Annotated in this window: 52 protein-coding genes, 2 pseudogenes and 1 riboswitch (2 of these 55 cut by a window edge); of the genes and pseudogenes, 30 read left to right on the top strand and 24 right to left on the bottom strand. The window is 62.0% G+C overall.

Features of this window, described 5'->3' with window-relative positions; all coding sequences use genetic code 11:
- Positions 1–180 carry the 5' portion of a DUF2905 domain-containing protein gene (locus NKH29_RS07660; protein WP_352589125.1) on the bottom strand. It extends 21 nt beyond the left edge of the window, so 180 of the gene's 201 nt are visible here — the first part of the coding sequence; the start codon lies at positions 178–180; its stop codon lies beyond the left edge, outside the window.
- Between the two features lie 857 nt (positions 181–1,037).
- On the opposite strand from NKH29_RS07660, the gene NKH29_RS07665 reads away from it, so the two are divergent.
- A complete protein-coding gene (locus NKH29_RS07665; RefSeq protein WP_352999432.1) occupies positions 1,038–1,922 on the top strand; it encodes a hypothetical protein in 885 nt (294 codons plus the stop codon).
- 638 nt (positions 1,923–2,560) lie between these two features.
- Positions 2,561–2,866 (top strand): hypothetical protein, encoded by a 306-nt coding sequence (locus NKH29_RS07670; protein WP_352494340.1) that lies wholly within the window; start codon positions 2,561–2,563, stop codon positions 2,864–2,866.
- A 659-nt stretch (positions 2,867–3,525) separates the two neighbouring features.
- Here the strand turns inward: NKH29_RS07670 and NKH29_RS07675 are convergent.
- The 4 genes from NKH29_RS07675 to NKH29_RS07690 all read right to left on the bottom strand — a co-directional run bounded on the left by NKH29_RS07675 (position 3,526) and on the right by NKH29_RS07690 (position 7,495).
- Complete coding sequence (locus NKH29_RS07675) at positions 3,526–3,702, bottom strand: hypothetical protein (RefSeq protein ID WP_352479403.1); 177 nt, start codon at positions 3,700–3,702, stop codon at positions 3,526–3,528.
- Between the two features lie 382 nt (positions 3,703–4,084).
- On the bottom strand, positions 4,085–4,519 hold the full coding sequence (locus tag NKH29_RS07680) for a CopG family transcriptional regulator (protein WP_352494341.1): 435 nt from the start codon (positions 4,517–4,519) through the stop codon (positions 4,085–4,087).
- 4 nt (positions 4,520–4,523) lie between these two features.
- Positions 4,524–6,521 (bottom strand): conjugal transfer protein TraG, encoded by a 1,998-nt coding sequence (locus tag NKH29_RS07685; protein ID WP_352589119.1) that lies wholly within the window; start codon positions 6,519–6,521, stop codon positions 4,524–4,526.
- Positions 6,522–7,039: 518 nt separating this feature from the next.
- On the bottom strand, positions 7,040–7,495 hold the full coding sequence (locus NKH29_RS07690; RefSeq protein WP_051409569.1) for a YybH family protein: 456 nt from the start codon (positions 7,493–7,495) through the stop codon (positions 7,040–7,042).
- A gap of 1,151 nt (positions 7,496–8,646) precedes the next feature.
- On the opposite strand from NKH29_RS07690, the gene NKH29_RS07695 reads away from it, so the two are divergent.
- The 8 genes and pseudogenes from NKH29_RS07695 to NKH29_RS07730 all read left to right on the top strand — a co-directional run.
- Positions 8,647–10,191: a Fic family protein gene (locus NKH29_RS07695; RefSeq protein WP_352999324.1), complete on the top strand. Its 1,545-nt coding sequence runs from the start codon at positions 8,647–8,649 to the stop codon at positions 10,189–10,191.
- A gap of 182 nt (positions 10,192–10,373) precedes the next feature.
- Positions 10,374–10,490: riboswitch (TPP riboswitch) on the top strand.
- Between the two features lie 103 nt (positions 10,491–10,593).
- Positions 10,594–12,429, top strand: a complete 1,836-nt coding sequence (gene thiC / locus NKH29_RS07700; protein WP_352999325.1) for a phosphomethylpyrimidine synthase ThiC — start codon at positions 10,594–10,596, stop codon at positions 12,427–12,429.
- Positions 12,426–13,427, top strand: a complete 1,002-nt coding sequence (gene thiO, locus NKH29_RS07705) for a glycine oxidase ThiO (protein WP_023717066.1) — start codon at positions 12,426–12,428, stop codon at positions 13,425–13,427. Before thiC ends, thiO begins: the two co-directional genes overlap by 4 nt.
- Positions 13,396–13,593, top strand: a complete 198-nt coding sequence (thiS, locus tag NKH29_RS07710) for a sulfur carrier protein ThiS (RefSeq protein ID WP_023717065.1) — start codon at positions 13,396–13,398, stop codon at positions 13,591–13,593. Before thiO ends, thiS begins: the two co-directional genes overlap by 32 nt.
- Positions 13,594–13,596: 3 nt before the next feature.
- Entirely contained in the window at positions 13,597–14,370 is a 774-nt protein-coding gene (locus NKH29_RS07715; protein ID WP_352494344.1) for a thiazole synthase, read from the top strand.
- Positions 14,367–14,972 (top strand): thiamine phosphate synthase, encoded by a 606-nt coding sequence (locus NKH29_RS07720; protein ID WP_023717063.1) that lies wholly within the window; start codon positions 14,367–14,369, stop codon positions 14,970–14,972. Before NKH29_RS07715 ends, NKH29_RS07720 begins: the two co-directional genes overlap by 4 nt.
- Positions 14,963–15,724 (top strand): hydroxymethylpyrimidine/phosphomethylpyrimidine kinase, encoded by a 762-nt coding sequence (locus tag NKH29_RS07725; RefSeq protein ID WP_023717062.1) that lies wholly within the window; start codon positions 14,963–14,965, stop codon positions 15,722–15,724. Before NKH29_RS07720 ends, NKH29_RS07725 begins: the two co-directional genes overlap by 10 nt.
- Positions 15,720–15,863, top strand: a pseudogene (locus NKH29_RS07730) (ribosome small subunit-dependent GTPase A); the annotation flags it as partial. The gene NKH29_RS07725 and the pseudogene NKH29_RS07730, both read left to right, overlap by 5 nt.
- A 228-nt stretch (positions 15,864–16,091) precedes the next feature.
- On the opposite strand, the gene NKH29_RS07735 reads toward NKH29_RS07730, so the two are convergent.
- Positions 16,092–17,369: a tyrosine-type recombinase/integrase gene (locus NKH29_RS07735; protein WP_352515843.1), complete on the bottom strand. Its 1,278-nt coding sequence runs from the start codon at positions 17,367–17,369 to the stop codon at positions 16,092–16,094.
- Positions 17,370–18,085: 716 nt separating this feature from the next.
- On the opposite strand from NKH29_RS07735, the gene NKH29_RS07740 reads away from it, so the two are divergent.
- The 6 genes from NKH29_RS07740 to NKH29_RS07765 all read left to right on the top strand — a co-directional run bounded on the left by NKH29_RS07740 (position 18,086) and on the right by NKH29_RS07765 (position 29,515).
- Entirely contained in the window at positions 18,086–19,027 is a 942-nt protein-coding gene (locus tag NKH29_RS07740) for an ArdC family protein (protein ID WP_023717060.1), read from the top strand.
- Positions 19,028–19,264: 237 nt separating this feature from the next.
- Positions 19,265–21,385 (top strand): ParB/RepB/Spo0J family partition protein, encoded by a 2,121-nt coding sequence (locus tag NKH29_RS07745; protein WP_023717058.1) that lies wholly within the window; start codon positions 19,265–19,267, stop codon positions 21,383–21,385.
- A 362-nt stretch (positions 21,386–21,747) separates the two neighbouring features.
- Positions 21,748–26,106, top strand: coding sequence for a strawberry notch-like NTP hydrolase domain-containing protein (locus NKH29_RS07750; RefSeq protein WP_352483864.1), 4,359 nt, complete (start codon positions 21,748–21,750; stop codon positions 26,104–26,106).
- A complete protein-coding gene (locus NKH29_RS07755; protein WP_023717056.1) occupies positions 26,106–27,152 on the top strand; it encodes a DUF7146 domain-containing protein in 1,047 nt (348 codons plus the stop codon). Before NKH29_RS07750 ends, NKH29_RS07755 begins: the two co-directional genes overlap by 1 nt.
- A 312-nt stretch (positions 27,153–27,464) precedes the next feature.
- Complete coding sequence (locus NKH29_RS07760) at positions 27,465–28,400, top strand: DUF2493 domain-containing protein (RefSeq protein WP_023717055.1); 936 nt, start codon at positions 27,465–27,467, stop codon at positions 28,398–28,400.
- Between the two features lie 785 nt (positions 28,401–29,185).
- Complete coding sequence (locus NKH29_RS07765; protein ID WP_023717052.1) at positions 29,186–29,515, top strand: DUF736 domain-containing protein; 330 nt, start codon at positions 29,186–29,188, stop codon at positions 29,513–29,515.
- Positions 29,516–29,709: 194 nt separating this feature from the next.
- Here the strand turns inward: NKH29_RS07765 and NKH29_RS07770 are convergent, their stop codons facing one another.
- The gene (locus NKH29_RS07770; RefSeq protein ID WP_023717051.1) at positions 29,710–29,925 is read right to left on the bottom strand and encodes a helix-turn-helix domain-containing protein; all 216 of its coding nucleotides are present in this window, start codon (positions 29,923–29,925) and stop codon (positions 29,710–29,712) included.
- A gap of 126 nt (positions 29,926–30,051) precedes the next feature.
- Here NKH29_RS07770 and NKH29_RS07775 point away from each other — a divergent pair, with 126 nt between their 5' ends.
- The 9 genes from NKH29_RS07775 (at position 30,052) to NKH29_RS07815 (ending at position 36,074) form a co-directional block, all read left to right on the top strand.
- The gene (locus tag NKH29_RS07775; RefSeq protein WP_023717050.1) at positions 30,052–30,330 is read left to right on the top strand and encodes a DNA -binding domain-containing protein; all 279 of its coding nucleotides are present in this window, start codon (positions 30,052–30,054) and stop codon (positions 30,328–30,330) included.
- 167 nt (positions 30,331–30,497) lie between these two features.
- The gene (locus tag NKH29_RS07780) at positions 30,498–30,683 is read left to right on the top strand and encodes a transcriptional regulator domain-containing protein (protein ID WP_352483886.1); all 186 of its coding nucleotides are present in this window, start codon (positions 30,498–30,500) and stop codon (positions 30,681–30,683) included.
- 46 nt (positions 30,684–30,729) lie between these two features.
- Positions 30,730–31,254 carry a DUF2285 domain-containing protein gene (locus NKH29_RS07785; protein WP_352483885.1) on the top strand — a complete coding sequence of 175 codons (525 nt, stop codon included), beginning with the start codon at positions 30,730–30,732 and terminating at the stop codon, positions 31,252–31,254.
- A gap of 114 nt (positions 31,255–31,368) precedes the next feature.
- A complete protein-coding gene (locus tag NKH29_RS07790; protein ID WP_023717048.1) occupies positions 31,369–31,659 on the top strand; it encodes a helix-turn-helix transcriptional regulator in 291 nt (96 codons plus the stop codon).
- 16 nt (positions 31,660–31,675) lie between these two features.
- Positions 31,676–32,107, top strand: coding sequence for a replication initiator protein A (locus tag NKH29_RS07795; protein ID WP_352999327.1), 432 nt, complete (start codon positions 31,676–31,678; stop codon positions 32,105–32,107).
- A complete protein-coding gene (locus NKH29_RS07800; RefSeq protein ID WP_023717046.1) occupies positions 32,104–32,664 on the top strand; it encodes a S26 family signal peptidase in 561 nt (186 codons plus the stop codon). Before NKH29_RS07795 ends, NKH29_RS07800 begins: the two co-directional genes overlap by 4 nt.
- Before the next feature lie 45 nt (positions 32,665–32,709).
- Positions 32,710–33,036: a DUF736 domain-containing protein gene (locus NKH29_RS07805; protein ID WP_023717045.1), complete on the top strand. Its 327-nt coding sequence runs from the start codon at positions 32,710–32,712 to the stop codon at positions 33,034–33,036.
- Between the two features lie 286 nt (positions 33,037–33,322).
- On the top strand, positions 33,323–34,087 hold the full coding sequence (locus NKH29_RS07810; protein ID WP_352999329.1) for a lytic transglycosylase domain-containing protein: 765 nt from the start codon (positions 33,323–33,325) through the stop codon (positions 34,085–34,087).
- A 244-nt stretch (positions 34,088–34,331) separates the two neighbouring features.
- Complete coding sequence (locus NKH29_RS07815) at positions 34,332–36,074, top strand: relaxase/mobilization nuclease domain-containing protein (RefSeq protein ID WP_023717043.1); 1,743 nt, start codon at positions 34,332–34,334, stop codon at positions 36,072–36,074.
- Between the two features lie 128 nt (positions 36,075–36,202).
- On the opposite strand, the gene NKH29_RS07820 is transcribed toward NKH29_RS07815, so the two are convergent.
- The 10 genes from NKH29_RS07820 to NKH29_RS07865 form a co-directional block, all read right to left on the bottom strand.
- The gene (locus tag NKH29_RS07820; protein ID WP_023717042.1) at positions 36,203–37,252 is read right to left on the bottom strand and encodes an L-idonate 5-dehydrogenase; all 1,050 of its coding nucleotides are present in this window, start codon (positions 37,250–37,252) and stop codon (positions 36,203–36,205) included.
- Positions 37,249–38,655 carry a TRAP transporter large permease gene (locus NKH29_RS07825; protein WP_352483860.1) on the bottom strand — a complete coding sequence of 469 codons (1,407 nt, stop codon included), beginning with the start codon at positions 38,653–38,655 and terminating at the stop codon, positions 37,249–37,251. Before NKH29_RS07825 ends, NKH29_RS07820 begins: the two co-directional genes overlap by 4 nt.
- Positions 38,656–38,658: 3 nt before the next feature.
- Positions 38,659–39,231, bottom strand: a complete 573-nt coding sequence (locus NKH29_RS07830) for a TRAP transporter small permease (protein ID WP_023717040.1) — start codon at positions 39,229–39,231, stop codon at positions 38,659–38,661.
- A 143-nt stretch (positions 39,232–39,374) separates the two neighbouring features.
- A complete protein-coding gene (locus tag NKH29_RS07835; protein WP_502911223.1) occupies positions 39,375–40,349 on the bottom strand; it encodes a sialic acid TRAP transporter substrate-binding protein SiaP in 975 nt (324 codons plus the stop codon).
- Positions 40,350–40,400: 51 nt separating this feature from the next.
- Positions 40,401–41,120: a FadR/GntR family transcriptional regulator gene (locus tag NKH29_RS07840; RefSeq protein ID WP_031193403.1), complete on the bottom strand. Its 720-nt coding sequence runs from the start codon at positions 41,118–41,120 to the stop codon at positions 40,401–40,403.
- A gap of 147 nt (positions 41,121–41,267) precedes the next feature.
- Positions 41,268–42,230 carry a DMT family transporter gene (locus NKH29_RS07845; RefSeq protein WP_023717038.1) on the bottom strand — a complete coding sequence of 321 codons (963 nt, stop codon included), beginning with the start codon at positions 42,228–42,230 and terminating at the stop codon, positions 41,268–41,270.
- Between the two features lie 31 nt (positions 42,231–42,261).
- Entirely contained in the window at positions 42,262–44,862 is a 2,601-nt protein-coding gene (locus tag NKH29_RS07850; protein ID WP_023717037.1) for a TRAP transporter permease, read from the bottom strand.
- A 56-nt stretch (positions 44,863–44,918) separates the two neighbouring features.
- Positions 44,919–45,872 (bottom strand): TAXI family TRAP transporter solute-binding subunit, encoded by a 954-nt coding sequence (locus tag NKH29_RS07855; RefSeq protein WP_051409598.1) that lies wholly within the window; start codon positions 45,870–45,872, stop codon positions 44,919–44,921.
- Positions 45,873–45,966: 94 nt separating this feature from the next.
- The gene (locus NKH29_RS07860; protein ID WP_352589094.1) at positions 45,967–47,298 is read right to left on the bottom strand and encodes an aspartate aminotransferase family protein; all 1,332 of its coding nucleotides are present in this window, start codon (positions 47,296–47,298) and stop codon (positions 45,967–45,969) included.
- Entirely contained in the window at positions 47,295–48,200 is a 906-nt protein-coding gene (locus tag NKH29_RS07865; protein ID WP_352589091.1) for a MurR/RpiR family transcriptional regulator, read from the bottom strand. The genes NKH29_RS07860 and NKH29_RS07865 overlap by 4 nt, the downstream gene beginning before the upstream one ends.
- Positions 48,201–48,296: 96 nt before the next feature.
- Here NKH29_RS07865 and NKH29_RS07870 point away from each other — a divergent pair, with 96 nt between their 5' ends.
- Positions 48,297–49,145: a beta-keto acid cleavage family enzyme gene (locus tag NKH29_RS07870; RefSeq protein ID WP_352589088.1), complete on the top strand. Its 849-nt coding sequence runs from the start codon at positions 48,297–48,299 to the stop codon at positions 49,143–49,145.
- A gap of 167 nt (positions 49,146–49,312) precedes the next feature.
- Positions 49,313–49,705: a GFA family protein gene (locus NKH29_RS07875; RefSeq protein ID WP_352589085.1), complete on the top strand. Its 393-nt coding sequence runs from the start codon at positions 49,313–49,315 to the stop codon at positions 49,703–49,705.
- A gap of 31 nt (positions 49,706–49,736) precedes the next feature.
- On the opposite strand, the gene NKH29_RS07880 is transcribed toward NKH29_RS07875, so the two are convergent.
- A complete protein-coding gene (locus NKH29_RS07880; protein WP_352589257.1) occupies positions 49,737–51,245 on the bottom strand; it encodes a winged helix-turn-helix domain-containing tetratricopeptide repeat protein in 1,509 nt (502 codons plus the stop codon).
- Positions 51,246–51,393: 148 nt separating this feature from the next.
- Here NKH29_RS07880 and NKH29_RS07885 point away from each other — a divergent pair, with 148 nt between their 5' ends.
- Positions 51,394–51,636: a DUF1127 domain-containing protein gene (locus NKH29_RS07885; protein WP_352589083.1), complete on the top strand. Its 243-nt coding sequence runs from the start codon at positions 51,394–51,396 to the stop codon at positions 51,634–51,636.
- Positions 51,637–51,710: 74 nt separating this feature from the next.
- On the opposite strand, the gene NKH29_RS07890 is transcribed toward NKH29_RS07885, so the two are convergent.
- Positions 51,711–52,076 carry a DoxX family protein gene (locus tag NKH29_RS07890; RefSeq protein ID WP_352589080.1) on the bottom strand — a complete coding sequence of 122 codons (366 nt, stop codon included), beginning with the start codon at positions 52,074–52,076 and terminating at the stop codon, positions 51,711–51,713.
- Positions 52,073–52,435, bottom strand: coding sequence for a VOC family protein (locus NKH29_RS07895; protein ID WP_352908446.1), 363 nt, complete (start codon positions 52,433–52,435; stop codon positions 52,073–52,075). Before NKH29_RS07895 ends, NKH29_RS07890 begins: the two co-directional genes overlap by 4 nt.
- A 291-nt stretch (positions 52,436–52,726) precedes the next feature.
- Between NKH29_RS07895 and NKH29_RS07900 the strand changes: the two genes are divergently transcribed.
- Positions 52,727–53,497, top strand: coding sequence for an AraC family transcriptional regulator (locus NKH29_RS07900; protein WP_352908447.1), 771 nt, complete (start codon positions 52,727–52,729; stop codon positions 53,495–53,497).
- Between the two features lie 108 nt (positions 53,498–53,605).
- Positions 53,606–54,036 (top strand): annotated as a pseudogene (locus tag NKH29_RS07905) (VOC family protein).
- A 127-nt stretch (positions 54,037–54,163) separates the two neighbouring features.
- Here NKH29_RS07905 and NKH29_RS07910 read toward each other — a convergent pair.
- The 4 genes in view from NKH29_RS07910 to ehuC are tightly spaced (at most 32 nt apart) and all read right to left on the bottom strand, a layout consistent with a single transcriptional unit that may run on beyond the window.
- The gene (locus tag NKH29_RS07910) at positions 54,164–54,871 is read right to left on the bottom strand and encodes a GntR family transcriptional regulator (RefSeq protein WP_352918595.1); all 708 of its coding nucleotides are present in this window, start codon (positions 54,869–54,871) and stop codon (positions 54,164–54,166) included.
- Between the two features lie 32 nt (positions 54,872–54,903).
- Positions 54,904–55,683 (bottom strand): ectoine/hydroxyectoine ABC transporter ATP-binding protein EhuA, encoded by a 780-nt coding sequence (gene ehuA / locus NKH29_RS07915; RefSeq protein WP_023717024.1) that lies wholly within the window; start codon positions 55,681–55,683, stop codon positions 54,904–54,906.
- A complete protein-coding gene (gene ehuD, locus NKH29_RS07920) occupies positions 55,680–56,339 on the bottom strand; it encodes an ectoine/hydroxyectoine ABC transporter permease subunit EhuD (protein ID WP_352547624.1) in 660 nt (219 codons plus the stop codon). Before ehuD ends, ehuA begins: the two co-directional genes overlap by 4 nt.
- Positions 56,336–56,469: the 3' portion of an ectoine/hydroxyectoine ABC transporter permease subunit EhuC gene (gene ehuC, locus NKH29_RS07925; protein WP_352999330.1), read on the bottom strand. 595 nt of this gene lie beyond the right edge of the window; only the last 134 of its 729 coding nucleotides appear in the window; the start codon falls outside the window, past its right edge — the gene reads right to left on this strand; the stop codon is at positions 56,336–56,338. The genes ehuD and ehuC overlap by 4 nt, the downstream gene beginning before the upstream one ends.

The raw sequence follows: 56,469 nt of genomic DNA on the forward strand, positions 1-56,469 counted from the left end.
AACAAACGAAAGCACGATGCTGATCAGAATCCCGGTGCCGATCGGAACATAAAACGTGAAGTTCTCACGTTGGATCACGATGTCACCGGGCAATCTGCCCAGACCGATCCGAGACACCCAAGGCCACAATAGGCCTATGGCAACTATGATCAAACCAACGACGATCAGAGTTCTGGACATGGCGGCATCCGACCGGGACTATGGTGGCTGCCCTTGGCTGGGCTCATTCTCATTGCTGTTTTGCTGTCGTTGCGCCTCAATTTCTCTTGGTTCTTCCTGTCTATCTTCGCTGTCTCGTAGTCAGCATCGCCGACTGCGCGAAGCAATTCGTCCTGGTCAGGGCCTACGGTGTCCCAAATGCTCAGAGTCGTCGATGCCTTATCACCAATCCGTCCGAATGCCGTTCTCCTCGTTGATCGCCGCCGAGGATACCTGGTATCGTTGCGGGCACCCAAAGGAACTTCTCGTCCGGCGTCTTTAATTCATGGAGGCAAACAATTCGTATGCAGTCATTGGGCAGTTGACGACGCCCTTTACGTTGAAGGTTGCGACGGTGGTCATTCTCACCTCAAGCCGATCCGCTCCATCGCACCCGCGGATTGCCGTGACAATGCCCCCTTTCCCCGCCCGGCCTGAAGTGCTTAGCTGTCGTCCTTATAAGACTTGGCGGCTTCATCGATCTTACGCCAATCGTTTCCGTGGCGCCGCACAAGCTCTCGCGCTTGGGCTGGCGACACACTTTGCGTTTCGACGATGTGGTTCACTTCCGTCTCCTCGCCTTTCAGGGGACGCGAACGAGGGCTAGTTGGCCGTCTGGCCGTTGGGTTTTCTGCATCTCGTCTGGGCATGAGTGGACCTCTCCTGGAGCAGAATAACGATCCGGCGCGGCGAAGGTTTCGCCACGCCGGGCGCGTTGAGCAGTTTCACCGATCGCCTCATTGGCTTCCCCTTGCGGCTCTGACCGTACGTTCTGGTGTTCTTGGACCCAAATGAGCTGCACCGCGTTGTTTGAGAGCAGTGCTGTGCTTTGCAATCTGATGAAAAAATCCGACGCCCCTGGTGCACCGCAGCCAGCTCCTGGTGCCGAAGCGCGCTTTCCGTACGATCGCGCGGCGGTTGAGCGGTTTCGACAGGCATTCCCGCGCGCCAGGTGGAGTGACGAGCGCAGAAGCTGGTTCGTGCCGGGAAAGACTGCCGCGCGGCGCGTCCAGCGCTGGATGGCGCAAGAGGCGGATCTACGAGTAGCATATGATGACAGCAAGGGACGGGATGCCTTCGCCTTCGATCCCCTGTCGAGCCGGTATCTGGAAATCGCGGACGACCTGCGCCTCCGCACGCCATATTCGCGGACGGTCCTCGAGGAACTGCGAGCCGTTCCATGGGCGAGCTGGGACGACGAACTGCGGGCCTGGAGGGTGCCTTTCCGCTCATACGAGGAGTTGAGGCGCCATTGGCCAAGCATCGAAAGGGCCGCAGGCCGCGCAGAACCGGACGAGAGGAAACGGCGACGGGAAGCGTCCAAAGACTCCGAGGAATATAAAGCCGCTAGATTGCGGTATGCCGAACGCAGGCGACGTCGCTATCCATTGCCTGCTGACGATTTACCCCGGCTTGGCCTTACCGTGGCGACGGAGCAATACGGCATCGTCGTCTTCACCGACATTTCGGGTGAACTCGTAGACGCCTCGGAATTAGCAGCGTTCTATCCGCATTTGATCGAGGCGGACGTCGACCATGTCTGGGGCAGATGGCGTCCGGCGACGTTGGCTGAATTGATTAGAACATGGCCCGCTCGGCGTGCTGCCGAGTTAGCGGAACGGCAACGAGGCTGGTGGCAGCCAACGCTGCCCGAGCTCAGGATCGCTCGCCAAAAAGCTCGAAGCCTGGCGCGAAGAAGGGCAAAGCTTGTGTCATCGTTCTAGCCTTTCAGGCCCGGCGCTTCCAGCGTCTGTCCGGTTGCCATTGTGATTGAAATGTCCCCCGATCGGAGCCTCCCATGTGCAACGATAGCGAACAACATATGGCCTGGCTGAATATTACCGGATGATAGCGCCGCTGGCCTTGAATATCCCGAGCCTGAAAACGAATTTGACTTGCGCTTAGGCGCACGACACCCGCATTGACTATTCGGCTCCAATAACCAGCGTGGCAGGTAAAGCCGTCGAGCGGCTTCTATGACGTTTGGAAGCCGGACCTAACGGCGGGCCTGTGTTCAACTTCCGCTCCGAGGGAGCCGTCACTTTGGGAACAGCACGCGATACCTGTTTCCGGCGTCGGCGTTCCTCCGCTCCACGCACCCTTTATGGCCATCGCCGGACCGAGAGGAAGTCCGTCACTCCGCTAACACGTGGTTGGGCAAGCGCGCCAAGGTCATCGCTGAAATGTTAAACCATTTCTGCAGAATTTGACGCACACAAAGGCCGATCCGAGGCCAACTGGGAGTGCATACCCCAGCTTGGAATTGTGCGGAACCGTACGAAGCCGATTGCAAGCAACCAACCTGGTTGGCCGGGCATTAATTTAGCAAAGCGTGAATTAGGAAAGCATCGGGAGGAACACCATGCTGCACGTTAACATGCCTGGTGAATTTGAGGTCGGCGATGAGGTTGCGCTAGCAGGTATCGTCATCGCGATTCTCCCCAGCGGGCGCGCCAGGGTGAGCATTCCTTCGTATGACCATCCTTATACGATTGATCCGCCACCGAAAGTCCGGGCCGGCGACCGAGTGGTTCTTGTTGGGGACGTCACCCGCATCGATTGCGGAGGGAACAAACTCACTGTGCGCATTGACTGCGGCGGGGTGATTACTGTCGATAAGTCGGCGATCACTAGGCTGAGAAAGCCCCGCCGGGCTTCAACGGGTTAACGCTCCGGCGAGACAACAGCCGGTGTCGGCGCGGGGAAGATGCAAGCGCCTTTGAACAGCCCAAGGGTGCCGCGCTGTCCAGTCGGATATGGAGCGGACGAACGGATAAATGGGAGCTCGACGCTAGGGCAGGCGCCCAGCGTAGCGCGTTCCTCGCGCTTTCGGATTACCGGTGAAGCAAGTCAGATCGTCGCATTCGCGATCGTCGCTCTCGGCAACAGGCGGCGCGCCCGTCCAGGACGCGTGGCACGTGTGCGCTGTGGAAGGAGACGACCAGCACATCCCGTGTGAAGGCAACGCGGCATCCCGCTCGACGGGAACTTTTCTCTGCAGCGAGCGCTTGGTCGCCGGTCAGACGCGATGGGCGCCGGCTCGTATCCATTATGGAGATCACATGTTCGTCCCGCCACCGATGCCCGCAAAAAGTCTGCTTCGGTGCGTCGCGACGGAACTGGACGACATGGTTGCGGTGGAGTAAGCGCCCTCCCCTGGGTTAACAACCGGTCGGTGACAGCCACGGCCACATCGACAACAACCGCAACGGCAATCAAGTCGTCGCTGAAAGCCTGCAAGGTGTCTGTCACGACACAGCGTGCCGGCAAAGCTACGCCCTCGCGACAGGGATTCGTTGTAAGCTGACCCGACGGCAACGCCGGCGACTACGAGTCGAGGTCGTAGGGCTGATGGCCCAGCTCGTTGTGATGAAGCGCCTCTGCCATACACCTGATGTCGAATGCCTGGCCGCACGCCGGGCAGACGACGAAATACTCCTCCTCCCGAAGTGGCAATGCGTCGTGGTCTTGGGGGATGACGATGTCATTGTATTCGTCGGGCATTGGGTCCTCCGGAAACCCGCCCGCTATGCTGGAACGCCTGCCAGCAGGATTTGTTTCAAAGTTATTGCGCCAAGGAAAGACCTGATGTCCGGTTCGGCAGCGATACCGTGCCACCGGGCAGTTTCAAAGTGATTATCAATCTTTGGTACGGCGCGGGCAAGAACCTGTTCCTCGGGGCGGCGAGGCTCGAATTCAACCAAGCATGCGCGGTCGAAAGAACTCCAATCCGGCAAGGCACACTGCTAGCCGAGATCGACTGTGGAGACGAATGCCGAGGTCCGCCGCTCCGATGAAAGGTGATCTGATGGGTATCAGCTGCGCAAAATAGCTCCGCAATCGGGCACCGGGGTTGGGCTTTTGAAGCGCCTGTCTTGCCGGCAGCTCATCCAGTTGCCGGCGGCGCTGGCGGAACATCGTCGGCTATCTCCTGCCTGAGCCTTGGTCCTTTGCTGAGCCGGCGACCGAGCGCATCGACGAAATTGTCGTAGCGCTGCAAGCCCTTGGCACGCGCCTCCGCTTGCGCCGATTCCGGCAAGGCTGGAGTCGAGTTGAGCCAAAACCGGACGAACAATGCTAGCGTCTCAATAGCAATTCCGACGTCACGCTCGACCCGCTGCACGCGTCGATCGATCTGGTCGAGGCGGCGAGTGATCGCCGCTTGCTTTCGTTCTTCGGCGTCCGGCGACAGGAACGACGCGAGCGCAGCCTCGGCGACCAGTGACAGCGAGACCTCGCGCCGCCCAGCGTAATCTGCCAGTGCCCTCATTACGTCAGGGTCGAGATAGGCAGACAGACGTCTTTTCTTGGCGTTCTTCATGCGCTCAAAGCTCAATGCCATCATTGGGGTCAAGGGCGGCCTGACGAGCTGCGCGTCTCATGGCTTGATCGACACTGCGGCGACGAACGGCGTCATCATCGGGCTCGTCCCTGTCGAGGTCGAACTCATCGTCGCAGCGTGGCGTTCGTTCCGGCGCGATGTCTTCGTGTTCGGGAAGCTCGGGCTGGCGGCGAATGCCGCCATTGGCCGGATCCTCGTCCTGCTGATCCCTGGCAAGCCTCAGCTTGCGAGATTTGCCTTCCGGCTCAGCAAGAAGTGTCGTGTCGGTCCAGTCCTCAGAGCGAGCGTTCTGCATTGTCCCTCCGGTCCTTGGCGGCGGCAAGACACGCTCGGCAAGACGCGGGTCGGCAAAGTAGCGTGCCTTCGTCGCACGGATTGGGAACTGGCCCGAGATCATAATGATCGCCTCGGTCGGGGGCAGCTGCATGATCTCGCCCGGCGTCATCAGTGCACGCGCCGTTTCCTGCCGCGAGACCATCAGATGCCCGAGCCAGGGCGACAATCTGTGCCCCGCATAGTTTTTCATGGCGCGCAACTCGGTCGCGGTCCCCAGAGAGTCTGAGACGCGCTTGGCCGTCCTCTCGTCATTCGTGGCGAAGCTCACCCGCACATGACAATTGTCGAGGATGGAATTGTTCGGTCCGTAGGCCTTCTCGATCTGATTGAGCGATTGTGCAATCAGGAACGACTTGATGCCATACCCGGCCATGAAGGCCAGCGCGCTTTCGAAGAAATCGAGCCTGCCGAGCGCGGGAAACTCGTCCAGCAGCATCAAAAGACGCTGCCGGTGGTCCTTCGCGTGAAGATTTTCGGCGAGCCTGCGGCCGATCTGGTTAAGCACGAGTCGCATCAGCGGCTTTGTGCGACTGATGTCCGATGGCGGCACGACCAGATAGAGCGTCGTCGGCCGTGCCTCCTCGACAAGGTCTGCGATCCGCCAGTCACAGTATGACGTCACCTTGGCCACAACTGGATCGCGGTAGAGGCCCAGAAAACTCATGGCCGTCGAGAGCACGCCGGAACGCTCGTTCTCGGACTTGTTAAGCAGTTCCCGAGCAGCCGACGCCACGACGGGATGCGGGCCTGCATCACCCAAATGCCGCGTCAGCATCATGGCGCGCAGCGTTGCCTCGATTGGCCGCTCTGGATCAGAAAGGAAGTTCGCCACGCCTGCGAGGGTCTTGTCTTTCTCCGCATAGAGCACGTGCAGTATTGCGCCGACCAGCAACGCATGGCTGGTCTTCTCCCAGTGGTTGCGGCGTTCCAATGTGCCTTCTGGGTCGACCAGGACATCCGCCACGTTCTGCACATCTCGAACTTCCCACTCGCCCCGTCGCACCTCCAGCAGAGGATTGTAGGCTGCGGATCCAGCATTGGTCGGGTCGAACAGAAGCACCTGGCCGAAACGGGCCCGCCATCCGGCCGTCAGTTCCCAGTTTTCGCCTTTGATGTCGTGGACGATTGCCGAACCCGGCCAGGTCAGTAGTGACGGCACGACCAGGCCGACGCCTTTGCCGCTTCGGGTCGGTGCGAAACATAGCACGTGTTCCGGACCGTCGTGGCGTAGATAGTGTCGGCCCAACATACCCAGGATCACCCCATCCTGACCGATCATCCCAGCGGCCTTGATTTCGTCTCGCGTCGCCCAGCGCGCCGAGCCGTAAGTCGTGGTATCCTTTCCCTCGCGCGCCCGCCACAGCGACGTCCCGATCGCTGCGACGATAGCCATGAGGCTTCCGCTCGCCGCAATCGCCGCGCCCTCCAGGAAGACGTTCGGCGCGTAGGCGTCGTAGAAAAACCACCACCAGAAAAAGGCTGGCGGCGGATAAACGGGGTGTCCAGCCAATTCGAACCACGGCGGACCGAGTTGGCTTTGAAAGTCGAGCCGCCCTGCCGTCCACTGTGTTGCTCCCCATGTTGTCGCGACGACGATCAGAAAGGCGGTGAGTATCTGGCCCCATAAAACCTTGCTTGCCGGCATCGGTCGTTTCCCAAATGGATGATCGGAACAACCGAAAAGCTCGAATTCCTAAATCCGCAAGAAAAAAGGGGCGGTCGAAGCAGCATGGCGTACCCGGACGTGGAAAGACTTGCCCGATGCGATCTCGAATGTTGAACGAGCATAGGGGGGCTGCTTTCTTCTGGAGCCGTTGAGCCGCTACTTGCCCAATGATAGTTAGTTGTCTCGGCTCAGATGGCATTTGACGAGATGGACGGGTTCTTGGAGAACCACGGATTGCGCATGACCAAATGAACAAGAGTCCTCAGCGGCGCGCCGAGCCGGAGAACACTCTAGTCCCGGCAAGTGGTGGTCAGCCGTTCTGCTGAGCTCGAATCTTACCGCCTCCCTGATCGGTAGCGCGATAGATCCAGAGCCGACTCGATGAGCAGACCCATCAAGTCTGTTCAATTTTGTTAATCAATTCAGTCACATCAACTATTGCCATGGACTTTCGTTGGAACTGTTGCAAGCCGCGCCGGCCTCACGGATCGCGGAATCTATTGGGCCGCACCTAAGTTCCAGATGTCCCGATGCAGGCGCCATGTCCCGTCGCCCCCTTTTTTCCAAACGACAATGTACTTGCCCGCAACGGTGGAAGGGGCACCGCCTTTGCTCGGCACACTGAGCGTAAATGCGCCAACTTCGTAGGCGAGATTCCCGCTCCCTTCCACTTCCAGCGCCTTCAGGGTGAGATTCTTCATCCCGGCCTTGATTGCGCCCTGCCAGAATTCTTCCACGCCCTTGCGGTCATCGACGCGTTTGCCGTCGGGTGGCAGCAGAGCGGCATCGTCGGTATACATTTGACCTACCGCTGCTGCGTTTCCGCTGTTGAAGGCGTCCATGAATTTTACCAACGCCGCTTCGATGTCCTCACGAGCCGAGTGGGCGGCCGCAGACAATGCAGACGAAAGAAGCAGCACAGCAGCAAATGCAAATGACTGAACCAGTCTCATTTCGTCCTCCCTTGCGTACCCGACATGCCCACCCGATGAATAGCGCCGACCCGAGGGCGCCGCGGCGTTCGATGGCTAGGCGCGGATTATATTAGACTTATCCGATATGACGGCGCAAGCGCAGCTGCGACCCTCTGAACGACCAGCGTAGCAGCTGCCGGAGAGCTTCAAAGCGGCGGCTACCGCCTCACTGCCCTCCTCGTCTCGACGAAAGAGTTCGTTCGAATGATGCTTTTCCGTGGCTTTGCTCGCAAGTTTTCGTCAGCCAGCGCAGGGCCTCCTCTTACGCTCGCTGGTCGTCAAGGCCCAGCGGCCACTAGCTGACAGTCCCCCCGCAGCCAAGCCGCTGGGCCCTCGACGTGGGGAACGAGCATTGGAGACGATGTCGCGCTTTCCGTTACAGCCCGAAGGCGGGTGACAGATGACCGTGTCAGCCTCTCCACCCCGAGCTACGATTTCACGCATTCGATCAGGCACAGCTCTCTCGGGCTAGCGCGCCAAGCATGAGTTAGCTCCCGAATGAGCAGGTGCCACCCAGTTCAACTTCGGCCCTTGCGCGCGCAAAGTATTGGGCGAGATCGATCGGCAGTCCGGTCGGCAAATTGGGGCAGCGATGGCGAGAATGAATGCCAGGAACTTCCCTTCGGTGCCGCTTCGTCGATCTGTTTGCCGAGAAGACGCGCGCGCTGCGTGCCGTCCCCCATACCGCAGAGAACTCACTTCAGGTCACACACACACACACACGACGCCACCGAGATCCTGCATCAGTTTTCTACTCCGACGCCGCCACGTCACCAAGATCAGTCGCGAGCGTGATCGCGGCTATCAAATCGGGATCGCGCGCCGGAGCGCTCTATGAGTGAGCCCCGAACGGCGCGGTTCTCCTCGAGCAATCCGGCTCGACGTAAGGCGGGCCATCCGTGCCGGCCTCGTGACTAAGAGACGGGCGAATGGCGGTTCCTGGACTCACCTTTTTGTCATGAAGTCGCTTCCTTGAGCCGGTGGCGGAGTTCTTGCTTGATTACTCCAGCACCGTTTAGAATCGGTTTTCGGAAAATTTGTCTTGTGGCATCAATTTTCATGGAATAGGATCATTTTTCACAGGTGTTGGCCCAGCTGAAGCAAAAATTCGATGAAAGGATTCGCTTTTCATGCCTGCGGTGCAAGAGCACCAATTTTCAGGTCCTGTTACCGTTTTTCAGGAAATCCGCCTTCCTGAAACGGCGACCCCGGCCGGGTACAGCGCCCTGGTCGGAGCCTACAGGCTCGCCGTGCCCTTGCCCCGTAGGTTGTTCGCCACGGGCGAGCATCATCGCATTACCGAACGGGATGGCTGGCGGATCATGACCCCCCGCCACGCCCCAAATCCTACCCTCGAAGGCCACCTGACCTTTGCGCTCAAGTACGAGGGACTGGACCTTGCCGTCCTCAAGCGGCTGTTCCAAGTGACCGGTCCCGCGCCGATCGAGGCGCTGGTCCGTGAAAGCCCGACCGGCAGTTATGCCCGCCGCATCTGGTTTTTATATGAATGGCTGAGGGGCGCCCGTATCGATCTGCCGGACGCGGCGGCCGGACGATACATTCCGGTTGTCGATCCCGAGCTGCAGTGGCCCGGACCCGACAAGACCGCTTCGCGCTACCGCGTAAGGGACAATCTCCCCGGCACGCGTGAGTTCTGCCCTCTGGTGTTCCGCACCAAGATTCTCGAAAAATTCATCGGCCTTGAACTACCGCGGCGCGCGGAGGCAATCGTAGCGGACGTGCCGCGCGACCTTCTTGCTCGGACCGCCGCCTTTCTTTTGCTCAAAGACTCGCGATCAAGCTATGCGATCGAGGGCGAGCGCCCGCCGCAAGATCGCATCCAGCGCTGGGGCCGCGCCATCGGCGAAGCCGGCCGCTGGCCGATCGATCGCGATGAGCTGCTGCGTCTGCAAAGAATTGTACTTGGCGACGCCCGTTTCGCAAGACTTGGCTTCCGAAAAGAAGGAGGTTTCGTCGGTGAGCATGACCGAGACAACGGCACGCCCTTGCCCGATCACATCAGCGCTCGGCCCGAGGACCTGCCGCGGCTAATCGATGGAATGGCGGCGTTCGATCAGGGCCCCGCGCAAAACCTTGATGCAGTCGTAGCCGCCGCAATCCTCGCCTTCGGCTTTGTCTACATTCACCCGTTCGAGGACGGAAACGGCCGCATTCACCGCTACCTAATCCACCACGTCCTTGCCATGCGCGGCTTCAATCCGCCGGGAGTGGTCTTTCCCGTCTCGGCCGCGATCCTGGACCAGATCAACGAGTACAGGGGCGTGCTCGAGAGCTATTCGCAGCGCCTTCTGCCATTGGTGGAATGGGAACCGACGCCGCAATTCAACGTCCGGGTGCTGAATGACACCGGTGATTTCTACCGGTTCTTCGATGCAACCCCGCACGCCGAATTCCTCTATGCCTGCGTTCAGCGGACGATCGAACGGGACCTTCCCGAGGAAACCGCATTTCTGCAGCGCTACGATCAGTTCCGGCAGCAGGTGGACGCCTTTATTGACATGCCCGAGCGGTTGACCGATCTGCTCTTCCGTTTTCTTCACCAGAATGATGGACATCTATCGAACCGCGCGCGCGAAAAGGAATTCGCCACGCTGACCAGTGACGAGGCAGGAAGAATCGAGGCGATCTACGCGCAAACCTTTGGTGCCCATTGAAGGTGTGATCATCAGGATCGATTTTTAGTCCGACGGTTTGTAATTCCCTTGTCCCTGCCTTCATCTCCGAGGCTTGACTTGTCGCCGAGACATGCACGATTTTTTCCGCACGGTCTGACCGGCCGCCGATCAGCCGCGGCCAGAACGCGCTTGACAAACCGGAGCCGTCCCGTCCAACCTCACGCATTCACCAGGGGAGTCCCGGCAAGGGGCTGAGATACTGCTGGCATTCGCGGCGCAGTGACCCGTTGAACCTGATCCAGTTCATACTGGCGTAGGGACGGTGCAAGCGCTTGCGGGAGTTTACGCCCGAGGTCCTGTTTCGGCAGGTCGACAGAAGCGTCTTTTCATCCTCCCGGCACAGAACTGGGTCTCCAATGCAACGAGCAAAGGAGCCTCAAGATGAATGCCCTCACCCCCGCCGTCTCGACGGGACCGCTGCCCGCCTCACGAAAAATCCACAAGCCCGGTGCCATCCACCCGCAGATCAGGGTGCCGATGCGCGAAATCTCCGTCCATCCGACGGCCGGCGAACCGCCCGTCACCGTCTACGATCCGTCCGGCCCCTATACAGACCCGACTGTCGAAACCAGCATCGAAAATGGCCTTGCACGGCTTCGCCACGAATGGATTACGGCGCGCGGCGATGTCGAGGCCTATGACGGCCGCCATGTCCGGCCGGAGGACAACGGATTCGCGACGGGCGAACGCCTGACGCCGGAATTTCCCATTCGCCATCAACCGCTCAGAGCCAAAGCAGGCAAGGCGGTGACGCAGCTTGCCTATGCGCGCGCCGGCATCATCACACCCGAAATGGAGTTCGCCGCCATCCGCGAGAACCTTTGTCGCGAGATCCTGCACGGCAAGCTTGAGCGCGACGGCGAGGCTTTCGGCGCGACACTGCCCGATTTCGTCACGCCGGATTTCGTGCGTGATGAGGTGGCGCGCGGACGCGCAATCATTCCCGCCAACATCAACCATCCCGAGAGCGAGCCGATGATCATCGGTCGCAATTTCCTGGTCAAGATCAACGCCAACATCGGCAACTCCGCCGTCACATCGTCGATGGCTGAAGAGGTCGAAAAAATGGTGTGGGCGATCCGCTGGGGCGCAGACACGGTGATGGACCTGTCGACCGGCCGCAACATCCACAACATCCGCGACTGGATCGTCCGCAACGCGCCGGTTCCGATCGGCACGGTGCCGCTCTATCAGGCGCTCGAAAAGGTCGGCGGCATCGCCGAGGACCTGACCTGGGAGGTCTACCGCGACATGCTGATCGAACAGGCCGAACAGGGCGTCGACTATTTCACCATCCATGCGGGCGTGCGGCTGCACTACATCCCGCTGACCGTTGACCGGGTCACTGGCATCGTCTCGCGCGGTGGCTCGATCATGGCCAAATGGTGCCTGCATCATCACCGGGAAAGCTTCCTCTACGAACATTTCGCCGAGATCTGCGACATTTGCCGCGCCTATGACGTGTCCTTTTCGCTGGGCGACGGCCTTCGTCCTGGCTCGATCGCCGACGCCAATGACGCAGCACAATTCGCCGAGCTGGAGACGCTCGGCGAGCTGACACAGATCGCCTGGGCGAAGGATTGCCAGGTAATGATCGAAGGCCCCGGCCACGTGCCGATGCACAAGGTCAAGGAGAACATGGACAAGCAGCTCGCCGTCTGCGGCGAGGCGCCGTTCTATACGCTTGGGCCGCTGACGACCGACATCGCGCCGGGCTACGACCACATCACCTCCGGCATCGGCGCGGCGATGATCGGTTGGTTCGGCACCGCCATGCTCTGCTACGTCACGCCCAAGGAGCATCTCGGCCTTCCCGATCGCAACGACGTCAAGATCGGCGTGATCACCTACAAGATAGCCGCCCATGCCGCCGACCTGGCAAAAGGTCATCCGGCGGCGAAAGTCAGGGATGATGCCCTTTCCCGCGCGCGCTTCGAATTCCGCTGGGAGGACCAGTTCAACCTGTCGCTCGATCCCGAAACCGCGCGGTCCTTCCACGATCAGACCTTGCCCAAGGAGGCGCACAAGCTGGCGCATTTCTGCTCGATGTGCGGGCCGAAATTCTGCTCGATGCGAATTTCCCACGACATCCGCACCGAAGCGCAGAAGGAGGGCATGGCGGCGATGGCGGCGAAATACCGCGAGGGCGGCGATCTCTACCTGCCGGCGGACGAGACCGGCGCACCGCTCATACCTCAGCCACGTGAGCCATCATGAAGGTGCTGGTCAAAGGGGCCGGCGTTGCCGGCCTCACCGCCGCCTTCGAGCTCGCCGCACGCGGCGCGGCGGTTTCCGTTGCCGAGACAAGGCCTGGCCTTGGGGGCAATGCGTCGTGGTTCGCCGGCGGCATGTTGGCGCCATGGTGCGAGCGCGAAAGCGCCGAGCAGCCGGTGCTGGATCTCGGGCGCGGTGCCGCCGACTGGTGGGATGCCGCAACCCCCGGCCAGGTGACGCGGGCCGGAACGCTGGTCGTGGCCGCGCCGCGCGATGCGGGCGAGATCGACCGCTTCGCCAGCCGCACCTCGGGCCATCGGCGTGTCGATGAAGACGAAATTGCGCTCCTGGAGCCCGACCTCGCCGGCCGCTTCCGGCGCGGATTGCTCTTCTCCGACGAGGCGCATCTCGACCCGCGTCAGGCGATGGCAGCGCTTCATGACAAGCTCGCAGCCATGGGTGTCGAGTTTCACTTCGGCACCGAGGTCTGGCATGTTTTTGGTTTCGATCATCAGATCGACTGCACGGGAATGGCAGCCATCGATGACCGGCTACGTGGCGTTCGCGGCGAAATGCTGATCCTGCGCACGCCCGACATCTCGCTGTCGCGCCCGGTCCGGCTGCTTCATCCGCGCTTTCCGCTCTATGTGGTGCCGCGCACCGGCCAGTGTTTCATGGTCGGTGCGACCATGATCGAGAGCGGGTCCGCCGAGCCGGCCACGGTGCGTTCGATGATGGAGCTTCTGGGTGCCGCCTATGCCCTCCATCCGGCATTCGGCGAGGCCGGGATCGTTGAAACCGGTGTCGGCGTCCGTCCTGCTTTTCCCGACAATCTGCCGCGTGTCGAGGCACATGGAAGCACCGTCGCAGTCAACGGGCTTTATCGCCATGGCTTTCTTCTCGCCCCTGCCATGGCGCGCCAGGCGGCCGACCTGGTCTTCCATCAAGACGGAACGAAGGAGCTTGCTCATGAAACTGACGGTCAACGGCAAAGTGCATGAGGTTGCAGCCACCACGCTGGCCGAGCTGCTTGCGGCGCTCGACTATGAAGGCGATTGGCTGGCAACGGCCGTCAACAGCGAACTCGTGCACAAAGCCAACCGGGCGGAATTCCGGTTGAGCGACGGCGACCGGATCGAAATCCTCTCACCGATGCAGGGAGGCTAGGCCATGTTCGATCTTCTCGGAACGTCGCTTGCCTCCCGCCTGCTTCTCGGCACCGCTCAATATCCATCGCCGGCCATCCTTGCCGAGGCCGTCAAGGCGTCGGGCGCTTCGGCGGTAACCGTCTCGTTACGCCGTGAGATGGCAGGCGGCAGGGCCGGCGAACAATTCTGGTCGTTGATCCGCTCGCTCGGCGTCAGAATCCTGCCCAACACTGCCGGCTGCCACTCCGTCAAGGAAGCGGTCACGACCGCGAAGATGGCGCGCGAAGTTTTCGGCACCAACTGGATCAAGCTCGAAGTGATCGGCAACCACGACACGCTGCAGCCGGACGTGTTCGGGCTGGTCGAGGCCGCCCGCATCCTGTGCGAGGACGGTTTTGATGTATTCCCCTATACCACCGACGATCTTGTCGTCGCCGAGCGACTGCTGGAGGCGGGCTGCCAGGTTCTGATGCCGTGGTGTGCACCGATCGGTTCCGCCCTCGGGCCGATCAACATTCCGGCGCTGCGCTCGATGCGCGCACATTTCCCAGGCGTTCCGCTGATCGTGGATGCGGGGCTCGGACGGCCGTCGCACGCGGCAACCGTCATGGAGCTCGGCTTTGACGCCGTACTCCTGAACACCGCAGTCGCCAAGGCGGCCGATCCGGTCGGCATGGCGCGTGCGTTCGGCAAGGCGGTCGAGGCCGGTCGTGAAGCTTTCAACTCGGGAATGCTCGAACCGCAGGACGTCGCCGTGCCGTCGACGCCGACAATTGGCAGGGCAGTTTTTTCATGAAGCTCGACCCCTTCTACCTGATCGTCGACAGCGCCGCCTGGATCGAACGGCTGGTGCCGCTTGGCGTCAAGCTGGTTCAGTTGCGCATCAAGGATAGGGACGAGGCCACGTTGCGGACGGAAATCCGCCGCGCGAACGGCGTCTGCGCGGTCCATGGTTGCCAACTGATCGTCAACGACCATTGGCGGCTCGCCATTGAGGAAGGCTGCGACTTCGTCCATCTCGGCCAAGAGGATTTGGCTGCGGCCGACCTGCTGGCGATTAAGTACCCCGGATTGAAGCTTGGGCTCAGCACGCACGATCATCTCGAACTGGAAACGGCCATCGCTGCCGAGCCCGACTATATCGCGCTCGGCCCCATCTATCCCACCGTCCTGAAGCAGATGAAATGGGCGCCGCAAGGGCTCGAGCGGATCAGCGAGTGGAAGCATCGGGTGGCGCCGATCCCATTGGTCTCCATCGGCGGCCTCAACCCCGACCGGCTCGACGGTGTCTTCGAGGCTGGTGCGGACAGCGCCGCGGTGGTCACCGACATCACCTTGAATGCCGATCCCGAAGCGCGCACGCGAGAATGGATCGAAAAGACAAAGCCATGGCGCTGAGGCGAGAACCGCATGTGCTCGTGGTCGGCGGATCAGACTCCAGCGGTGGGGCTGGAATTGCACGCGATATCGAGACGATCTCTTCCATTGGCGTGCGCACCTGCCTCGCTGTCACCGCGCTCACAGTGCAAACGCACGACGCCGTACTGGAAATCCTTCATTCGCCACCAAGCCTGGTGGCTGATCAGATGCGCGCCGCGCTGCAGGCCAACGAAGTGGCGGCAATCAAGATCGGCATGCTCGGAACAGCCGAGACCATCGCTGCGGTTGCCGCCGTACTGCGCGAAAATCGACAGGTGCCGGCAGTACTCGATCCAGTGCTGGCCTCCACCTCAGGCCGGGCGCTCTTACAGGCAGCCGCTATCGCTGTCATGAAGCGCGATCTGATGCCGCTTTGCTGCCTTGTCACGCCCAACCTTCCCGAACTGGCGCACCTTATTGGCTCCGAACTGGCAGTGGATGAGGACGATGCGCTCCGACAAGGACAAAGACTGTTGGCCGCCGGCCCTCAGGCCCTGCTGATCAAGGGTGGGCATGCCTCGGGACTCCGATCGACCGATATTTTATTACGCTCCGATCATGAACCCATCCACGTCGATACACCGCGCCTTGCCACATCAATGCGCGGAACAGGTTGCATACTGGCCAGCGCGATTGCGGCGCATCTGGCGAAGGCGAAGCCGCTTGAAGACTGCGTGCGCGAAAGCAAGCGGGTTGTCTTCGCCACGTTTCAGAGGAATGGAGCAGAATGAACCCGGCTATGCGGTACAAGCAGCTTTGGCCGCTAGTATGCTGGATCCTGAGCGTCTTGCTCGCTGGCGCAAACTCTTAGACGAAAATCGCAACAACACGGCGGTTCGAACCGGACCTCGTGGAAGCAATTCGGCCGCGGTCGCAGCGATCATTCATGAAGGAGGAGAGCTGGTCCTCTTGTTTCGAGGGGATCGGCAGCTCGTAGTTCGCAGTTTCGTTCAGTCCGGGGAGTCGGAGTGGATTCGAACGGCGTGACCGCCCAACCCAAATTAGAGAAAGTGGTGCGGGTGGCAGCGTGAACCTGCGACCCCATCGTCCCGAACGATGTGCGCTACCAGCAAAGCCGCAGCTTTTTGGGCCCGATCGTCACGCTTGCTTCGCAATGATCGCGTTTCCTTTCGAGCTTTGGGTGGGAAACATAGGGCCCCCCCTGCCGAGTTCATGTTTCATTGTCATCTGTCCTGAGACCGATTTCGTCGCCTCGGCGGCGACCTGCTTCTTGGCGATCTTCTCGGCGGCGTCTGCCTGGAAGTCGGGATGATGGTGGCCATAAGTATCGATCAGGACATCCACGGTGATGCCCAGAAAGCCCGCCGCCTGCCACATGTCGGCGCCGGCCCGCATCAGCCAGGTCGCAGCGGTGTGGCGAAGCGTGTGCGAAGTGACGTCGGGACCGAGGCCGGCTGCCTCGCGAGCTCTCCTGAAGCTCTTCTTTACCGACACCACCGGCTTTCCATTCCATTCCACGACAAAATCTTGCGATATTTTTCGGCCGATATTTGCGCTTTTGCCGCGCGCCTTGGTTCTGATATCGAGATCCGTGCACGCCCAGCGGCGGAGGTGAGCCAATAGCCGGTCCGGCAGGCGCACGGGCGGCTGGCGTTTTTTGGTCTTCTTTGCGCCATCGGCACGGCGGTAAAAGATGCCGCGGTCAAGGTCCACATAACCACGCCCTTTGGTTGGACGGACGGCGGCGCCGCAGACTGCGGCAGAGCGTGTTCCTGTATAAAGCGCGACAAGCATGAAGCGGGCGAGGTGTCGTCCGGTACGCCGGCCGCTCTCCTGGCCCTTCCATTTCTGCTTCATACGCCAAGCTGCCCAGATGAGAGCGGCCGCTTCACTGCGCGTCAACCAGCGCTCGCGTGCACCAGCCTTGTCGGGCAGGACAATCGTCGGTGCGGCAGTCGTGTAACCTTCCCTGCGATAGTAGTTGATGGCTGCACGAAAATCCTCGAGTTGGCGGCGCGCAACGGCTTCTGTGGGACAGGACGCGGCGTAGTCGCGGCAGAGTTTGCCGTTAATAGCGGCGAGGGTCTTTTCACCGAAGAAATCGAGGATGTTGTCCAGCCGAGCCGCCGTCTCTTCCGGCGCGGCATGCTTCGGTGCAACCTCTCTCAGGTAGACGCTGACGACATCGGCTATCAAGACATCTTCGGCACCGCGCGCTCGGTGGTACTTGCTGGCGATGTAGACCGCGAGCGCCTTTTCAGCTTCAGGTCCTGGATGGCCCTTTTCGCCGCTGCCAGCGCTGATGAACGTTGTTCGATCGCGGATAAACCATCCAGCTTTGTTTCGGAGTGTTCCGTCCTTTTTCCAGCTTTCGCCGCGCCAGACGAGGCGTGGCCCTTTCGACGCCCGCGGCATAGTTCCCTCATTCTGGTGATCGCCAGCAAGGTGACGTACTCCTTTCCTGCGATTAGCTCGGTTTCAAGTCGGCCGGCGTCACGTTCCTTGCGTAGGCCTGCTGCGCACATCGAGCCATCGGGAAAGGCAATTCGTGCTGCAATCGCGACGCGCAGGGGCGTGGTCTCGTCGAATTGGTCGGGGATTTTCAAAACGGAGCCCTCAGCCAATCTCTATGGTCCGATAGTTTCGCTCGGAAACAGACGGATCGCGGTTCGCATTGAGCACACTTTTCTGTCTCGCCATTCCGGATGCCCTGCCGCACGATCTTTTCTCTGAATATACGGCTGCGAAAAGCGCCGACTGGAGCGCCTGCGGCAAAGATGCTCCTTTGACCTGCTAATCGGAACGGTTGCGCTGACGCGCACTCCACGAGCCTTTCGGCTGGCTCCCCACTTCCGTGGCCGGTGGAACCGCTCCTGACTGGCTTCGGCTGTCTGTGCGGCTTCCGTTTTCATGGACTCCCTGCCGGGTCGCTTGGGCCTACTCCCGTGCGCCCGGCTTAGTGGGTTCTGCTGATCGCCTCACGCTGCGGTTTCGAATGGTGTCTTCCACCTCGGAGTTGGTCGGCAACCGAAATCTTCATTTGAGTTCATAAAGTTGGAGGGCCGCGCTTGGCGCACTGACGGGTTGAAGGCTGGGAGAGAGGCTCCCGGCGCCCGGCGCGGAGACTCGCAATGACCAAGCATCGGCACCAAGCTGCCCCGACGCGGGCCAGCGTATATGAGGACATCACCAGCAAGATCATCGGCGAGCTGGAGGCCGGTCGGCTGCCCTGGGTTCAGCCATGGGGAATGGCAGCTGCGAAGGCGCCGCTCGCCATGCCGAAGAACGCCGCCACCGACCGGCAATACTCTGGAATCAATGTCCTGATCCTCTGGGGTTCGGTGATCGAGCAGGGCTTTTCAGGACAGAGCTGGCTGACCTTCCGCCAGGCGCTCGCGCTTGGCGGTAGCGTCCGCAAGGGTGAGCATGGAACGACAGTCGTCTACGCCCATCGGTTCGTGCCCGACGACGAGAAAAAGCGTACCCGCGAAACCGGCGAGCAAGCCCGATCGATCCCATTCCTCAAACGCTTCACGGTGTTCAACGCCGCGCAGTGCGACGGGCTGCCCGACGATGTTGCGATGGCCACGCACCCGCCCCTACCCGGCCTGATCGAGCCGAAGGTCGAGAGGCTGATCAAGCAGACGGGGATCGATTTCCGGGTTGGTGGCAGCCGCGCCTTCTACGCTCCGGCCCACGATTATGTGCGGGTCCCGCCACCCCAAGCCTACTTCGAGCCGATCAATTGGCACCGGACCGCCCTGCATGAACTCGGGCACGCCACCGGTCATGCCTCACGCCTCAACCGGGATTTGTCTGGTTCCTTCGGCACCAAGAAGTATGCCTTCGAAGAGCTGGTTGCCGAGATATGTGCGGCTTTCTGTTGCGCCTCGCTGGGCATCACGCCGACCGTGCGTCACGCCGACTATATCGGCTCGTGGCTGGAGGTGCTGCGCGAGGATAACCGTGCGATCGTTCGCGCCGCCTCTCTGGCAAGCAGGGCTGCGGATTATCTCTTGGGTTTTTTGCCGGACAAAGTGGCCGCTGACGACGATCGGCGGGAGGCAGCGTAATGGCCGCCCGCTTCCAGTTCGGCGTCTTCCTGCGGATGCGTTCATGACCGAAGTCTGCCTCGATGCCGGACCCCGCTGCGGCGAAGTCGTTGCAGAGCGCCAGGACCGACCTGCTGCTCCGCGACAAGTGTCGCGTGGCTGCCGAGCACATCAGAGGGCGAGGAGTGACGGAATTCTCATGACGGGTTTGGAGGTCGAGAGAGAGGCTCTCGGCCGCCCGTCGCGGAGTACATCCCGATGGCTACTGCCGTTCAGAAGATCACCCTGTCGTCCTCGCGCGACATTCCGTTCAACAAGCTGGTGCTCTCCCAGTCCAATGTCCGGCGCGTCAAGGTCGGCATCTCGATCGAGGATCTTGCGGCCTCGATCGCCCGCCGCGGCTTGATCCAGAGCCTCAGCGTCTTGCCCGTCGTCGACAGCGACGGTAACGAGACTGGCATGTTTGAGGTGCCTGCCGGAGGCCGGCGCTTCCGCGCGCTTGAGCTGCTGGTGAAGCAAAAGCGCCTCGCCAAGACCGCCCTCGTGCCCTGTGTCGTGCGCGCCCGTCACAGCGCGATCGTTGCCGAGGAGGTGTCGCTCGCCGAGAACATTGAGCGAGCGCCGCTGCACCCGCTCGATCAGTTTCGCGCCTTCCAGGACATGCGCCAAAAAGGCATGAGCGAGGAGGAGATTGCCGCAGCCTTCTTCGTGCCGGTCAACGTTGTTAAGCAACGGCTTAGGCTGGCTTCTGTCTCCCCAGTGCTGCTCGATGTGTATGCCGATGACGGGATGACGCTGGAGCAACTCATGGCTTTCACGGTCTCTGAAGACCGCGCTCGCCAGGAGCAGATCTGGGAGGCAATCAGGGATGCCTGGTCGAAAGAGCCCTATCAAATCCGGCGCATGCTGACCGAAACGACGGTGCGCGCCTCCGACAAGCGCGCCGTCTTCGTGGGGACCGACGCCTATGAGGCCGCGGGTGGTATCGTCATGCACGACCTGTTCCAGTCGGATGACGGCGGCTGGCTGCAGGATGCAGCGCTGCTGGACCGCCTGGTCACAGAGAAGCTCAAGGCGGTTGCCCAGGAAGTTGCAGCCGAGGGTTGGAAGTGGGTCGAGGTCGCCATCAGCTTCCCCTACGACGCAACGCGTGGGCTGTATCATCTGCAGAGTGATCCGCTCGATCTCTCTGCCGAGGAGCAGGCTACCATCGATGCCCTCAACGCCGAGCATGCCAAGCTTGAAACCGAATATGAGGGTGCTGACGAGCTGCCCGAAGACGTCGATCAGCGACTCGGTGAAATCGAGACCGCGCTCGCCAATTTCGACAAGCGCCCAAGGCAATTCGATCCGGCCGACATCGCCGTCGCCGGCGCGTTCGTCAGCATCGACACTGACGGCTCACTCTCGGTCGACCGCGGCTTTCTCCGGCCTGAGGACGTGCCGCTGATGTCATTTGACGGCGCGAATGAATCGAAAAGGGACGGCAGGTCCGGAGCTGCCGACAGCTCGTCGGTGCACCGTGCCGTTGTCACCATTGGCGGCCAGGCTGTCGAGTGCGAGGAAGACGAGGACGATGCGGTCAAGCCCCTGCCGGACCGACTGATGACAGAGTTGACCGCACACCGGACACTGGCGTTGCGCGATGCGGTTGCCGGCAACCCTCACGTCGCCATGACAGCGCTCTTGCACAAGCTGGTCACTGACACGTTCCAGCACCGCACCACGAACGGGTGCCTGGAGGCCTCGATCCGTCACGTCTTCTTCCCTCTGCAGGCAGGTGACCTGAAGGACAGCCCCTCGGCGAAATCGGTGGCCGAACGCCATGAGGGCTGGAAATCGGACCTGCCGACCGAGGACGATGCACTTTGGGACTGGATCGCCTCACTTGATGAGACCAGCCGCGCGGCGTTGCTCGCCCATTGCGTCAGCTACGGCGTGAACGCGCTCCACGAGAAAGGCGACCGCTATGGCGGCGCTGTCTCGGCACACGGCGTTCGGCAGCGGATCGCGCAAGCTGATCGACTGGCACGCGCGGTCGGTCTCGATATGGTTGACGCCGGCTGGACACCGACAGTCGAAAACTATCTCGGCCGCATCACCAAGTCCCGCATTCTCGAGGCGGTGCGAGAGGCGAAGGGCGAACAGGCCGCGCAGCTAATCGAGCATCTGAAAAAGGGAGATATGGCGAAGGAAGCCGAGCGCTTGCTGACCGATAGTGGCTGGCTGCCCGAGCCGCTGCGCCTGGTCGACCTCGACGGCAGCGCTGGCGCTGATAACGGCGCCGGCACCGACGGCTATGGGGAAGAGCTGCCCGAATTCCTCTCAGACGACGATGCGCAGATTGAAGACAGCGAACCGCACATGGCCGCTGAATAGATCGCCTCGCGCGGAGCGGGTTCGGCCCGCTCCGCGCCCTTTCCTACCGCTGCCGGACGCTCACTTTCTCAGACACGGGCAAAGCTAATTGGCCGCTTCAGCCGCGTCCTTCTCGCTCGGCGGCTGCTGCCCCGCCGTCCCCACTGCGTGCCAAGATATCGCCCCGGGCTGCCAACCGCGTTGCCGCTGTCGTCGTTGGGCTGACGGCGGGTAGCGGCGCAGCGCCTGGATCGAAGAAGGATCGTTATCGGCAGGACCGCAGTCCAGAGGGGAGAGGCCGGCCAGGGCGGATTTGAGCCGGATTGGTCGAGAGAGAGGGCCGCCCGGTTCATTCCCGTTCCGCTCTCCTCGAGGTTTTCTCCATGTTTGATGTTTCTTCGAAGACTGCCGCTCCGGCAGTGCCGCTTCCGCTTGTCTCATCCCCGGCTGTCGAACCAGCTGCCGCCATCCACAGCGCGGCGCAGTTTCTTCTGCCCCATCTCGAACGCGGTCAGCGCGTCGACGTCTCGAGCCTTCGCTCGGCCATGGAAGCTGCCTTCGGTGCCTCCGATGCGTCCGGCGCATGGGACTGGAAATCAGCCTATGACGCTTGCGAAGTCGCGACGGTGCTGTTCCTGCGCAAATACGGAAAGTCGCTTTTCCGCAAAGCCGGTTCTGCGGCCGCCGCACTTCCGATGCTGGGCAAGATCGCCGGCCTGTTCCCAACTCACACGCGCCGCTCCGAAGAGACCGAAGCGCTTCAGCAGTTCAGCACCCCCATTCCGCTCGGTCTGGCGGCCGTTACTGCCGCGGCAATCACCCCTGCCGACCGCGTGCTTGAGCCCTCCGCCGGCACCGGGTTACTTGCTATTCTGGCCGAGATCAGTGGCAGCACGTTGCTGCTCAACGAACTGGCCGAGGCCCGCGCCGGGCTTCTCTCATTGCTCTTTCCGGCCATCCCCGTCACTCGCTTCAACGCAGCGCAGATCGATGATTATCTCGATCCCGGCATTGCACCAAGCGTCGTGCTGATGAACCCGCCGTTCTCGGTGCTTGCTAACGTCAGCGGCCGCGTGTCCGACGCTGCCTATCGTCACGTCGCCTCTGCGCTGGCCCGGCTCGCCGAGGGCGGGCGGCTTGTCGCAATCACTGGCGCAAATTTTTCCCCAGAGCTGCCCATCTGGCGCGAGTCCTTCGTCAGGCTCCAGGAGCGCGGTCGCGTCGTGTTCACCGCCGCGATCGACGGCGCCGTCTACGCCAGGCATGGCACCACCGTCGAGACCCGGCTGACCGTCATCGACAAACTGCCGGCCGACAAACGAGGCACCCTTCCAGCATCGGCCGGCATGGCGCCCGATGTCGCCACACTGATCGCCTGGATTGACAAGCATGTTCCCGCGCGACTGCCGGTCAGCGCTTCGGCTTTCGTGCCCGCCGTCAAGGCGACGGGGCCCACCGCGCGCGGCGTGCGCGGCTATCTCGCCAGATCCGCCGGTCCCACTCCGGTGCGCAGCCTTGCCGAGCCGGAAGGCACCGCGCTTGCTTACGAGACATTGGACTGGACGCCTGCCGAAAGTAGGCGCATCACCGATGGCATCTATGAGGAGTACGGGTTGCAGGCGATCCGCATTCCGGGCGCCCATCCGCATCCGACCAAGCTGGTCCAATCGGCGGCAATGGCATCCGTTGCCCCGCCGAAGCCGAGCTACCGGCCGATTCTTCCTGCCAAGGTTGTCAGCGACGGCCTCTTGTCCGACGCGCAGCTAGAAACAGTCATCTATGCCGGCGAGGCCCATTCGGAGTTCCTCACCGGTTCCTGGACGGTGGACGACACCTTCGACCTTGTCTCTGCCGCGCGCGACGATGCCGCGCACGCCGTGCGATTCCGCCGGGGCTTCATGCTCGGCGACGGGACGGGCGCCGGCAAGGGCCGCCAGTCAGCAGGCATCATCCTGGACAGTTGGATGCAGGGCCGCCGCAAGGCGATGTGGATCTCCAAATCCGACAAGCTGATCGAAGACGCCCAGCGCGACTGGTCTGCTCTCGGCATGGAGCGCCTGCTGGTCACGCCGCTGTTGCGGTTCCCGCGGGGCAAGGCCATCCGCCTCGATCAAGGGGTCCTATTCACCACCTACGCCACGCTGCGCTCCGACGAACGCGGTGAGAAGATCTCGCGCGTGCGGCAGATCGTCGAATGGTTGGGCACCGACTTCGACGGAGTGATCATTTTCGACGAGAGCCACGCTATGCAGAACGCGGCAGGCGGGAAGGGAGAACGCGGCGACGTCGCCGCCTCACAGCAGGGACGCGCCGGGCTCCGCCTCCAAAACGCCCTGCCGAACGCCCGCGTCGTCTATGTCTCGGCGACGGGAGCAACCACCGTCCACAACCTCGCCTACGCGCAGCGTTTGGGCCTGTGGGGTGGCGACGATTTGCCCTTTGCGACCAGGGCCGAATTTGTCGAGACGATCGAGGCTGGCGGCGTTGCCGCCATGGAAGTGCTGGCCCGAGACCTCCGCGCAATCGGTCTCTATACGGCCCGATCGCTCTCGTACGATGGTGTCGAATACGAGCTGGTCGAGCACCAGCTTACCTCCGAGCAGACCCGCATCTACGACGCCTATGCCGGAGCGTTTAGCGTCATTCATAACAATCTCGACGCCGCGATGCGGGCCGCCAACGTCACAGGCGAGACCGGGACACTGAACCGTCAGGCAAAGTCGGCTGCACGTTCGGCTTTCGAGAGCACGAAACAGCGCTTTTTCGGCCATTTGCTCACCGGCATGAAGACGCCGACCCTGATACGCTCGATCGAGCGCGATCTCCATCAAGGCCATGCCGCCGTCATCCAGATCGTCTCGACCGGCGAGGCGCTGATGGAACGGCGCCTCGCGGAAATTCCAACCGAGGAATGGAACGACGTTCGCGTCGACATCACGCCGCGCGAATATGTCCTCTCGTATCTGCAGCATTCCTTCCCCGTGCAACTCTACGAGCCGTTCACCGACAGCGAAGGCAATTTGTCGTCACGTCCGGTCTATCGTGACGGCCAGCCCGTCGAGAGCCGCGAAGCGGTCGCCCGCCGCGATCACCTCATCGAGCAACTCGCTTCACTCGCCCCCGTCCCGGGGGCACTCGATCAGATCGTACAGCGCTTCGGCACCGACCTCGTAGCGGAAGTGACAGGCCGGTCGCGCCGCATCGTGCGCAAGACCAGCACTCGAGGCATCGATCGCCTTGTCGTCGAAAACCGCGCCGGATCGGCCAATCTCGCCGAGGCACAGGCATTCATGGATGACTGCAAGCGCATATTGGTGTTTTCCGACGCCGGTGGCACTGGCCGCAGCTATCACGCTGATCTCACTGCGAAGAACCGCCGCCTTCGAGTTCACTATCTGCTCGAGCCGGGCTGGAGGGCCGATGCCGCCATCCAGGGCTTGGGGCGCACCAACCGCACGAACCAGGCGCAGCCGCCGCTGTTCCGGCCGGTTGCGACCGATGTGAAGGCTGAGAAGCGCTTTCTCTCGACGATAGCCCGGCGCCTCGACACATTGGGCGCCATTACGCGCGGCCAGCGCCAGACCGGCGGCCAGGGCCTATTTCGCCCTGAGGACAATCTGGAGTCGCACTATGCCCGCGACGCGCTGCGGCAGCTTTACCTGCTGCTGGTTCGCGGCAAGGTGGACGGCTGCTCACTCCAGATGTTCGAGGAAGCGACCGGCCTAACACTGACGGATTCCACCGGCATCAAGGACGAGCTGCCGCCGATCACGACCTTCCTCAATCGGCTGCTGGCGCTTACCATCCCGCTTCAAACCGCCCTGTTTACGGCCTTCGAGCAATTGCTGAATGCGAAAATCGAGGGCGCCATCGCCTCCGGTGCCTACGACATCGGCTTGGAAACACTGCGTGCGGAGAGCTTCGTCGTCACCGAGCGACGCGTCATCCATGTCCATGCCGCCACCGGTGCGGAAACGCGACTGCTGACCATCGCCCAGCGCAAGCGCAACCGACCCGTTTCACTTGCCGATGCCCTTGCTCAGCTTCACGATCCCCGCGCGAAGCTCCTGGTCAACAACCGATCCGGCCGCGCCGCCGTACAGGTGCCAGCGCCAGCGCTGATGCTCGACAACGGCGAGATCGAATGGCGAGTCCGGCTGATCCGGCCGATGGAGCACCATCAGGCCTCATTGAAGATGATGGCGGAGAGCCACTGGGTTGAGGCTGAGCAGGCTGCATTCGCTGACGCCTGGAGTGCCGAGACGGCTGACGTGCCCGAATTCACGGACAGCACTATCCATGTCGTTGCCGGCATGCTGCTGCCGATCTGGAAGCGTCTGCCCAGGGAATTCTCACGTGTGTACCGGCTCCAGACTGACGATGGCGAGCGCATCATCGGTCGTCAGGTCCCGCCAGCATGGATCGCGGGCGCACTGGCAACAAGCTCGCCTTCGATCACAGCCAGTGATGCTTTCGTTGCGCTTCTGGGCGGTCGAACGATCCTCGACCTCGTCGATGGTCTGCAGCTTCGGCGCAGCCGCCTCATGGGCGTCAGCCGAATCGAGCTGACGGGCTTCAACGACACAATGCGTGACCGTCTTTCGGCTTACGGCCTCTTCCGAGAGATCATCTCCTGGAAGCTGCGCATGTTCGTGCCCGCCGACGCATCTGGACCCGCAATTCTGGGCAAGTTGCTGAAGGGTTATCCAGTCCAGCGCATCGACACGCGGGAGGATGCGTGATGGCCCGCCACGATGCGTCAGAACTGGCGCACCGCCTCGGCCGGCACGCTGAGGCGGTTTGTCGCTACTATCTTTCGAACGGGCATCGCGAGGGCCGCTACTGGCTTGTCGGCGATGTGCAAAACACGCCGGGCCGCTCAATGTTCGTGCGGCTCGTCGGGTCAGCGAACGGAAAAGGAGCCGCCGGCAAGTGGGCCGATGCGGCGACTGGCGAGCATGGCGACCTTCTAGACGTCATTCGCGAAAGCCGCGGCTTCAGCAACTTCAAGGACGTTGCGAATGAAGCAATGACGTTTCTCGGCTTGCCGCATCCCGAACCAGAGCAGATTTCTCCCCGGCCGAAATCGGTAGACACGCCATCAGGATCATCGGAAGCAGCGCGTCGGCTGTTTGCGATGTCGCAGCCGATTGCGGGTACGGTCGTAGAGGCGTATCTGCGCAACCGCAGCATTGCCGCTTTGCACGGGACCGAAAGCCTGCGTTTTCACCCGCGCTGCTACTACCGGCCCCACGAACATGCGCCGACTGAGACCTGGCCGGCGATGATCGCTTCCGTCACCGATCTCGACGGCCATTTGACTGGCGCACATCGCACCTGGCTTGATCCTTCCGGCAGGGGCAAGGCACCGGTCGGTACGCCGAAGCGCGCGATGGGCGATCTTCTCGGTCACGCGGTTCGCTTTGGCCTGCCGGGCGACGTCATGGCGGGCGGCGAAGGCATCGAGACCGTCTTGTCGCTTCGGTGCATCCTGCCCGATATGGCTATGGCAGCGGCACTCTCGGCAGCCCATCTCGCTGCCATGCTGTTCCCCCTCACGCTGAGACGGCTCTACATCGTGCGCGATGCCGATCCAGCCGGCGACAGCGCGCGTGACACCTTGATCAAAAGAGCGAATGCTGCCGGGATTGAGGCGATCGTGCTCTCGCCGGCACTTGGAGACTTCAACGAAGATCTCTGTACGCTTGGCGTGGATGATCTTCGAGCACGCGCGCGTGTCCAGCTCGCCCCGCAGGACATCGCCCGTTTCATGGCAGTGGCGGGATAATTCGAAACGAACAACCTGTCCGCTGTCGCTTGCATCGCTCGAATGCCCCCCGAAGTCGGAGAGAACCGCGCCTGCGGGCCTTCGAGAGGGCGATCGGCCAGCAAACGACCCGGACCCGCAATGTCTTCGGCCGACTATTTTCCGGCGCGCTCCCAAGGGAGCGCTTTCCATCGCGAAGCAAAATAGCCGGCCTTCCCCCTCCTCCGCTGACACTCCGGCCCTTCGCTTCGCTGCGGGTGCAGGTCCGTCCCGTCCGCCGGCTTCCGTCGCCATGAAGGCCGCGAGGTCGCGGTCCAACCGGCGGAGCATCTAATGAGCGAGCATGACGACTACGAACCACAGCACTCGTCTTCACCCATCGACCAAGTCCTCACCGAACTCCAGCTCTATGGCTACCGACCCTTCGCAGATGAGCCTGATCCTCGACCGCTTCCAGAGGGGCACTGCGTCGCCGGCGCGATCGCTGACATCTTCGACGCCCTCATCGTGGCACTGCAAGACAGTCGCCTCGAGCCCGATCTCGACGATCTTCTGTGGTCGACCGTCAACATCTTTCACCGCGCCGCAGATCGAATCGAGCGCGAACTCGACCACAACGAGCAGGCGCAACGCCGCAGCCAGCGTGAGCAAGACGGCAGCGAAGTGAAATCCGTCGAGCTGGAACACCTGACAGCCGAAGGGCAGACGCTGATCGAACGCCAATGCGCCTTCGAACTGATGCGTGATCAGGCCGCGGAGCACTACGAGCGCCACACCGGATCAAGTTGGCGACCGCGCAGCGGATCGATGGTCAACCACCGCAACCTGACCTCTGCGCTGATCGACAGCCGCGACTTTCTCAGCGCCAAGAAACGCGCCTCGCAGGAAGTCCTTCTGCCACCTGGCCCGAAAATCGCCTTCACCGCTGGGCTCGACTTCAATGACCACCAGCTGATCTGGGCCAAGCTCGACCAGGTCCACGCCCGGCATCCAGACATGGTCTTGATGCACGGGAAATCGCCGAAGGGTGGCGAAAAGATCGCCTCCTGTTGGGCAGACCATCGCAAGGTACCCCAAATCGGCTTTGCCCCTGATTGGACAAAGCATGCCAAAGCCGCCCCGTTCAAGCGCAATGACGCAATGCTGGAGTTGCTGCCGATAGGCGTCATCGTCTTTCCCGGGACCGGAATTCAGGACAATCTTGCTGACAAGGCAAAAAAGCTCGGCATCCCAGTCCTCGACTTCCGCCCCAAGGGAGGCGGCGCGTAAGCGCTGCCCGCCCCTACCCTTTTTTCGATTGTACGATACGGCCGCGATGGGGCAGCGCGGCGCCGCCCGTCTTATGCGATACTCAAGTCCGCGCCCTAGCAAAGGCGCGCGACGCCGTCACGCTTGCCGTCAACGTTTCAGCTGCGTCGCAGCTGGCATCACAGCTGCGAATAACGACGCCTGTTCAACCGAACAGGGGCTGGATCTGGGCGAACTCACCGAACAACCGGCGTGGGCAGGATGCTTGTTTCTGACCGGCCGTCGCATTGTTAGCGTTGTCGCTGACACGGCATGGCGCGACGCACAGCTCGAATCCACCACGGCGTGCCGTCTCGTTCCAAAGATCGCGGATATCCGGCGATGCACGTCAGCCGTGACTTGAACCGTGTCTTAAGCGCGGTGCTGACAACAGCTTGCGACTCGCGATGCCTGTACAGAGGAGCATCGACGCCGCTGATCGTCGTAGCCGGGATTTCGCCAGCGACGGTATCGCCAGGTTCTCCGTTGATGTCTCTATCTGGTGGGCCGCTCCAAACGGCCTCTTTAATGGGCTGATCTGGCCGAAGATCGGCTGCGCCTCGATCGCCTAAGCCGCAATGGCGCCGATCGACTTTCTTCCCCTGCCGGCTACGCCGTCATTCCTCGCCAAACAACAAAGTCGCCTGGCTGCCATCCTCCGCTGGCGCTGCGGTCGCAAGCGATGCGGCGTCGATCGCCCCCGGCCCGCCGATCGCCATCGAGGCCGCAACGGTGCGGGCTCGAAACAGAGTTCAAGGAGAAAACTCATGGCGATAATCGGAACCTTCAAGAGGGCCGGCAACAACGAGTTCACCGGCGAAATCGTGACCCTCTCGCTCCAGACCAAGAACGTCCGGGTCGTGCCCGAGACCAACCGCTCTGGCGACAGCGCCCCCAGCCACCGTGTCTTCGTCGGGCAGGTCGAGATCGGCGCCGCATGGTCCAAGCGCTCCAATGACGGCCGCGACTATCTCGGCATGAAGCTGGACGATCCGAGCTTCACTGCTCCGATCTACGCCAACCTCTTCAACGATGAGGAAGGCGAAGGCTTCAGCCTCATCTGGTCCCGCCCCAACGGGCGCCGCAACGCCGAGTAAGGGCCCGACCAAGGCTCCGCCCGGACGAACAGGGCGGGGCCGATCTCCTTTCATCCGACAAGTTGAGCGCAGTCGCTGCGCAACGAGCTCCGTCGGACTGTGGGGCGACTACCGGTCGTGTTCGCGACTGGCGACTTCATTCTTGCATGTTGCCTCGCCGATCATCGAAAATTCGCGGTGCTTCCCGCGTCAACTCACGGTGCCGATTTTCTGATCAACTCGCAAGGCTCCACATTCAGCGCAGTGGCGATCCTCCCAAGAACACTGATGCTGGCCGAGACCCGAGCGCGCTCGATCGATCCCACGTAACGCATGCTCAGTCCAGAGCGGGCGGCCAGTTCCTCCTGCGTCACGTTCTGGTCATGGCGCAGACGACGCATGTTGGCCGCCATGATCTCCTTGAGATTCATGACGGATTAGGGACCAGAAAGGGAACTATCGTTCTAGGAATGATCGTTCCTATTCGCTATGATTGGTGCTCGATCTAAAGGACGGCTCCTTCGAGATCGCGATCGAAATATGAACGGTCAAATACCATGCTTAAACCGCTGCTCGATCCTGATGTCGCCGACATTGCGCCGGATGCCCCGGTCCTGACCGGCTATGACGAGGAGCGTCTGCTCACCTACATTCGCCTGCTTGATGCGGCAGCGGAAGATGCCGATTGGCAGGAGGTGGCCAGGATCGTCTTGCATATAGACCCGGAGCAGGAGCCGGAACGAGCGTTCCGGTCCTGGGAGACCCATCTTGCTCGCGCGCGATGGATGACGACCAGCGGCTACCGATATCTTCTCGCTGGCGGCGCTCCGCACTGACGCGACCGGCGCTCCACCTTGCTGAATCGGCATAATGGTTTGCCGATTCTCCAACTATCCAACTTCCTTATCCCCCTGAATGTTGACGCCGACGCCTCACATCCGGGTACGCGGAGAGGACAGGAGCAGTGCAAGGCGATTGGACCGATCCGGCGGCGTATGCACATATGTGCAGCTACCAGGCTACGGAGTTCGCTGCCGAGTATCTGATCCGGAATGACGAATTCGTGGCAGAGTGCAGCCAGCTTGCATCGCAATCCGCTGGTTCTGGAGAACCTGCCGGTCAGCCCGATCTCGCCGCCCGTTGGGGCGCGCGATTTCAAAACTGCCGCTGCCGGACTTCCGAAAGCTGACAATATCATCTGGACGGAACAGGCCTCGCCGCGCGTGCTCCGGGTCATGCGGGTACCTGCATCCCACCAGACAGTTCAACCTTCCAGCCTTGGCGGAGCCAGCGTTTGGCCGCAGGACGAAGGCCTTCACATTATTTGGTCTACCTTAATTGGGAAAAGTCATCTCGTCGCTGACGACCGCGCCGGTGAATTCAACGCTATCCTTCTGCCGCTCGACGCTGCATTCGAGACGCGGCTCGATGCAGCGCGCCGGTTCTGGCGCGCACTGAACGGCCGGGCAGCCAGTCCATCTTACGGCGCGCTGCCGCAACAGACCAAGACCAGGCATATCCTCAATTTACGCGCACATGATGGTCAACGCACGGGTGCAACCTATCGTCAGCTCGCGGAGGTGCTGTTTTCGCAAGAGCCGATTGTGCCGCGAGATTGGCGTGATCATCATCTCCGCCACAAGGTCCGAGCTATCTTACGCCGTGCAGCTTTTTTTGTCGCCGGCGGCTATCGCGATCTTCTCTTCTACCCCCACAACCGCAGCGAAAGGTCCGGCCGCCGAAGTCCTTCTTCGGGGTAGCAAAAACGCACCCCCCCATCTTTGCCCTCCCTCGCCTTTCCTCATTTCGATCATGGTCCACTTCGCGCGTCCCGGCAGGCCAGGACGACAGCAGAACCGAATGGAGATCGAGCGATGTCGAAGGGTCCCGCGGACGCGCCCCAAAAGTATTTGCGCACGAAGGAGGCAGCACCCATCGTCGGGCTCTGCGCCCGCACACTCGAAAAGCACCGGACCTACGGCACCGGCCCAAAATACCGAAAGGTCGGCGGGCGCGTTCTCTACGACATCAACGACCTGCACGCCTGGATAGACCTGGGCGCACGCACCTCCACCAGCGATGCCAACGCGACCTATGTTCCGCCGGCAAAACCCCATGCAGCCCGCGCGCCCGCCTATGTCGGCAGGCGCGACCGCAGCTCCTGATCTGTGGCGCACCGAAATGCCGTATCGCGAGACCGTTCAGCAGCAATTTGCGCTGCCTCATGTCCCCTCATCCGGCTTCCCTCCACCCGGCACGCGGGACGTTGTGGCCTGGCAGCTCGTCTTGATGGTGAAATCCGGCCGCCTGACACCGATCCACTCTCATGCGGGCGAAGAATCGACCTGCGTTGAGGCGGCAAGTGTGCACGGCATGGCAACGATTTGGAACGCTGCCATCCTGGTCTGGGCTGCGTCGCAAACCATCCACGCGCAAGCCAGGAGATTGCAACCGCGCCGCCTGGTAGCGGCGAAACAGCAGCAAACCCTGATCTTCATGTCGCTGCGTAAACGGCGGCATGTCCACAGCCGGATAGGCGCACGCGAGCAGCCGAGTCCATACACGGCCAAGCGTCGTAAAACTTGCCTGCTGCGCCCCGGGATCGAGTCATGAGCAAGCGCACAAAGATCATCGCCACGATGGTTGGCGGCGTAGTGCTCGCCGCGGCGCCGGCATGGATTAGCCATCCGCCGCTGTCCATCTGGAACGCATCGGCGAGCATCCCCGTCGGGCTCTACCGCGTCCAGCCGGCCGACAAAATCGGTATTGCCAATATCGCCGTCATCATGCCGCCCGAGCCATTGGCGGCCTTCATGGCAAGACGCGGGTATCTGCCGAAAAATGTGCCGCTCCTGAAGCGTATTTTGGCACTGGGGGGCGCAACCGTCTGTCGCCAAGGCACAACGATCATCGTCAACGGCAAGACGTATGGACATGCGCGCGAGCGTGACAGTCGCGGTCGACCCCTGCCCATCTGGCAGGGCTGCCGCGACATTGCCGAGGCGGACGTCTTCCTTATGAACCCGGGTGCAGCCGACAGTTTTGACAGCCGCTATTTCGGCCCGCTCCCGCTCTCATCAATCGTTGGCCGCGCGCTTCCCGTCTGGACCACGGAGCCCACCACTCCGGTGCTGGAATTCACCAACGATCCCCTTGCTAGCGAGCCGTGACGGCTCGGTTCGACGTGCACTAACACCCATGAAAGGAGCACTGCAATGACTCAGATCGGAACATTCACGCGCAACGATGACGGCTTCTTCGGCAATCTCTCCACGCTAACGATCGAGGCGAAGATTGCCATTCTGCCTGCCGAGAAATCCAAAACCGAAAACGCGCCCGACCATCTGATCTATTGCGAAGGGACGGCGGTCGGTGCGGCTTGGGACCGCGCCGGAGACAAGGCTGGGGATTACCTCTCCGTCTCAATTGACGACCCGTCCTTTACGCAGCCGATCCGCGCCAAGCTGTTCCGGTCCGATGCAGAGAACAGCGTCTGGAGCATGCACTGGAACCGATCATCGAAGCGCGACGGGCGAGGCTGAACAAATGCTTCTGGAGCCCTTCGACGAATCTTTCTCGCCAATCCTTTTGATCCATTGGGCGCCGGTTAAACCCTTCGACCCGACCGCCCGCGAGGCAGCCCACAGAGGGCCGGACACTTGCTTGTGGCTCCGGACGCAGATTTCATCACAGTTTTGGCAAAGCCGGTTCGATCGGCGAGCCCCTGCCCTTAACGGAAGCGAACACCGTCGCAGGCTGGCGGCGCATCGGTTCTGCGGTCTGCGGGATGCAGCCCACAGAGGCATGACGACGTTTGCCGCATGTGTCATGCTCGGCTTCGTGGCGCCCGAAACTGTTGCAGCGGCTTCCTCTGCTGGTGAACGGCCGGCGCACTTCGAGTCGACGATCTTGTCGGCAGGCCCGTGGTCGCGGCATATCCGGGAAGCGTCAAAACGCTTCGCCATTCCAGAGCGGTTGCTGCGCGGCGTCATGCATGTTGAGAGCGTCGGCGATGTTCGTGCGCTTTCAAGCAAGGGCGCAATGGGCTTGATGCAGATCATGCCGGCGACCTGGGAAGAACTGCGCATCAAATACCGTCTCGGTGACGATCCCTATCAACCGCGTGACAACATTCTTGCAGGTGCGGCATATCTTCGCGAAATGCTCGACAGCTTCGGGCGCAGCGGCTTTCTTGCCGCTTACAATGCCGGTCCTGGTCGGTACAGGGAACATCTCTCAACCGGCCGGCCGCTGCCACGCGAGACGGTCGACTACGTCAGGAAACTCGCGCCGCTGCTCGATGGTGCAGTTCTCAGTCCGCGGCGCGCGCGGCAAAGAAGGGGCAGAGCCAGCTCACTCCGTGCAACGATCTTTGCGCATCCCCATGACATTCGGAACGCCGCTGCATCGGATGGCAATGGTTATGCCGAGACGATCTTTGCGGCGATTCATTCGTCCGCGATGCGGTCGCCAATGGGCCATCCTGTTGCGGACCTGACTGCGATCGAGCCACGGCCGGGTGAAACCGATTTCCAATCGAACCACGCTGTTTCCGGCCTATTCGCTCAGCCCTCTTTAGTCATATCGCGATGATCGCCACGTTCCTCCTCAATTCCATTCCGGCCTGTTCCGTCGCGGAAATTGCGGCGGAAGGGTTGTCCGCAGATGAGGACAGAGAGAGTGGCAGGATAAAGGGCCGCGAGGTGCGGCTCGGATCGGCCGATTGTTTTCCTTACAATTTTCGACTCATTTCGCGATGTGCTGCCACAATCAGCGATGTGCGCTATTCCCATTTTTTCAGTCTTTCAATGGAAACCGCACCTCGTGGCCGCCTAGCATGACGCGTGACGATAGCTTTCGCGTCCGCCCGGGTCGTATCCGCTCCCGCGCCGGCCAGCGCGCACGACCCTTCATCTTCCAGGCTCTTGCGGCCACACAGCGCGCCGGCGGTCACCTTACACGCGAGGGTCGGATCACCTCCCCGCGAGCTTCAACGTTTGGCCGCGGCAGATCAGCGAGCATCCGCGCCAGTCGCCTCATCTCTGACCGCTCACGCGGCGCCGTCGTCAAGACCCGTGTGGTGCGGCAGTTCAGAGGGTCTGCGCCACTCGCCACCCATCTCAAATATCTTCGCCGCGAAGGTGTTACACGGGATGGTGAGAAGGCGAGGATGTTCGGCCCTGACACCAAAGAGGCAGATCATGACGCCTTCTGCGATCGCTGCAAGGACGATCGGCATCACTTCCGTTTCATCGTTTCACCGGACGACGCAATGGAGCTCGGCGAGCTCAAGAACTTCACTCGTGACCTGATGGTCGACATCGAGCGCGACCTCGGCACGAGGCTTGACTGGGTAGCCGTCGATCACTGGAACACCAAACATCCGCACGTTCACATCCTCGTTCGCGGCGTTGCCGACGATGGCGAGAGTCTTGTCATCTCGCGCGACTACATCCGCCAGGGCATGCGCGATCGGGCGAGCGACATTCTCACCCAGACGCTTGGGCTCCGCACCGACCTCGACATCCGCCAGGCCATCGAGCACCAAGTCGACACTGAGCGCTGGACGCAGCTCGATCGCCAGCTTGCTCGTGACGCCGACCGTCATGGTATCATTGATCTCGCGCCACACCCTGATCGCCATCCCGACCAGTTCCTGGGGCTCAAAGTCGGCCGGCTGCGGCAACTGGAACGCCTGGGTCTCGCGAACGAGATCCGTCCCGGCCAATGGATGGTGGTCGAAGAGGCCGAGGCCACTTTGCGCGCCCTCGGTGAACGCGGCGACATCATCAAGCGCATGCACCGCAGTCTCACCGTGCATGGGCTAGAAAAGGGGACAGCCGACTACGTGCTGGCCGCCGAAAAAATTGATGCGCCCGTGATCGGCCGACTGCTCGAACGCGGCCTTGATGACGAACGGCGCGGCGCGGCCTATGCCATCGTCGATGGCATCGATGGACGCACGCACCACATTCGCTTCCATGATCCTGATGCGGCGGGAGATTCCGACCCGGGCTCGGTCGTGGAGTTGTGTCGCGATGCGAGTGCAAATGGCGGTGGCCGGGTCACGCTCGCCGTCCGCTCCGACCTCTCAATCGAACAGCAGGTCCATGCTTCCGGCGCGACTTGGCTCGATCGCCAACTCGTTGCACGCGAGCCCGCCGAATTCGGTGACGGCGGCTTTGGCAAGGACGTAGGACAGGCACTGCAAGATCGGGTAGATCACCTTGTCAGCCGCGATCTGGCCAGGCGCGAGGGACAGCGCGTCATTCTTGCCCGCAATCTGATCGATACACTACACGATCATGAGGTGGAATCGCTTGGTGCCCGCATCGCCGCCGAGACGGGCCTGTCATTCACGAAGGCTCCCAACGGCAATCATGTGGCTGGGATTTACCGGCGGCGTTTTTTGCTGGCTTCAGGCCGGCTCGCGATGATCGATAATGGACTCGAATTCAAGCTGGTGCCCTGGTCGCCGTCGCTCGAAAAGCGATTGGGTAATCAAGTTACCGGGGTCGTGTGCTCAGATACGGGGGGCGTGGATTGGAGCCTGGGAAAGAAGCGCGGCATCGGCTTATGATGGTTACACGCGTATGCTCTATCCTGATGCTGGGAAGCCGGCACGGTCCGTCGCACATCCTCTGTTTGTACCTGCACGGTGAAGCGCCAAATGGGCTCGTAAAAAACAGGGACGTTGCGAATCCTCAATCAGTCCGCGGTCAGCACGACCTTGACACTCTGAGTGCGGTCGGCGGCAAGTCGGAACGCATCGGGGGCGGAGGAAAGCGTGCGCTCCGCCGTCACCAGCTTCAGGACGTCCACCTCCCGCGACACAATGAGGTCGACTGCGCGACCGAACTCGCTGCCGAAGCGGAAGGTGCCTTTGAGGTCGATCTCCTTGGCCATCACCGCATTGGCGGGCAGCGGGATCTGGCCATTGGGAAGATTGCCGACCTGGACCACCGTGCCGCCGCGCCGGACGCTGGCGATTGCCGCGGCAAGGCCTGCGGCAGTGCCTGAAATCTCGAACGCCACGTCAAGCGAACCGCCGGCGGCGAGCGCCTGGAGCTCGCCGTCGCCGCTGGCAATGTCGATCGTCCTGTCGGCACCCAACCTGCCGGCGAAGGCGAGCGGCGCGGCGGCGATGTCGGCGACGGTCAGTTCAGCGCAGCCGGCAAGCCTGGCCGCGAGCATGGTCAAGAGACCGATGGGGCCGGCACCGAACAGGATGACGTTGCGGCCCCTGATGTCGCCCGCCCGCGCGACGGCGTGCAGGCTGACCGCCAACGGCTCGGCAAGCGCCGCCGCCTGGTAGGCCACATCAGATGGAACCTTGAAACATTGCGCGGGCTTGGCGTCGAACAGACTGGCGAAACCGCCCTGCATATGCGGCGTCTTCGATGCCGAGCCCATGAAATAGATGTTCTCGCAGAGATTGGCGCGGCCTTCCAGGCATCGCGCGCAATGCCCGCACCAGCGCGACGGATTGACCGCGACGTGGTCGCCGACGCCCAGGCCGGGTGCCGCGCCATTGATCTCGACGATTTCGCCTGAGATTTCGTGGCCGAGGACAAGCGGCGAGGTCACCACGAAATCGCCGGTACGGGCATGGCGGAAATAATGCAGGTCGGAGCCGCAGATGCCCCCGGCCTCGAAGCGCACCCGCACCATGCCTGGCGCCAGCGGTTCGAGCGGACGCTCCACGACGCGCAGGTCCTGCGGGCCGAACAGCGTCGCGGCAACCACCTGGCCGCTCACCGGATCAAGCCCATCTCGGTCGGCAGCCAGAGCGTGATGGCGGGTATGAAGGTGATCAGAAGCAGCGCCACGATAAGCGGCACCAGCCACGGCAGGATCGCCATGGTGGTGCGCTCGACAGAAAGCTTGGCGACACGTGACAGCACGAACAGCACCATGCCGAGCGGCGGGTGCAAAAGCCCGATCATCAGGTTGAGCGTCATGATCAGCCCGAAATGCACCGGGTTGATGCCGTAGACGGCGGCAACCGGCAGCAGGATCGGCACCAGAATCGTGATCGCGGCGATCGTATCGAGGAAGCAGCCGACCACCAGCATCAGGATGTTGACCAGGATCAGGAACACCCACTTGTTTTCGGTGAGCGCGAAAATGAAGTTCGAAAACAGCTGCGCTGCCTGGCTGACGGTGAGCAGCCAGGCGAAGATCGATGCGGCGGTGACGATGAAGAGCACCGAGGCGGTCGTTTCGATCGTGTCGAAGCTGGCCTTGGCAAGCAAACGCAGCGTCATCGTGCGGTAGCGCACCAGCCCGAGGAAAAGCGACCAGATGACAGCCGCCATCGCGGCTTCGGTTGGCGTGAACCAGCCCATCGTCATGCCGCCGATCAGGATGACCGGCGTCATCAGCGCCATGACCGCGGAGAAGTCGAAATACCAGTCCGCCGCGACCAGCACCAGCAGCGCGATGCCGACCGCGATATTGATCGACAGGCCAAGCTGCACAAGCACGTAACAGCCAATCGGAAAGGCAGCCACCACCAGCACCTCGCCTGCTGCTTCGGCGAGCCGCCGAAGCTCGAAAGGTGTGTCGGAACCCCAGCCGCGACTGTAGGCAAAGATGGCAACCGTAATCATCATCAGCACGGTCATGACCACGCCGGGCAGGATGCCGGCCATGAACAGCGCACCGATCGAGACATTGGCCATCATGCCGTAGATGACGAAGGGCAGCGAGGGCGGAAAGATCGGCCCGAGCGTGGCGGAAGCGGCGGTGACGCCGACCGCGGCGTCGATAGGATAGCCGTGGTCCTTCATCGCCTTGATCTCGATCGTGCCAATGCCGGCGGCGTCGGCGAGCGCGGTGCCCGACATGCCGGAAAAGATCACCGATCCGATGATGTTGACCTGCGCCAGGCCGCCCTTCATCCAGCCGACCAGGGCAAGGGCAAAGGAATAGATGCGCCCGGTGACGCCGGCGATGTTCATGAGGTTGCCGGCCAGGATGAAGAAGGGAACGGCGAGCAGTGGAAAGCTCTCGACCCCGGCGATCATGCGCTGGGCCGCAATGATATCGGGCGCCACGCCGTAGATGACGAGGTAAAGGATCGAGGCGGCCGCCATCGAAACGGCGACCGGCACGCCGATGAGCATCAGGACAAGAAAGCCCCCTACCAGAAGCAGCATCGCTCAGACCCCCGCCGTCTCGAACGCCCCGGGACGCTCGAGCACCGAATAGCCGCGCCTGTAATTGCCGATGAAGACCTGGATCGAGCGCAGAAGCATCAGCACGAAGCCAGCCAAGACGGCGTAGAAGAACCAGCGCCGCGGCAGGTTGACTGTGACCATGCGCTCATGCGCCACGATCGTGACGTAGCGCCACATCAGCCATGTTCCGTAGGCGAAGAATGCAATGCGGATAATATCGACGGCGAGCGCCAGCCAGCGGCCAACGCGCTCCGGCAGATAGTGGTAAAGCACATCGACATGGATATGGCGCGAAAGGCGCACGCACATGGCGGCGCCGAGAAAAACGACGACGACGAGCGCGTTGATGGCGATCTCCTCGGTCCAGGCAAGGCTGTTGTTCAGCGCATAGCGGGTGAAGAACTGCAGGAAGACACAGACGACCATGCCCCAGAACACGGCAAGCGTGATCCAGTCCTCGATACCGTGGTCCGACAGGTCGACGTGTACCGGCACCTCCTCGAAGGCGTGGGCGATCTCTTCGACGGTGATCTCGGTGTGGTGTTCCTCGGCCATTGGCGCGGGCTCCCGAAGCTGGTGGTCGTCAAGGATTGGAAAGGCCGTCCGGCACAATTTCAAGCCGGACGGATGGGCAGGTTAAAGCGGCGAATCCGATTGCCGCCCTATCCTCTTGATTGAGCATCCGATTTCCCGATGCCCTATTTGATGGCGCGGATCGCTTCCCAATCGGCCTTGTTGTAGCCGAATTCCTCGAAGGTGACCTTCTCCAGCACATTCTTCTCGAAGTCGGCACGGTCGACATCGGTTACGCTGATGCCGCGGTCCTTGAATACCTGCACCAGTTCCTTTTCGCGGGCGACGATCTTCGCCGTGGCGCGGGCGGCAGCCTCCTGCATCACCTCGGTGAAGATCTTCTTGTCCTCGTCGGAAAGCGAGGCCCAGCGCGACGCCGATATGATGGTGTTGAGATGATCGACGATATGGCCGGTGAGCACGATGTTCTTCTGCACCTCGTAAAATTTCTTCGCCTCGATGGTGGTCAGCGGGTTCTCCTGGGCCTCGACCGTGCCGTTCTGCAGGGCGAGATAGACCTCGGCGAAGGCAATCGGCGCGGTGTTGGCGCCGCAGGCACGCGGCATGGCTAGATAGGCGGGCACGTCGGGGACGCGCATCTTCAAGCCCTGCATGTCGGAGCACTTGGCGATCGGCCGGTTCGAGGTGGTCTGCCGCGTTCCATAATAGGTGGTGGCGGCGATGTGATTGCCGGTCTTGTCCTCGTAGCCCTTGGTCAGGGCCTTGTAGACGTCGCTCTTGGTGTATTTCAGCAGATGGTCGGCATCGCGGAAAGTGTATGGGAAATAGATGACGCCGATCGGTGGATATTCGCGCGCTGCGAAGCTCGATCCGGAAATGATGATATCGACGGTGCCGAGCATCAGGCCCTGGTTGATGTCTGCTTCCTTGCCAAGCTGCGAGGCCGGATAGACGTCGATGGCGTAGCGGCCCTGGGTGCGCTTCTTGATCTCGTCGGCCGCCCACACGGATTCGGTGTGGAAGGGCTCCGTCGTCTCGTAGACATGTGCCCATTTCAGGACCGTTTCCGCCGAGGCCGACGCCATGGGTATGGCAATTGCGGCGATCGCACCGAGCAGAACTGCGTATTTTCTCAGCATCTAATTCCTCCCTGGTTGGATTTGACGGCCGGATCTCCCCCCGGCCAACTGCTATTCCGCAACCTCCTTGGCTGCGGCTCTCTCATCGAAATTGCGTGAGAATCTGATTTGCGACTGGCGCAGATGCTGCTGCATGGCGGCCTTGGCCCGCTCGGGGTCGCGCGCGGCAATCGCATCGCGCACGGCACGATGCTCCTTTGCCGCTATCTGCCAGGAATCGTTGGTCTCGAAATAGATCGACAGGCGTTCGAAGTACGGGTTCATGCGCTGGTCGAAGAGCTCGCCGATGAAGCGCACCAGCACCGCGTTCTCGAGAATGCCGGCGACTGCAGTATGGAATTCCCGGTCGAGCGTAATGGTCATCTTGTTGGGGTGACGCATGGCCTCCATCCGGCGCAGCACGTCGTCGAGCCGTTCGATATCTGCAGGCCGGACGTGGAGAGCAGCTTCGGCGGCGATCGCGCCTTCGACGAATTCGCGCGCGCGCAACAGCTCGAACGGGCCTTCCTCGATTTCGGGTTCGGAGGCGGGGGCGCTCGGCGGATCGGTGACGTAGATGCCCGAGCCGACGCGGATGCGTATGCGGCCTTCGACCTCCAGCGCTATCAGCGCTTCACGGACCGTCGGGCGGGAAATTCCGAGCTGGTCGGCCAGATCCCGCTCGGTCGGCAGACGGTCGCCGACGGAAAACTCGCCGGCATCGATCAGTTGCCTGAGCTGATCGGCGACCTGTCGGTATAGCCGGCGTGGTTCAACGGCCTGGATCGGCATGCGGTTTAGTTCCCTCCCCGGCTCGCCCCTGGTACATTGGTCTGACCCATTGACCGCAAGCTTAGACAGACCATGCAGAGAGTCAAGCTCGACAGAACCGCGGCCCGCGCACCGGAAGGCGGCGGCATTCGGCAGGCATTCCATGCGTCAGCGCCGTCCTCCGCGAATGACCAGGACGTTCCCGGCGGCGACGAGGACGAGCCCGATGATCGCGTAAGCGGTCCAGGCATAGCCTTCCAGCGCCGTGGAGATCAAAAGCGCAAAGACGGGAAATATGACGGTCGCATAGCCGGCGCGGGCGCCGCCAATGCGTCCGAGCAGCGTCAGGTAGGCGGCGAAAGCCATGACCGTGGATATGACGGCGAGGAAGACCAGCGAGCCGATATAAGAGGCGGTCGTCGCGAACACGAACGGCTCACCGAGCAGGAAGGCCAGGAACGCCGACCACAGAGTGCCGTAGAGCATGCCCCAGGCGCTGGTTGAAACGAGCGGCAGGCCGCGGCGCTGGTTTGCGACGGAGACGAGATTACCGGCGCAGAAGCTCAGCGTGCCACAGAGGCACAGCAGAAGGCCCACCAACGTCCTGCCTGAAAGCCCGTTCGCGGCAATTTCGGGAAAGAACATCAGCGCTATGCCGGCGAAGCCAATAACGCCGCCGGCGAGAATGCGCGGCGCCGGGCGCTCGCCGATGACCAAGGCACCGAGCAGCATGTTGATGACCGAGGCGAGCGAGAAGACGACCGAGAGCAATCCGCTGACGAGATAGCCGGCGCCGTAATAGAAAAACAGGAAGTTCGATGAGAAGATGAGGATGCCGAGCACAGCAAAGCGCAGATGATCGGTGATCGGAAAGCGGAGCCGCCCGCCGGAAAAACCGGCCCAGGCAAACATCAGCAGCGTGGCGATGGCGAAGCGCCAGACCAGATTGACCTCGTTCGATACGCCGCTGCCGACCTGAAGTTCGATCGCGAACCACGATGCGCTCCAGGCGATGACCGTCAGCGCGTAAAGCCCGTAGTCGACGGGTTCGAAGGGGCGGTCGCGCGTCGTCGTGCGCTTTTCCGCGGTAGCCGGCTCCGGGGCGCCGTTTGGTTCTCTTGTTACCGACATGCTGGCCAAGACTCTTCCGCTCATAAGGCGCTTATAGACCAACCGTCCGCCTTCGCCGCTTCTGACCCCAGACGACGAGACCGAGCAACAGCAGTGCCGGGATGGCGAACCAATAGCGCGACGGCCGTTCCGCAGGGACTAGCACCTGATTGATTTCGTCGCCCGGCTGCAGGCCGAATTTGGCCGCCTGGCTGCCCAGTCGCACCACGCCGACCGTCACGTTATCGCCAAGCGCACTGACGTCCAAGCCCGCGGCCTTCAGGCGTTCGGCCGATGAATTTCCAGGCCCGAGTTGTAGTCGCACCAGCTTCGATATCTCATCGCCGTTGAGGTTCAGTGTCGTCAGGCGCAAGCGAACTGCGCCCCCCTCGGCTGTCTCGTCGACGATACGGCCGAGTTCGGAGGCAGGCACTGCCCGATAGGGTTCGCTCACCTGATCGAGCAAGAGTCCCGGCCTGAACAAGATGAAACAGGCCAGCAGCAACGCAATCGTCTCGTACCAGCGGTTGCGCACGAGCATCCAATTCTGCGTCGCTGCTACAAACGAGACCATGGCCAGCGTCGACGTCACCACCATCGCGACGAAGTCGAACGGACCTTCGAGATCGATCATCAGCAGTCCGGTGTTGAAGATGAAGATGAACGGCAGCAGGCCGGTACGGATCTCGTATTTGAAACCCTGAATCCCGGTCTTCACCGGATCGGCGCCGGAAATTGCCGCAGCAGCATAAGCCGCCAGCCCCACTGGCGGCGTCACGTCTGCCATCAGCCCGAAATAGAAAACGAACATATGGACGGCGACCAGCGGCACGGCAAGATCGTTCTGCGCCGCCAAATCGACGATGACCGGCGCCATCAAGGTGGCGACGACGACATAGCTTGCAGTGGTCGGCATGCCCATGCCGAGAATGATGCAGATCACCGCGGTGAACAAGAGCATGACGATGAAGCTGCCGCCCGAGATGAATTCGACCAGCTCGGTCATCACCAGCCCGATGCCCGTGAGCAGAACCGTGCCGACGATGATGCCGGCCGTCGCAGTGGCAATGCCGACCGTCGTCATGTTCCGTGCAGCGGCGGACAGGCCACCGACCAGATCGTCGAAACCGCGAAGCCAATGCCGTGCCAGCGCACGGTCCTTGCGGAAAAAGGCGGTGAGCGGCCGTTGCGTCACGATCAGCGCCATCAGGGCGACAGCGCCCCAGAATGCCGACAGGCCGGGCGACAGCTCCTCCACCATCAGGCACCAGATCAGCAGGATCACCGGCAGCAGAAAATGCAGGCCGGTGCGCGCCGTCTCGCCGAAATGCGGAATCCTTACGATCTCGCCCTCCAGATCCTCCAGCGGCAGGTCGGGATAGCGCGCACGGTAGGCGACAAGGCCGATGTAGACGGCGATCAGCGCGGCAGTGATCATCCAGGTCGCGGCCGCGCCGAAAACGATCTTCGTCCAGCCAATGCCGTAATAGACAAGCCCTGCGAGGACGATGAAGCCGCATATGCCCATCAGCCCACGCAGCGCACCCTGAAATGCGGAGTGCGTGCTGCGTGACGGCAGGCCCTTCATCCCCGTCTTCATCGCCTCGATATCGACGATGTAGAACAACGAGCCGTAGGTCAGCAGCGCTGGATAGAAGGCATGCTTGACCACCTCGGCATAGGAGATGCCGACATATTCCGCGATCAGGAACGCGGCGGCGCCCATCACCGGAGGCATCAGCTGACCATTGACGCCGGCCGCGCATTCGATGGCGCCCGCCTTCACCGCAGAATATCCGACCCGGCGCATCAGCGGGATGGTGAAGGTTCCGGTGGTCACGACATTGGCGATCGACGACCCAGAAATCATGCCGGTCAGGCCGGAAGCCACGACACCGGCCTTGGCCGGACCGCCGCGGTATTTGCCGAGCAGCGAGAAGGCAAGCTGGATGAAAAAGCCGCCGGCGCCGGCGCGCTCCAGCAATGTTCCGAACAGAACGAACATGAAGACGACATTGGTGGACACACCGAGGGCAACACCGAAGACCCCCTCCGACGTCAGCCACATCTGCGAGGCTGCGCGCGATAACGTCGCGCCCTTGTGGCCGAGCAGGCCAGGTAGGTGAGGCCCGGCGAAGATATAGATCAGCATGATCGCCGCGATGACGGTGATAGCAGGCCCGACGGCGCGACGCGCGGCCTCGAGCAGGATGAGGACGCCGGCGATCGAGACGACCAGGTCAGCCGTAGTCGGAAGACCCGGCCGATGGGCGATATCGCTGTAAAAAACCAACAGATAGAGGGCGGACGCCGCCCCGGCGATGCCTAGCACCCAGTCGGGCGGCGGCACCCGGCTGCGCGACGAGGTCTTGAAGGCCGGAAACGTCAGCATCGCCAGAAACAGGGCGAAGGCCAGATGAATGGAGCGGGCGATGCCGTCGCTGACAACTCCAAAATTGAGCATGAACGGAAGGGGCGAGGCATACCAGAGCTGGAACAGCGACCATGCCAGCGATACGCCGAGGATCAGCTTCGCGGTGCGGCCGGTCGGCTTGCGCCCACCGGTGTCGGCCTCGGCGACGATCTCGCTGAGCTTGTCAATGTCGATAACGGGTTGGTCAGGCGCTGCCGCCCGCTGGCTTTGATCTGTCATCGTTCCCCACAATTATTTGCGATGCGAGGTGCCCGTTGCGCCTCGCATCGGAGGCCTCAGAGCCAGCCCTTTTCCTTGTAGTAGCGCTCCGCGCCCGGATGTACCGGCGCCGACAGACCGGTCTTGATCATCTCCTTGGGATCGAGATTGGCGAAGGCCGGATGCAGTTTCTTGAAGTCGTCGAAATTTTCGAAGACCGACTTCACCAGTTCGTAGACCACCTCATCGGGCGTGCTGGCGTTCGCCACGACAGTGGCGCGGACGCCGAATGTCTTCACGTCGTCCGGATTGTTGGCGTACATGCCGCCCTTGATGGTGGCGACTGAAAAGTAGGGATGGGCTGCTAACAGCGCGTCCACTGCCGGACCGGTCAGTGGGATGAGTTTGGCGCCACAGGCCGTGGTCGGATCCTGGATCGCGGCGGAAGGATGACCGACGCCATAGAAGAAACCATCGATCTTGTTGTCGCACAGCGCGCTGCCCTGCTCGTCCGCCTTCAGCTCAGCGGCAAGCGAGAAATCGCCGAGCGTCCAGCCAATCTGCTTGAGCAATTCCTCCATCGACGAGCGGGTGCCTGATCCGGGATTGCCGACGTTGAAGCGTTTGCCTTTGAAGTCCTCGAATTTGGTGACGCGGGCGTCCGGCCGCGCCAGCACGGTAAACGGCTCGGGATGGACGGAGAACACGGCCCGCAGATCCTTGAACGGCTTGCCGTCGAAATTTCCAGTCCCCTCATAGGCCTGGTACTGGACGTCCGATTGGGTCAAGCCGAAATCGAGGTCGCCGGTCTGGATGGAGTTGACGTTGAAGACGGAACCGCCGGTCGACTCGGTCGAGCATCGGATGCCGGTTTTCTGCCGGTCCTTGTTCATCAGTCGGCAAATGGCGCCGCCCACAGCGTAGTAGACGCCGGTGACCCCGCCGGTGCCGACCGTGACGAAGCGCTGCTCGGCTCCGACGGATGGCAGCGCCAGCAGCATGCAGGCCGCCGCGCCGATCAGGGTTTTCATCGAACTATACATGGTTGCTACCTCTCTGGTGGTTGTCCCGGCCCGTCGCCGATGACGCGTTGGAATTGGGTTGAGACGATCCGCGTCGTGCGGGTCAGGCCGCTGAAGCGATCGCAGCGTCGATCGCCTCACCGAGCCGTTCGACTATCCGATCGATATCCTGTTTGGAGATGATGAAAGGCGGCGCCACAAGCACATGAACGCCGCGCACACCGTCAATCGTCCCGGCCATCGGGTAAATCATCAGGCCGCGGGCCATTGCTTCGCGCTTGATGCGGGCGTTGAGTTCAAGCCTCTGGTCGAACGGCTCCTTGGTGGCGCGATCAACCACCAGCTCGATTCCCCTAAACAGACCCCGCCCGCGAATGTTGCCGACGTGATGGTGGTTATCGAAGCGTTGGTGCAGGCGTTCGTCCAGCTGCGCGCCCATTGCGCTGACGTTGTCGAGCAGACGGTCACGTCGGATGACCTCCTGCACGGCAAGGCCGGCCGCGGCCGCCATTGGATGCCCCATATAGGTATGCCCATGCTGGAAGAAGCCCGAGCCTTGGGCAAAGGCGTCGAAGATATGCCTGCCAAGCAGCACCGCGCCAATCGGCTGGTAGCCGCCGCCGAGCCCCTTGGCGACGGTCAGCAGGTCGGGAGTGATGCCGTCCTGTTCGCACGCATGCAGCGTGCCGGTACGGCCCATGCCGCACATCACTTCGTCGAGGATGAGCAGCACGCCGTAGCGGTCGCAGATCGCGCGAATGTGCTTGAAATAATTGGCAACCGGCGGCACGGCGCCGAGTGTGGCACCCACCACCGGCTCGGCGACAAAGGCGATGACCTCGTCCGGGCCGAGTTCGAGGATCTTGTCTTCGAGCTGCTGGGCGGCGCGCGCCGCATAGGCTTCGTCGCTTTCGCCATGCTTTTGATAGCGATAGGCGTAACAGGGGTCGATGTGATGGGTCTCGATCAGCAACGGCCTGAATTGGGCGCGCCGCCATTCATTGCCGCCGGTGGCGAGAGCACCGAGCGTATTGCCGTGATAACTCTGCCGGCGTGCGATGAGATGGCGCCGTTGCGGTTCGCCTTTCTCGACAAAATATTGCCTGGCCATCTTGAGCGCGGCCTCGACCGCCTCCGAGCCGCCGCTGACCAGATAGACATGGTCCAACCCTTCCGGCGCGTCCTCGACCAGCCGATCTGCCAAGCGCTCCGCCACCTCGGTGGTGAAGAAGCTGGTGTGGGCGTAGGCGATGCGGTCAAGCTGGGTGTGCAGTGCAGCGATCACGTCGGGATGACCGTGGCCGAGACAGGACACGGCGGCGCCGCCCGACGCGTCGATATAGGACTTGCCCTCGGCATCGAACAGTTCGATGCCTTGGCCGCGAATGGCGATCGGCAGCGTCGAGTGGATGGTTCGATGGAGAATGTGTGTCATCGACGGTCCCTCATGGGCATTTTCTTCGGCGGACGTTGGTTCAGATGGGTCTTGAGGGCGGCGCCCTGCTCATCGAAACGTCGCAGCGACTCAACAGCGCCCTCGCCTGCCTGCCCTGCGACAAGAGCACCGAGGACCTCCGCAACGATGAAAGCTGGCGTCATGGTGTGGAAAAAGGACGGGCTGCCCGTCGGCACGATGACCAGGTGATCGGCAAGCAGCGCCAAGGGCGCTACCCCGCTGTCGGTGATCGCAATGACCGGTACGCCGCGGCCGGCAGCATACTCGACAAGCTCGATGGTGAAGCGCGTGTAGGGCAGGACGCTGGCGGCGACAAGCACGTCGTCCTTGGTCGCGTGGGCCAGAGCGTCGCCGTCGGTTCCGCCGATGCCGTGCAGCAGCACCGACTTCTCGCCGATCAGCGACAGGATGTAATGCAGATGCCAGGCCACTGCGTGGCTCGAGCGCAGGCCGAGGCAATAGACGCGCCTTGCCGCACTCAGCGCCCTGGCCGTGCCGACCAGACGGTCGATCGACCTGCTTTCGGCGAGATGGGCAAGCTGGCTGGAAATTGAATCCAGAATATCGGCCGCCAGCGCGTGGTCGCCCTTGAGCTTTTGGCTGGCCACCTGGAGGCCCGCCTTGCCGGCAAAACCGATTTCGCCGTCCCGGATCGCGGCGGCGTAGATATCGCGTACGGTCTCGTAGCCATCAAGGCCGAGATGCTGGGCCAGCCGCGTCATCGTGGCCGGCTGCACTCCCGCGTGCCGGGCCTGCTCCCGCATGGACAACAACGCGACATCATACGGCTTATCAAGGACATAGCGCGCGGCGGACCGAAGCTGCGCCGACATGCCGTCGAAGGCACTGACGATCTGTCCAGCAAGCTCTCCCTGATCCATGGATATTGCTAGCTCGCCAGACCAGCGATTGCAACGTCTGTTTCAGTGTGGTCAAAGATTGATTCATATGAATCTTGTCACTCACAGAGCGTCTCCATGAAGCCGGCCCATGGTCTCGATCGCGTCGCCATAGCTGTCGCGCCGAACGGGGGACGTCGCAGCAAGGCCGACCATCCGGCGATTCCGCTGACACCAGCCGAACTTGCGCGGACGGCCGCGGAATGCGCCGATGCCGGTGCGGCTATGATCCACGTCCATGTCCGCGACAGAAGCGGCAATCATCTGCTCGACGCCGACGCCTACCGCCAGGCGATCGCCGCCATCCGCGGTGCCGCCGGCGACCGCTTGGTAGTTCAGATCACTTCCGAAGCACTCAGTATCTATTCGCCGGCCCAGCAGATGGCCGTCGTACAAGATGTGAAGCCGCAAGCTGTCTCCCTGGCGCTTCGCGAAATCGTTCCTGATGCCGGATCGGAGCTCGCATTCGCGCGCTTCATGGCCTGGCTGCGCACCGAGGGAGTAGCGCCGCAGATCATCCTCTATTCGCCCGAGGAGGCCGTCAGGCTTTCGGACATGCAGCAGCGCGGACTGATCCCCTGGGCAAGCATACCGGTTCTCTACGTGCTGGGCCGCTACACGCCGGGACAGACGTCCGTTCCTGCCGATCTCCTGCCATTCCTCGCGGCGAACACGCCGCGCTTCGACCATTGGAGCGTCTGCGCCTTCGGCCGCAACGAAGCGGCGTGCGTGATCGCCGCCGCGTTGCTTGGCGGCCATATCCGGGTCGGCTTCGAAAACAATCTCTTCCTTCCGGACGGCAGAATAGCTTCGTCCAACGCCGAACCGGTAGCGACGGTCGCACGCATACTCGCCGACTGCGGCGTCAAGATCGCCTCGGCCGCCGAGTTGGCGGCTCAATGGAACGCGCCGTTTCGTTCCATATGACAAACCAAAGCCTATTTTCGGCGGCAAGCTCGCGTAAGGCATAGAGAGGCGGCTGCAATGTCATCGCCACGGAAGAACGACGTGTCCCCGCCTACGGCGCGGCGATTGCAACAACAGTGCCGGTCGTTGTAACCATTCCGGCCGCTTGATTTTGGAGGAGACGCAGCATGGACCGATTCACCGGCGGGTGCCTGTGTGGCAACGTCCGAATTGTCGCGTCGGGGCGCCCATACCGGGTCGGCCTTTGCCACTGTCTCGACTGCCGCAAGCATCATGGCGCCCTTTTTCACGCTTCCGCGATATTTCCTGAGGATGCGGTGACGATCGACGGCGAAACACGCGACTATGCCGGGCGGTTTTTCTGTCCGCGCTGCGGCTCGTCGATTTTCGGACGCACCGCCGACGAAATCGAAGTGAACCTGGGATCCCTGGATGCGCCTGACCAACTGATGCCGACCTACGAAAGCTGGATCGTCCGTCGCGAGTCCTGGTTGCCGCCGTTTCCGCTCACCAGACGATACGAGCGCGATCGTGACGCCACGGGTCGCTTTGAGGAATAGGTCGCACGAACGGTGCGACGGCGCCGGCGCGTCACTCCGGAAGGCCGGCCTTGCGGAAGCCGTCAACGAAATGCTCAAGCGTCGCAGCGTCGCGGAATGGCTCCGTCGTCGCCCAGTGCCGGGTTGTGAAATGCGGGTTGCCGACGAGGAACAGTTCGACCTCTGCACGCGCCTCGTCGAGCCGGCCGAGTTGGGCAAGGCTTGCCGCCAGGAAACGGCGTGAGCTTGTACGATAAGTCTCGTCCCTGCGCAGTGTCTCGACAGCAGCCTCGTATTCGCGGGCCGCGTATTGCGCCTGCCCGAGCGTCAGATAATACCAACTTGCCGGAAACGGGTTCAGCCGGAAGGCCTTGCGGATGTGCTCAAGGCCCTCCTCGACCTGCCCCGCCAAGATCGCGATGTCGGACAGTGCCGCCCAGGCATCGGCCTCGTTCGGGTCGAGCTCGATGGCCTTGGCGAATTCCGCATCCGCCTCGGCGAAGCTGCGCTCATAGGCAAGCAGGTAAGCCAAGACCCAGCGGCAGCCGGCATCGTTGGGATCGATCGCCACGGCTTTGCGCGCCAGCTCCAAAGCAACGCTACGGGACGTTTCGGTTGGTCCGCCGGAATGCACCCATCCCATCCAGTGGTTCATGGCAAGCCAGCGATAGGCCTCGGCGTATTCCGGATCGAGCGAAACCGCGCGGGTGAGCATCAGATGCGCTTCCCGCGCCGTCTGCGGCGAATCATCCATCAGCTTGCGCGCCCGCACGCAGAGATCGTAGGCCTCGAGATTTTTGGGCCGATTGCGCGGCGCTGGTGCGCGTAGCCGGCCGAGCAGCGCCTCGACGATCTTGCCGGTGACCTCGTCCTGAACGGCAAAAATATCTTCCAGGCTGCGATCGAAGCGTTCCGCCCATAGATGATCGCCGCTCGTCGCGTCGACCAGTTGTGCATTGATGCGCACCTGCCCGGCGGCGCGTCTTGCGCTTCCCTCCAGCAGGTAGCGCACGCCAAGCTCCCCAGCGATCCCGCGCACGTCCATCGCCTTTCCTTTGTAGGCGAAGGCCGAGTTGCGTGCGATAACGAACAGGCCGGAGATCCTCGACAGATCCGTGATCAGGTCTTCGGTCAGCCCATCGGCGAAGGATTCCTGCTCGGGATCGCTGCTGACATTAACGAAAGGCAGAACGGCTATCGATGGTTTGCCGGGTAGCGGCAAAGGTCTTCGCTTGGCGCCGCCGAGCTGTTCGACGGCGCCCGTGAAGCGGTAGCCGATGCGCGGAACCGTGACGATCCATTCACCGCCGTCGGCGGCCGGACCAAGCAGCTTCCGCAGCAGCGCTATCTGGACGGTAAGGTTGCCCTCCTCGACGGCGGTGCCCGGCCACGCCGCGTCCATCAACTCAGCCTTGCTCAGGATTTCGCCGGACCGTCCGACGAGCGCCGCAAGCAGCTTTAGCCCGCGGTAGCCAACGGCAACGGGGACACCGTTCCGGAGGAGCGTTCCCGCGCCCGGATCAAGCGCGAACGGTCCAAAGGCAAAGCGCGATCCCTGCATACGGCGCATCTATAGCCCGTTTGGAAGTTTTGAGAACTATTTGGGAGAGCTTAATTACGGCGCTGTTCGTATCCTGCAGAATTCCTCCTCTTTCAGGTCGAGGGTCCTCCCAAATCGTATTGGACCTCAAACCATATGGAGGTTTGCCATGAACGATATTCCCACCTTTGCCTCGGGCCAGCATAAGGCAGCTCGGCTGGCGGAAGTGTCGCGTCGGCACTACAGCCTGGCGACGCTGCAAAGCATTGTCGCGACCTGGCGCGAGCAGACACGCTTTCGCTGGGACCTCAAGCGATTGGCGGAGACCAATCCCCATCTGATCGACGATATCGGCCTGACGAAAAGGCAGGCCGAGGAAGAGATCGCCAAGCTGCCCTTCTGGCAACGATAAGGCGAGTTGCAAAGACACCGGATCACCAACGAGCAGTGGCAGGTGAAGACGAAGCCGCCGCCTCGAAACGATGATCACAGGCTAGTGGTCGCGGCGACAATCAACCCGCCCAAGACGGCAACATTGATGGTGAAGCCGGTACGAAGCACTTCGCGTTCATCGCCGCTGTAGCGCCAGAAGTTGAGCGCCATGAAAGACGCCGCAATGGTGAACACGGCCAAGGCCGCGGCGGGAAAGGGTCCACCAAGGCCCGTTGCGAGGCAAAAGCCGCCGCCGATCTCAAGCACCGATCCGGCCGCGAGAAGAGGCTTGGGAGCAGGAAAGCCCCGTTCGGCCAGGGACGCTGCAATCGCCCGGAATCTGAGGAAATGCTCGGCGCCTGCCCAGATAAAGACGCCGCCGAGCAAAACCAGTCCGAGGTGGTGGAGGACCGCGATCATTCCTTGCTGCCGTCTTCGGTGTAAACCGCAAGCTCGTAACCATCCGGGTCAGCGAAATGGAAGCGCCGGCCGCCGGGGAAGCCATAGATCGGCCTGACGATCTTGCCTCCCGCTTGCTCGACACGCTTGACCGTTGCCGGCAGATCATCGGCATAGAGAATGACGAGCGGGCCTCCTCCCGATCTCGCTGGGCCAGCGGCGAAGCCACCTGACAAGCGCCCGTCGTTGAACTCGCAATATTGCGGGCCGTAGTCGATGAAGGTCCAGCCGAATGCCTTTCCGTAGAAGTCGCGTGACCGCTGAATGTCTTTCACGTTGAATTCGACGTAGTCGATCCGTTGGTCGTTGTTGTTGCTCATGACGCATACCTCTCGTGTGATGTACGACGCCGAAAGATAAGCACGCATCTCGCTTGCCGGATTGAACAAAACGGCCATCGACGTATGAGCCGCAAACGGCGCCGCCGATGGCGATGCACGTGACATCACCCCTCATCTGCCCTCTTCGTTCCGGCCGGAAGAAAACAACCGATTCTTGCAACCGTTCTCGATTGGCAGACGTTGTCGGTCGTGCAGATTGTTGTCTCGAGCGACGGCCGGGCGCAGCCGCTGCGCCGTAGGTTCACCGCCGCTAATCCGAAGGGGAGCGAGATGAGCGATCCCGTCCCAGCGCAGGCAACGGGTACATTTCAGCAACGTCCAGTGTCGGCGCGGCTTCGCGCGACCTTCGCTTCGGTGTGGGTGCATCGAATGGACCCGGCGGGCTCACCGCCAATCGCCGTCATGCCCGACGCAACGATCGATCTGCAATGGATCGGAGGCAGCTTCCGAATTGCCGGACCTGACAAGGAGCCGCAGACCGAGGTTCTAGCGGCGGACGAGGTCGTGATCGGCTTGCGCTTCCATCCTGCCACGGCGGCGGCATGGCTCGGCGTGCCGCAAATCGAGCTGGTCGGTCAGCGGCTGTCGCTCGACGTTTTGTGGGGAGCGCGAGCCCGGCGCCTCGCCAGCCGCGTGCGCGCCAGCGACAATCTCGAAGATCTGGCCTGCTCGCTCCAACAGGTCGTCGCCGAGGAGATGGCCTCCGACGCCCCAGACGTTCCCATGCAGGCGGCATATCGCTTGATCGAGCGCGGTTCGCCACCCGACGCGCCTCTCGTCCCTTGGTTGATGCGCGCCCTCGAAATGAGCGAAAGGACGTTGCGCCGGCGCTTCAACGAGAGCTTCGGCTATGGCCCCAAGACGCTTGAACGTATCCTCCGCTACCAGCGCTTTCTGCGGCTTTCGAACCAATCGAACAGCGCTACGGCCATCCTGGCAGCCGAGGCGGGCTATTCCGACCAGGCGCATCTTGTTCGCGAGAGCCGACGCCTGACAGGAAGCACCCCGCGACAGATTCATCACCTGCTGCACGGCGAGTGAAACCTCGGCGCGTTCTTCGACTTGGCGGCACGCTTTTGGCCGTTTTGTTCAAGTCTTCACTGTCGCCCGACTTTATCCTGGTGTCTCCGACAACCAGAGGAGACTGCCATGAAACCGCGCATTTCGGTTTTGACGATCGCTGTCGCCAACCTCGAGAGTTGCCTCGTGTTCTACCGCGACGGCCTCGGCTTGCCGACGGAAGGGATCATCGGCCGCGAATTCGAGCATGGCGCCGTCGCGTTCTTCACGCTGTCCGGCGGGTTGAAGCTCGCGATCTGGGCTCAGGACGACCTCGCCTACGACACCGGCCTGCCCAAAGCGCCGATCAGTTCGACCTCGTTCACAATCGGCCACACGTTGTGCGCCGCGAGGAAGTCGATCAAGTGATGGATGAGGCCGCCCGTGCCGGAGCCGAGATCATCAGGCCTGCCCGGGACACGTTCTTTGGCGGGTATGCCGGATACTTCCGCGACCCGAACGGACACCTGTGGGAGGTCGTCTGGAACCCCGCCAACATACCGAGTGAGGATTCTCTTTAGGGCGGCGCGGACCTGCAGTATCGAACGGCGTTAGTCATCCCCAGTGCTGGCAAATTCTGTCGGCATCGGGGCGGGCGGCCATGCTTTCCCTGGCAAACGAAGCCAGCTCGACGGCAGTCCACCAGTCTTAAGGGGCTGATTGTGTAGCTTTATCCAGATTCGCCTCGCCTGCATGGCGCATCATGCGGCGGAAGCTCATTGAGATATGCGCCCGCCTTATGTGCCCTATGGACTCCCAGTCGCCGATCTCGGCGGCGGCAAGGACCTCTTCCATTTCGCGGCGGAACGCGGTGAATTCCTCGACAAGGCCCAATTGCGGCATCAGCTTCAGGACGACGCGCGCAACCTGAAAATACAGGCGCTCGCTGATCTCGCGCAGTGGCTGGTTGCCGGTCATCGCCGTGAGCTCGTAAAAAAAGTCCATGTTGAGGCGCAGGAAAGCGCGCTGGTCGGGATTGAGTATATCGGCATCGCAGCGCGCGATGAGCGCCCGTATCCGGTCGAGGTCGTCCGCCGTGCGCGGGATCGGTGAAAGCTTGCCGACGAGGAGCGCCAGCTCCAGGCGCAAATGATAGACCTGCTGCAATTCCTCGATATCGACGTCGGTGACGATCGTGCCGACGCCGTGGACGGATTGAACCAGACCCTCGGATTCAAGGCGCGCCAGGACACGCCGGACCGGCGTGCGGCTGATCTCGAATTCCTGGGCAAGTTCTTCCTCGGACAGACGGCTTCCCGGCGCATAGACGAGCAGACAGATGCGGTCGCGCAATATCCGGTAGATGCGCTCGAACCGCTCTCGCGCGGAGAGCGGGCGCGGCGGCGCGGCGGTCACCGTCGTGGGCGGCTTGGCCTTTGTCTCGATCGTCACCCAGCCTCCAGGACAGCGTGCAGGAATTGCCGTGTCCGCTCGTTCTTGGGAGCACCAAACAGTTCGCTTGGCGGCCCCTGCTCGCAGATCTTGCCTTGATAGAAGAAGCAAACGCGGTCGGAAAACTCCTTGGCGAAGCCCATCTGGTGGGTGACCATCAGCATGGTTAGATCATGCTCGCGGCCGATCTGCCTTATCACCTGCAGCACTTCGCCGACAAGCTCCGGGTCGAGCGCAGACGTCACCTCGTCGAACAGCATGATCTTGGGCCGCATGGCAAGCGCCCTGGCGATGGCGACACGCTGCTGCTGGCCGCCGGAAAGCTGTGACGGATAGTGGTCCTTCTTCTGGGCCAGACCGACCAGCTCCAGCAGCTCCGCCGCTCTTGCCTCGGCGTCCGCCCGCTTCATGCCGAGCACCGTTATCGGCGCCTCGATGCAGTTCTGCATCGCCGTCATATGCGGAAACAGGTTGAACGACTGGAACACCATGCCGATCTTGGCGCGGATCTTACGGATATGGGCGAGATCGGCGGGAACAAGCTTGCCGTTCCTCTCCATATGGGTCAGCGGCTCGCCTTCGACCCAGATGACGCCGTCATTGATCGTTTCCAGCGTCATCAGCATGCGCAACACCGTCGTCTTGCCCGAACCCGACGGACCGATGACGGAGACTTTTTCGCCGCGCGCTATTTCGAGATTGAGCCCGTCGAGAACGGTTAACGTGCCGTAGCGTTTCGATACATTGTCGAAGCGGACCATCGGTTGTTCCGTCATCGCGTGGTCCTCCGGTTGAGCAGCCCTTCGAGGGAGCGGATGAGCGCCGCCGAAACCAGGCTCATGGCAAGGAAAAACAGGCCGACCAGCGTGATCGGCTCGGTGTAGCGGAACGTTTCGGAGCCGATGATCTTGGCAGTCTGCATCAGTTCCATCACGGCGATTGCGGAAAGCAACGGCGTCTCCTTGAACAAGGCCACCAGATAATTGCCGAGCGCCGGAACGATCGGCGGGATCGCCTGCGGGATGATGATGTCGCGAAACGTCGTCCAGGACGAGAGATTGAGCGCGATCGAGGCTTCCCACTGGCCGCGATGGATGTTGTCGAAACCGGCGCGATAAACCTCGGAGCAATAGGCGGCGTAGTGGATACCGATGGCCAGCACCCCGGCGGTGAAGGCGTCGAGCACGACACCGAATTTCGGAAAGACGAAATAGAGAAAGAATATCTGGATGAGCAGCGGGGTCGAGCGGATCAGCTCGACCAGCACCGAAATCGTCCAGCTGGTCCATGGCACGGCGATGCGGACGACCGCCAGCACCAGGCCGAGCGAGGCCGCAAGCGCAAAACCGATCAGCGTCGCCTCGATGGAAATGATGGCGGCGCGGGCGAGCACCGGCAGGATTTCCAGGGCAAATCCCCAATCCCAGATCATGCCGCCTTCCCCCGCGCCAGTCCGAGCGACGCCCGCCTTTCGAGAAGCCGCATGCCGATGGTCACAACCAGCGACATTGCCAGGTACATCAAAAGGACGAGGGTGAAGATCGGAATAGTCTTGAACGTGT

Source organism: Mesorhizobium sp. M1295 (assembly GCF_040318135.1).
Taxonomy (GTDB): Bacteria; Pseudomonadota; Alphaproteobacteria; order Rhizobiales; family Rhizobiaceae; genus Mesorhizobium.

What these genes read in the sequence shown, in the direction of transcription:
- NKH29_RS07895 (WP_352908446.1), bottom strand. Translation starts at nt 52,435, where the DNA reads ATGAGCAACAACAACGACCAACGGATCGACTACGTCGAATTCAACGTG.
- NKH29_RS07815 (WP_023717043.1), top strand. Translation starts at nt 34,332, where the DNA reads ATGACGCGTGACGATAGCTTTCGCGTCCGCCCGGGTCGTATCCGCTCC.
- NKH29_RS07750 (WP_352483864.1), top strand. Translation starts at nt 21,748, where the DNA reads ATGTTTGATGTTTCTTCGAAGACTGCCGCTCCGGCAGTGCCGCTTCCG.
- NKH29_RS07890 (WP_352589080.1), bottom strand. Translation starts at nt 52,076, where the DNA reads ATGATCGCGGTCCTCCACCACCTCGGACTGGTTTTGCTCGGCGGCGTC.
- NKH29_RS07770 (WP_023717051.1), bottom strand. Translation starts at nt 29,925, where the DNA reads ATGAATCTCAAGGAGATCATGGCGGCCAACATGCGTCGTCTGCGCCAT.
- NKH29_RS07870 (WP_352589088.1), top strand. Translation starts at nt 48,297, where the DNA reads ATGAAGCCGGCCCATGGTCTCGATCGCGTCGCCATAGCTGTCGCGCCG.
- NKH29_RS07845 (WP_023717038.1), bottom strand. Translation starts at nt 42,230, where the DNA reads ATGTCGGTAACAAGAGAACCAAACGGCGCCCCGGAGCCGGCTACCGCG.
- NKH29_RS07775 (WP_023717050.1), top strand. Translation starts at nt 30,052, where the DNA reads ATGCTTAAACCGCTGCTCGATCCTGATGTCGCCGACATTGCGCCGGAT.
- ehuA (WP_023717024.1), bottom strand. Translation starts at nt 55,683, where the DNA reads ATGACGGAACAACCGATGGTCCGCTTCGACAATGTATCGAAACGCTAC.
- NKH29_RS07695 (WP_352999324.1), top strand. Translation starts at nt 8,647, where the DNA reads ATGCCTGCGGTGCAAGAGCACCAATTTTCAGGTCCTGTTACCGTTTTT.
- NKH29_RS07805 (WP_023717045.1), top strand. Translation starts at nt 32,710, where the DNA reads ATGACTCAGATCGGAACATTCACGCGCAACGATGACGGCTTCTTCGGC.
- thiC (WP_352999325.1), top strand. Translation starts at nt 10,594, where the DNA reads ATGAATGCCCTCACCCCCGCCGTCTCGACGGGACCGCTGCCCGCCTCA.
- NKH29_RS07880 (WP_352589257.1), bottom strand. Translation starts at nt 51,245, where the DNA reads ATGCAGGGATCGCGCTTTGCCTTTGGACCGTTCGCGCTTGATCCGGGC.
- NKH29_RS07865 (WP_352589091.1), bottom strand. Translation starts at nt 48,200, where the DNA reads ATGGATCAGGGAGAGCTTGCTGGACAGATCGTCAGTGCCTTCGACGGC.
- NKH29_RS07875 (WP_352589085.1), top strand. Translation starts at nt 49,313, where the DNA reads ATGGACCGATTCACCGGCGGGTGCCTGTGTGGCAACGTCCGAATTGTC.
- NKH29_RS07785 (WP_352483885.1), top strand. Translation starts at nt 30,730, where the DNA reads ATGCGGGTACCTGCATCCCACCAGACAGTTCAACCTTCCAGCCTTGGC.
- NKH29_RS07795 (WP_352999327.1), top strand. Translation starts at nt 31,676, where the DNA reads ATGCCGTATCGCGAGACCGTTCAGCAGCAATTTGCGCTGCCTCATGTC.
- NKH29_RS07715 (WP_352494344.1), top strand. Translation starts at nt 13,597, where the DNA reads ATGTTCGATCTTCTCGGAACGTCGCTTGCCTCCCGCCTGCTTCTCGGC.
- NKH29_RS07830 (WP_023717040.1), bottom strand. Translation starts at nt 39,231, where the DNA reads ATGGCCGAGGAACACCACACCGAGATCACCGTCGAAGAGATCGCCCAC.
- NKH29_RS07765 (WP_023717052.1), top strand. Translation starts at nt 29,186, where the DNA reads ATGGCGATAATCGGAACCTTCAAGAGGGCCGGCAACAACGAGTTCACC.
- NKH29_RS07755 (WP_023717056.1), top strand. Translation starts at nt 26,106, where the DNA reads ATGGCCCGCCACGATGCGTCAGAACTGGCGCACCGCCTCGGCCGGCAC.
- NKH29_RS07745 (WP_023717058.1), top strand. Translation starts at nt 19,265, where the DNA reads ATGGCTACTGCCGTTCAGAAGATCACCCTGTCGTCCTCGCGCGACATT.
- NKH29_RS07840 (WP_031193403.1), bottom strand. Translation starts at nt 41,120, where the DNA reads ATGCCGATCCAGGCCGTTGAACCACGCCGGCTATACCGACAGGTCGCC.
- NKH29_RS07685 (WP_352589119.1), bottom strand. Translation starts at nt 6,521, where the DNA reads ATGCCGGCAAGCAAGGTTTTATGGGGCCAGATACTCACCGCCTTTCTG.
- NKH29_RS07720 (WP_023717063.1), top strand. Translation starts at nt 14,367, where the DNA reads ATGAAGCTCGACCCCTTCTACCTGATCGTCGACAGCGCCGCCTGGATC.
- NKH29_RS07670 (WP_352494340.1), top strand. Translation starts at nt 2,561, where the DNA reads ATGCTGCACGTTAACATGCCTGGTGAATTTGAGGTCGGCGATGAGGTT.
- NKH29_RS07725 (WP_023717062.1), top strand. Translation starts at nt 14,963, where the DNA reads ATGGCGCTGAGGCGAGAACCGCATGTGCTCGTGGTCGGCGGATCAGAC.
- ehuD (WP_352547624.1), bottom strand. Translation starts at nt 56,339, where the DNA reads ATGATCTGGGATTGGGGATTTGCCCTGGAAATCCTGCCGGTGCTCGCC.
- NKH29_RS07740 (WP_023717060.1), top strand. Translation starts at nt 18,086, where the DNA reads ATGACCAAGCATCGGCACCAAGCTGCCCCGACGCGGGCCAGCGTATAT.
- thiS (WP_023717065.1), top strand. Translation starts at nt 13,396, where the DNA reads ATGAAACTGACGGTCAACGGCAAAGTGCATGAGGTTGCAGCCACCACG.
- NKH29_RS07760 (WP_023717055.1), top strand. Translation starts at nt 27,465, where the DNA reads ATGAGCGAGCATGACGACTACGAACCACAGCACTCGTCTTCACCCATC.
- NKH29_RS07690 (WP_051409569.1), bottom strand. Translation starts at nt 7,495, where the DNA reads ATGAGACTGGTTCAGTCATTTGCATTTGCTGCTGTGCTGCTTCTTTCG.
- NKH29_RS07675 (WP_352479403.1), bottom strand. Translation starts at nt 3,702, where the DNA reads ATGCCCGACGAATACAATGACATCGTCATCCCCCAAGACCACGACGCA.
- NKH29_RS07850 (WP_023717037.1), bottom strand. Translation starts at nt 44,862, where the DNA reads ATGACAGATCAAAGCCAGCGGGCGGCAGCGCCTGACCAACCCGTTATC.
- NKH29_RS07885 (WP_352589083.1), top strand. Translation starts at nt 51,394, where the DNA reads ATGAACGATATTCCCACCTTTGCCTCGGGCCAGCATAAGGCAGCTCGG.
- NKH29_RS07855 (WP_051409598.1), bottom strand. Translation starts at nt 45,872, where the DNA reads ATGAAAACCCTGATCGGCGCGGCGGCCTGCATGCTGCTGGCGCTGCCA.
- NKH29_RS07810 (WP_352999329.1), top strand. Translation starts at nt 33,323, where the DNA reads ATGCTCGGCTTCGTGGCGCCCGAAACTGTTGCAGCGGCTTCCTCTGCT.
- NKH29_RS07835 (WP_502911223.1), bottom strand. Translation starts at nt 40,349, where the DNA reads ATGCTGAGAAAATACGCAGTTCTGCTCGGTGCGATCGCCGCAATTGCC.
- NKH29_RS07780 (WP_352483886.1), top strand. Translation starts at nt 30,498, where the DNA reads ATGTGCAGCTACCAGGCTACGGAGTTCGCTGCCGAGTATCTGATCCGG.
- NKH29_RS07860 (WP_352589094.1), bottom strand. Translation starts at nt 47,298, where the DNA reads ATGACACACATTCTCCATCGAACCATCCACTCGACGCTGCCGATCGCC.
- thiO (WP_023717066.1), top strand. Translation starts at nt 12,426, where the DNA reads ATGAAGGTGCTGGTCAAAGGGGCCGGCGTTGCCGGCCTCACCGCCGCC.
- NKH29_RS07825 (WP_352483860.1), bottom strand. Translation starts at nt 38,655, where the DNA reads ATGCTGCTTCTGGTAGGGGGCTTTCTTGTCCTGATGCTCATCGGCGTG.
- NKH29_RS07665 (WP_352999432.1), top strand. Translation starts at nt 1,038, where the DNA reads ATGAAAAAATCCGACGCCCCTGGTGCACCGCAGCCAGCTCCTGGTGCC.
- NKH29_RS07790 (WP_023717048.1), top strand. Translation starts at nt 31,369, where the DNA reads ATGTCGAAGGGTCCCGCGGACGCGCCCCAAAAGTATTTGCGCACGAAG.
- NKH29_RS07800 (WP_023717046.1), top strand. Translation starts at nt 32,104, where the DNA reads ATGAGCAAGCGCACAAAGATCATCGCCACGATGGTTGGCGGCGTAGTG.
- NKH29_RS07735 (WP_352515843.1), bottom strand. Translation starts at nt 17,369, where the DNA reads ATGCCGCGGGCGTCGAAAGGGCCACGCCTCGTCTGGCGCGGCGAAAGC.
- NKH29_RS07680 (WP_352494341.1), bottom strand. Translation starts at nt 4,519, where the DNA reads ATGAAGAACGCCAAGAAAAGACGTCTGTCTGCCTATCTCGACCCTGAC.
- NKH29_RS07900 (WP_352908447.1), top strand. Translation starts at nt 52,727, where the DNA reads ATGAGCGATCCCGTCCCAGCGCAGGCAACGGGTACATTTCAGCAACGT.